Origin of the sequence: Megasphaera sp. AM44-1BH (genome assembly GCF_003467125.1) — a bacterium.
Taxonomy (GTDB): domain Bacteria; phylum Bacillota; class Negativicutes; order Veillonellales; family Megasphaeraceae; genus Megasphaera.
This window is the reverse complement of sequence record NZ_QSFA01000004.1, coordinates 1-57,671: the sequence shown is the minus strand read 5'-3', so window position 1 is coordinate 57,671 and position 57,671 is coordinate 1. Positions and strand designations below refer to the sequence as shown.

At 51.4% G+C, this 57,671-nt stretch carries 56 protein-coding genes and 1 riboswitch (1 of these 57 running past the window's edge); of the genes, 5 read left to right on the top strand and 51 right to left on the bottom strand.

Features of this window, described 5'->3' with window-relative positions; translation table 11 throughout:
- The 23 genes from DW949_RS04680 to obgE form a co-directional block, all read right to left on the bottom strand.
- Nucleotides 1–409, bottom strand: partial view of an adenine deaminase C-terminal domain-containing protein gene (locus tag DW949_RS04680; RefSeq protein ID WP_118022091.1) — the 5' portion only. The gene continues 1,319 nt to the left of window position 1, outside the view; 409 of the gene's 1,728 nt are visible here — the first part of the coding sequence; it begins with the start codon at nt 407–409; its stop codon lies off the left edge, out of view.
- A 14-nt stretch (nt 410–423) separates the two neighbouring features.
- A complete protein-coding gene (locus tag DW949_RS04675) occupies nt 424–1,752 on the bottom strand; it encodes an NCS2 family permease (protein ID WP_118022090.1) in 1,329 nt (442 codons plus the stop codon).
- A 210-nt stretch (nt 1,753–1,962) separates the two neighbouring features.
- Complete coding sequence (locus DW949_RS04670) at nt 1,963–2,184, bottom strand: 4Fe-4S binding protein (protein ID WP_118022089.1); 222 nt, start codon at nt 2,182–2,184, stop codon at nt 1,963–1,965.
- 133 nt (nt 2,185–2,317) lie between these two features.
- The gene (locus DW949_RS04665; RefSeq protein WP_233539495.1) at nt 2,318–2,527 is read right to left on the bottom strand and encodes a helix-turn-helix domain-containing protein; all 210 of its coding nucleotides are present in this window, start codon (nt 2,525–2,527) and stop codon (nt 2,318–2,320) included.
- 364 nt (nt 2,528–2,891) lie between these two features.
- Entirely contained in the window at nt 2,892–3,752 is an 861-nt protein-coding gene (locus DW949_RS04660; protein ID WP_118022088.1) for a MerR family transcriptional regulator, read from the bottom strand.
- Between the two features lie 182 nt (nt 3,753–3,934).
- Nucleotides 3,935–5,929, bottom strand: a complete 1,995-nt coding sequence (gene ligA / locus DW949_RS04655; RefSeq protein ID WP_118022087.1) for an NAD-dependent DNA ligase LigA — start codon at nt 5,927–5,929, stop codon at nt 3,935–3,937.
- Nucleotides 5,930–5,956: 27 nt separating this feature from the next.
- Nucleotides 5,957–8,158 (bottom strand): DNA helicase PcrA, encoded by a 2,202-nt coding sequence (pcrA, locus tag DW949_RS04650; RefSeq protein ID WP_118022086.1) that lies wholly within the window; start codon nt 8,156–8,158, stop codon nt 5,957–5,959.
- A gap of 86 nt (nt 8,159–8,244) precedes the next feature.
- On the bottom strand, nt 8,245–9,516 hold the full coding sequence (locus tag DW949_RS04645; RefSeq protein ID WP_118022085.1) for a manganese-dependent inorganic pyrophosphatase: 1,272 nt from the start codon (nt 9,514–9,516) through the stop codon (nt 8,245–8,247).
- A 150-nt stretch (nt 9,517–9,666) separates the two neighbouring features.
- Nucleotides 9,667–10,008, bottom strand: a complete 342-nt coding sequence (rplS, locus tag DW949_RS04640; RefSeq protein ID WP_118022084.1) for a 50S ribosomal protein L19 — start codon at nt 10,006–10,008, stop codon at nt 9,667–9,669.
- A gap of 129 nt (nt 10,009–10,137) precedes the next feature.
- A complete protein-coding gene (locus tag DW949_RS04635; protein WP_118022083.1) occupies nt 10,138–10,704 on the bottom strand; it encodes a hypothetical protein in 567 nt (188 codons plus the stop codon).
- Between the two features lie 148 nt (nt 10,705–10,852).
- Nucleotides 10,853–12,901 carry a glycine--tRNA ligase subunit beta gene (glyS, locus tag DW949_RS04630; RefSeq protein WP_118022082.1) on the bottom strand — a complete coding sequence of 683 codons (2,049 nt, stop codon included), beginning with the start codon at nt 12,899–12,901 and terminating at the stop codon, nt 10,853–10,855.
- Complete coding sequence (glyQ, locus tag DW949_RS04625) at nt 12,902–13,777, bottom strand: glycine--tRNA ligase subunit alpha (RefSeq protein WP_118022081.1); 876 nt, start codon at nt 13,775–13,777, stop codon at nt 12,902–12,904. It abuts the gene before it with no gap.
- 295 nt (nt 13,778–14,072) lie between these two features.
- On the bottom strand, nt 14,073–15,536 hold the full coding sequence (locus tag DW949_RS04620) for a sodium:solute symporter (protein WP_118022080.1): 1,464 nt from the start codon (nt 15,534–15,536) through the stop codon (nt 14,073–14,075).
- A 23-nt stretch (nt 15,537–15,559) separates the two neighbouring features.
- Nucleotides 15,560–15,799, bottom strand: a complete 240-nt coding sequence (locus DW949_RS04615; protein ID WP_118022079.1) for a DUF3311 domain-containing protein — start codon at nt 15,797–15,799, stop codon at nt 15,560–15,562.
- A gap of 416 nt (nt 15,800–16,215) precedes the next feature.
- Nucleotides 16,216–17,082, bottom strand: a complete 867-nt coding sequence (locus tag DW949_RS04610; RefSeq protein WP_118022078.1) for a S1 RNA-binding domain-containing protein — start codon at nt 17,080–17,082, stop codon at nt 16,216–16,218.
- Between the two features lies 1 nt (nt 17,083).
- Nucleotides 17,084–17,464 (bottom strand): ribosome silencing factor, encoded by a 381-nt coding sequence (gene rsfS / locus DW949_RS04605; protein WP_118022077.1) that lies wholly within the window; start codon nt 17,462–17,464, stop codon nt 17,084–17,086.
- A 43-nt stretch (nt 17,465–17,507) separates the two neighbouring features.
- On the bottom strand, nt 17,508–18,461 hold the full coding sequence (locus tag DW949_RS04600; protein WP_118022076.1) for an LCP family protein: 954 nt from the start codon (nt 18,459–18,461) through the stop codon (nt 17,508–17,510).
- On the bottom strand, nt 18,454–19,059 hold the full coding sequence (yqeK, locus tag DW949_RS04595; RefSeq protein WP_118022075.1) for a bis(5'-nucleosyl)-tetraphosphatase (symmetrical) YqeK: 606 nt from the start codon (nt 19,057–19,059) through the stop codon (nt 18,454–18,456). The genes DW949_RS04600 and yqeK overlap by 8 nt, the downstream gene beginning before the upstream one ends.
- A complete protein-coding gene (nadD, locus tag DW949_RS04590) occupies nt 19,041–19,658 on the bottom strand; it encodes a nicotinate-nucleotide adenylyltransferase (RefSeq protein WP_118022074.1) in 618 nt (205 codons plus the stop codon). Before nadD ends, yqeK begins: the two co-directional genes overlap by 19 nt.
- A gap of 144 nt (nt 19,659–19,802) precedes the next feature.
- On the bottom strand, nt 19,803–21,059 hold the full coding sequence (locus tag DW949_RS04585) for a glutamate-5-semialdehyde dehydrogenase (protein WP_118022073.1): 1,257 nt from the start codon (nt 21,057–21,059) through the stop codon (nt 19,803–19,805).
- Between the two features lie 14 nt (nt 21,060–21,073).
- The gene (gene proB / locus DW949_RS04580; protein ID WP_233539494.1) at nt 21,074–22,195 is read right to left on the bottom strand and encodes a glutamate 5-kinase; all 1,122 of its coding nucleotides are present in this window, start codon (nt 22,193–22,195) and stop codon (nt 21,074–21,076) included.
- 22 nt (nt 22,196–22,217) lie between these two features.
- A complete protein-coding gene (locus tag DW949_RS04575) occupies nt 22,218–22,511 on the bottom strand; it encodes a YhbY family RNA-binding protein (RefSeq protein WP_118022072.1) in 294 nt (97 codons plus the stop codon).
- Nucleotides 22,512–22,522: 11 nt separating this feature from the next.
- The gene (gene obgE / locus DW949_RS04570) at nt 22,523–23,794 is read right to left on the bottom strand and encodes a GTPase ObgE (RefSeq protein ID WP_118022071.1); all 1,272 of its coding nucleotides are present in this window, start codon (nt 23,792–23,794) and stop codon (nt 22,523–22,525) included.
- Between the two features lie 250 nt (nt 23,795–24,044).
- Here obgE and DW949_RS04565 point away from each other — a divergent pair, with 250 nt between their 5' ends.
- Nucleotides 24,045–24,785 carry a type I 3-dehydroquinate dehydratase gene (locus DW949_RS04565; protein ID WP_118022070.1) on the top strand — a complete coding sequence of 247 codons (741 nt, stop codon included), beginning with the start codon at nt 24,045–24,047 and terminating at the stop codon, nt 24,783–24,785.
- Nucleotides 24,786–24,860: 75 nt separating this feature from the next.
- Here the strand turns inward: DW949_RS04565 and htpX are convergent, their stop codons facing one another.
- The 9 genes from htpX to DW949_RS04520 form a co-directional block, all read right to left on the bottom strand.
- Entirely contained in the window at nt 24,861–25,715 is an 855-nt protein-coding gene (gene htpX / locus DW949_RS04560) for a zinc metalloprotease HtpX (protein ID WP_118022069.1), read from the bottom strand.
- Nucleotides 25,716–25,830: 115 nt separating this feature from the next.
- Complete coding sequence (locus DW949_RS04555) at nt 25,831–26,376, bottom strand: hypothetical protein (RefSeq protein WP_118022068.1); 546 nt, start codon at nt 26,374–26,376, stop codon at nt 25,831–25,833.
- Nucleotides 26,377–26,412: 36 nt separating this feature from the next.
- Entirely contained in the window at nt 26,413–27,060 is a 648-nt protein-coding gene (locus tag DW949_RS04550; RefSeq protein ID WP_118022067.1) for a site-2 protease family protein, read from the bottom strand.
- A 138-nt stretch (nt 27,061–27,198) separates the two neighbouring features.
- Nucleotides 27,199–27,741 carry a hypothetical protein gene (locus tag DW949_RS04545; RefSeq protein WP_118022066.1) on the bottom strand — a complete coding sequence of 181 codons (543 nt, stop codon included), beginning with the start codon at nt 27,739–27,741 and terminating at the stop codon, nt 27,199–27,201.
- Between the two features lie 132 nt (nt 27,742–27,873).
- On the bottom strand, nt 27,874–30,333 hold the full coding sequence (locus DW949_RS04540; protein WP_233539493.1) for a homocysteine S-methyltransferase family protein: 2,460 nt from the start codon (nt 30,331–30,333) through the stop codon (nt 27,874–27,876).
- Between the two features lie 17 nt (nt 30,334–30,350).
- Nucleotides 30,351–32,519: an ASKHA domain-containing protein gene (locus DW949_RS04535; RefSeq protein WP_118022064.1), complete on the bottom strand. Its 2,169-nt coding sequence runs from the start codon at nt 32,517–32,519 to the stop codon at nt 30,351–30,353.
- A 513-nt stretch (nt 32,520–33,032) separates the two neighbouring features.
- The gene (locus DW949_RS04530) at nt 33,033–33,305 is read right to left on the bottom strand and encodes a twin-arginine translocase TatA/TatE family subunit (RefSeq protein WP_118022063.1); all 273 of its coding nucleotides are present in this window, start codon (nt 33,303–33,305) and stop codon (nt 33,033–33,035) included.
- A 14-nt stretch (nt 33,306–33,319) separates the two neighbouring features.
- The gene (locus DW949_RS04525; protein WP_118022062.1) at nt 33,320–33,892 is read right to left on the bottom strand and encodes a chromate transporter; all 573 of its coding nucleotides are present in this window, start codon (nt 33,890–33,892) and stop codon (nt 33,320–33,322) included.
- Between the two features lie 17 nt (nt 33,893–33,909).
- Nucleotides 33,910–34,494, bottom strand: coding sequence for a chromate transporter (locus DW949_RS04520; protein ID WP_118022061.1), 585 nt, complete (start codon nt 34,492–34,494; stop codon nt 33,910–33,912).
- 136 nt (nt 34,495–34,630) lie between these two features.
- On the opposite strand from DW949_RS04520, the gene DW949_RS04515 reads away from it, so the two are divergent.
- Both DW949_RS04515 and DW949_RS04510 read left to right on the top strand, forming a co-directional pair.
- The gene (locus DW949_RS04515; protein ID WP_233539492.1) at nt 34,631–35,500 is read left to right on the top strand and encodes a LysR family transcriptional regulator; all 870 of its coding nucleotides are present in this window, start codon (nt 34,631–34,633) and stop codon (nt 35,498–35,500) included.
- 80 nt (nt 35,501–35,580) lie between these two features.
- Complete coding sequence (locus DW949_RS04510; RefSeq protein WP_118022059.1) at nt 35,581–36,183, top strand: nitroreductase family protein; 603 nt, start codon at nt 35,581–35,583, stop codon at nt 36,181–36,183.
- 124 nt (nt 36,184–36,307) lie between these two features.
- Here the strand turns inward: DW949_RS04510 and DW949_RS04505 are convergent, their stop codons facing one another.
- The 19 genes from DW949_RS04505 to DW949_RS04415 form a co-directional block, all read right to left on the bottom strand.
- A complete protein-coding gene (locus tag DW949_RS04505; RefSeq protein WP_233539491.1) occupies nt 36,308–37,510 on the bottom strand; it encodes an MFS transporter in 1,203 nt (400 codons plus the stop codon).
- A 23-nt stretch (nt 37,511–37,533) separates the two neighbouring features.
- On the bottom strand, nt 37,534–38,166 hold the full coding sequence (locus DW949_RS04500; RefSeq protein ID WP_118022057.1) for a precorrin-8X methylmutase: 633 nt from the start codon (nt 38,164–38,166) through the stop codon (nt 37,534–37,536).
- Entirely contained in the window at nt 38,163–39,551 is a 1,389-nt protein-coding gene (locus tag DW949_RS04495) for a cobyrinate a,c-diamide synthase (protein WP_233539490.1), read from the bottom strand. The genes DW949_RS04500 and DW949_RS04495 overlap by 4 nt, the downstream gene beginning before the upstream one ends.
- Nucleotides 39,539–40,789, bottom strand: coding sequence for a precorrin-6y C5,15-methyltransferase (decarboxylating) subunit CbiE (gene cbiE / locus DW949_RS04490; RefSeq protein ID WP_233539489.1), 1,251 nt, complete (start codon nt 40,787–40,789; stop codon nt 39,539–39,541). Before cbiE ends, DW949_RS04495 begins: the two co-directional genes overlap by 13 nt.
- Before the next feature lie 22 nt (nt 40,790–40,811).
- On the bottom strand, nt 40,812–41,567 hold the full coding sequence (gene cobK, locus DW949_RS04485; protein WP_233539488.1) for a precorrin-6A reductase: 756 nt from the start codon (nt 41,565–41,567) through the stop codon (nt 40,812–40,814).
- Entirely contained in the window at nt 41,567–42,301 is a 735-nt protein-coding gene (gene cobJ, locus DW949_RS04480; RefSeq protein WP_118022054.1) for a precorrin-3B C(17)-methyltransferase, read from the bottom strand. Before cobJ ends, cobK begins: the two co-directional genes overlap by 1 nt.
- A 4-nt stretch (nt 42,302–42,305) precedes the next feature.
- Nucleotides 42,306–43,361 carry a cobalt-precorrin 5A hydrolase gene (locus DW949_RS04475; RefSeq protein ID WP_118022053.1) on the bottom strand — a complete coding sequence of 352 codons (1,056 nt, stop codon included), beginning with the start codon at nt 43,359–43,361 and terminating at the stop codon, nt 42,306–42,308.
- A 23-nt stretch (nt 43,362–43,384) separates the two neighbouring features.
- The gene (cobM, locus tag DW949_RS04470; protein WP_118022052.1) at nt 43,385–44,140 is read right to left on the bottom strand and encodes a precorrin-4 C(11)-methyltransferase; all 756 of its coding nucleotides are present in this window, start codon (nt 44,138–44,140) and stop codon (nt 43,385–43,387) included.
- On the bottom strand, nt 44,137–44,853 hold the full coding sequence (gene cobI, locus DW949_RS04465; RefSeq protein ID WP_118022051.1) for a precorrin-2 C(20)-methyltransferase: 717 nt from the start codon (nt 44,851–44,853) through the stop codon (nt 44,137–44,139). The genes cobM and cobI overlap by 4 nt, the downstream gene beginning before the upstream one ends.
- Nucleotides 44,850–45,986 carry a cobalt-precorrin-5B (C(1))-methyltransferase CbiD gene (gene cbiD / locus DW949_RS04460; protein WP_118022050.1) on the bottom strand — a complete coding sequence of 379 codons (1,137 nt, stop codon included), beginning with the start codon at nt 45,984–45,986 and terminating at the stop codon, nt 44,850–44,852. Before cbiD ends, cobI begins: the two co-directional genes overlap by 4 nt.
- A 72-nt stretch (nt 45,987–46,058) precedes the next feature.
- The gene (locus DW949_RS04455; RefSeq protein ID WP_118022049.1) at nt 46,059–46,835 is read right to left on the bottom strand and encodes an ABC transporter ATP-binding protein; all 777 of its coding nucleotides are present in this window, start codon (nt 46,833–46,835) and stop codon (nt 46,059–46,061) included.
- Nucleotides 46,835–47,818 carry an iron ABC transporter permease gene (locus DW949_RS04450; RefSeq protein WP_118022048.1) on the bottom strand — a complete coding sequence of 328 codons (984 nt, stop codon included), beginning with the start codon at nt 47,816–47,818 and terminating at the stop codon, nt 46,835–46,837. The genes DW949_RS04455 and DW949_RS04450 overlap by 1 nt, the downstream gene beginning before the upstream one ends.
- Nucleotides 47,818–48,783, bottom strand: coding sequence for an ABC transporter substrate-binding protein (locus DW949_RS04445; protein ID WP_118022047.1), 966 nt, complete (start codon nt 48,781–48,783; stop codon nt 47,818–47,820). The genes DW949_RS04450 and DW949_RS04445 overlap by 1 nt, the downstream gene beginning before the upstream one ends.
- A 12-nt stretch (nt 48,784–48,795) precedes the next feature.
- Complete coding sequence (locus DW949_RS04440; RefSeq protein WP_118022046.1) at nt 48,796–51,105, bottom strand: TonB-dependent siderophore receptor; 2,310 nt, start codon at nt 51,103–51,105, stop codon at nt 48,796–48,798.
- The gene (locus tag DW949_RS04435) at nt 51,102–51,515 is read right to left on the bottom strand and encodes a biopolymer transporter ExbD (protein ID WP_118022045.1); all 414 of its coding nucleotides are present in this window, start codon (nt 51,513–51,515) and stop codon (nt 51,102–51,104) included. Before DW949_RS04435 ends, DW949_RS04440 begins: the two co-directional genes overlap by 4 nt.
- Nucleotides 51,516–51,518: 3 nt before the next feature.
- Nucleotides 51,519–52,133, bottom strand: a complete 615-nt coding sequence (locus tag DW949_RS04430; protein ID WP_118022044.1) for a MotA/TolQ/ExbB proton channel family protein — start codon at nt 52,131–52,133, stop codon at nt 51,519–51,521.
- A gap of 109 nt (nt 52,134–52,242) precedes the next feature.
- Nucleotides 52,243–52,420: riboswitch (cobalamin riboswitch) on the bottom strand.
- Nucleotides 52,421–52,453: 33 nt separating this feature from the next.
- A complete protein-coding gene (locus DW949_RS04425) occupies nt 52,454–53,281 on the bottom strand; it encodes an Asp23/Gls24 family envelope stress response protein (protein WP_118022043.1) in 828 nt (275 codons plus the stop codon).
- Nucleotides 53,282–53,325: 44 nt separating this feature from the next.
- Nucleotides 53,326–54,144 (bottom strand): PHP domain-containing protein, encoded by an 819-nt coding sequence (locus DW949_RS04420; RefSeq protein WP_118022042.1) that lies wholly within the window; start codon nt 54,142–54,144, stop codon nt 53,326–53,328.
- On the bottom strand, nt 54,141–55,595 hold the full coding sequence (locus DW949_RS04415; RefSeq protein ID WP_118022041.1) for a M17 family metallopeptidase: 1,455 nt from the start codon (nt 55,593–55,595) through the stop codon (nt 54,141–54,143). Before DW949_RS04415 ends, DW949_RS04420 begins: the two co-directional genes overlap by 4 nt.
- A gap of 763 nt (nt 55,596–56,358) precedes the next feature.
- Between DW949_RS04415 and DW949_RS04410 the strand changes: the two genes are divergently transcribed.
- Entirely contained in the window at nt 56,359–56,991 is a 633-nt protein-coding gene (locus tag DW949_RS04410; RefSeq protein WP_118022040.1) for a LexA family transcriptional regulator, read from the top strand.
- A gap of 46 nt (nt 56,992–57,037) precedes the next feature.
- On the top strand, nt 57,038–57,655 hold the full coding sequence (locus DW949_RS04405; protein ID WP_118022039.1) for a hypothetical protein: 618 nt from the start codon (nt 57,038–57,040) through the stop codon (nt 57,653–57,655).
- The last annotated feature ends 16 nt before the right edge of the window (nt 57,656–57,671 follow it).

The following is a 57,671-nucleotide window of genomic DNA, read 5'->3' as shown; positions in this document are numbered from 1 at the left end:
CTGTTGTTTCCAGCTGTTCATTCGTTGACGGTACGGAACTGGGAATAGCGATATAAACGTCACAAGGGCCGTCCTGCATCGTTTTCGCCATAGCCTGTATACCTGCAAGTCCAAATACATTGGCTATTTCATGCGGTTCGGCAATGAGCGTCGTTACCCCATTGCGGACTGCTCCCTTCATAAAAGTCCGCGGTGCTGCCATGGTACTTTCAATATGCATGTGGCAATCGACAAAACCAGGAATGACGTACTTGCCGCCAAGGTCCCGTACCTGTTCTGGTTCCATAGGCAGAGGATCGTTTCCCATGTAACAGAACCGGCTTCCACTGATAGCCAGATTACAGGGGATGAATTTTTTCAGATAGACATTATAAATATTCCCGTTTTTTAACAGCCAATCGATTTTCACGATTCAAAACCCCCTTATTTGACGCCGGCAATGGCATAGAAATAATAAGCCAGAAGCAGTGCCAGCAGATAATGACCTTTATTGAGTTCTGATGCTCTGCCGGAGGCAATTTTCATAATGACATAGGCAATGAAAGCGACGGAAATGCCATTGGCTATATTAAAGGTAAAAGCTGTAAAGGCAATACAAAGAAAAGCTGGTATATATTCGCACAAATCAGTATAATCCAGATTTTTCATACCACCCATCATGCTAACACCGACATAGACCAGTACAGGAGCTGTAGCTGCTGCAGGAATCATGAGGGCCAGTGGCGTCACCGCCAGGATAAGAAGAAACATGACGGCTGTGGTAATGGCAGTAAGCCCCGTACGGCCACCAGCTTCGACACCGGCACCGGATTCCAGATAGGTAATGAGCACAGGAATCGTAAAAAAGGAACCCAGCGTAGCCGCTACGGAATCGACCTGGAACACTTTATCTATGTCAGGAAGATCTCCGTTTTTATCGAGGAACCCCGCTTTGCCGCCGATACCGATGGCCGTTCCGAAACTGGAAAAGAAATCGGGCAGGAAAAATACGAATAAATACGGCAGGTATTTGACATCCAGCGCACCGAAAAGGTCAAAATTAAAAAACACCGGTGCCAGGCTGTCAGGCATGGTAAACAGCGTAGCCGGGATTTTGGTAATGCCCATGGGAATGCCGATGATAGTGCCTGCAATGATACTGATGAGGGCCGCTCCTTTGACACGGCGCGCCTGCAAGGCCAGCAGAATGATGAAGGTAATCATAGCCAGAATGACGACAGGCTGTGTCAGGTCACCGAAAGACAGAGCAACTTTCTTGGCATTCGCTGCTAATAATTTGGCATTACGCAGACCGATGACAGCCAGAAACATCCCGACACCGGCACTGATGGAAATCTTGATGCCTTTGGGAATGACCATGACGATAGCCTTGCGGATCCCCAGAACGGTGACGAGAATGAATAAAATCCCACTTAAAAATACGATGGCACTGGCGATGCTGACGGATACATGCTGCAGCTGTACCAGGGTGATAGAAAATATGGCTACGCTGCCCATTCCCGGAGCCAGGACAAAGGGCCGATTGGTATACAGGCCCATAGCCATAGTTGTCAGAAAAATCATCAATACCATAGCCGTCAGGACGGCACCGCCGGGCAGGCCGGCTTCTCCCATCATATGTGGCACGACGGCCAGTACGTAACCCATCGTAGCAAAAGTAGTCAGTCCGGCTATAACTTCTGTACTAACAGACGAATGAAACCGACTGAGATGAAATTGTTTTTCACATGCATCACTAATCCAAGCATTCATGTGCTGATTCCTCCTCTGAAAATGCGCACTGAATTTTTTTATAACGGATTCATTATATGCTTCTAATTTACATATTGCAATGCAAGTTTCAGGAATACATGAGAAAAAACGACGCCGGTTCATCAGAACAAAAAAAACGGAAGATGCTTTGTCAGCTGGCATCTTCCGTTTTTGAATGGGAATCATGATGGTGTCAGAATGAAAGGCTGTTCAGGCATGATAGCATTTATAAATCTCACAGGCATCCATGCACCGGGTGCAACGGATACACTTGCTCATATCGACAATCGGCCGTTCACTGCCATCCACGCGCTCTATCATAGTAATAGCCCGGGCCGGACAGATACTGATGCAGCAGCCACAACCTTCACATTCTTTCCGGTTAAAATAATCTGGCACAATGGCCCAGACATCATCAATTGTTTTGTCCATATCTCTTCCGCCTCCTCTGGCGTCTTTTAGTACGCTATCAGTATAGACGGAAATACTATTCTTTTCTGTTGTAAAAGCAACAAAAGCAAAAAAATGCCACATCACCATAAGGCAATGTGGCAACACAATCATCCTATCTCTGATCAGACAGTCCGGCAATATAATCCAGTGTCGTATTATAATATTTAGCGAGTATGATGAGTTTATCGAGAGAAATACGGCGTTTTCCTAATTCATACATACCGTAGGCAACTTGAGAACATCCCAATAAATTGGCAACATCTTTCTGCGAAAGGTTATTGCTGATCCGCAAATATTTCAATCGATCCGTATACTGCACCATAATAGTTTTTCACCCCTGAAAATTTGTTCCCCTGTCGTGTCCAGCTGAAAGCGACTGGATATGTATTACGACTATCAAAATTTTCTGACAATTGCTACAATTATTATAACTCATATATTAAGGTACGAGTCAAACAAAATGTTTGTTATAGTGTGATAAGAATATATCATATTATTATTTAAATATTGTTTATATTATGTCAATATTGAGAGATAAAATAAGAACTAGTTATTATAATCATGATATAATTTCTTTATTTGTATATTAATATGTTTTAATTATGCATTTTCTATATATCTACTTTCTATTTAATTATAAATCAAATAGAAACATTTTGATTTTAAACCTTATTCAGCCAATATGGTTAAACGTTTATATTCTGTTCTTCCTGAACGATGACAGGCACCTGGAGCCGCAAAAATTCTTTGTGATTGATGAACCGCTCCAGATTCATCGTTCCAATCCACCGGCAAATCATATCTCCCGCAATCGTGCAGTGCTTATCCCGGCAAAACTGACGCAGTTTACCCATGTATTCACCAATCCGGTTGTAGTCATCGAAATAAATAGAGGCGTACGTACCTTGTGGCTGTATCTGAATATTACGCTTGCCGACATACGAGCGGTCTACATACAGGCACAATGTATCACTTTTCAAAATTCCTGAAAGAAAATCTTCACGCCGGACAGTCAATCCGATAAAGAAGGCATATTCATAGGAAAAGTGATCTCTTTCCATATGCTCCAAAATATGAGAGATGCCCAGTTCTACACTGCCTGCGTCTTCTTCCAGGTAATTACGCTCTGCCGGTCTGGCATAGACATATTCGGCATCGAGATATCCCAGAGTAGTCGTCCCTGCCGGTGGCAGCTGGGAAATGCGCCGGATAGCATGAAGGGACCGGACGATGGCCCGCTGCTGTGCATTAAGATTCTCGACCTGTATGGATAATTCACTGAGCCGACGATAATATAATTCTTCTATATAGGAAAAGGTGTCTTCTTTAGAAATATTTTCCATTTCTTTCAGACTCAGTCCGATATTTTTGTGGAATTGTATGGACCGGAAAACAATACACTGGCGGATATCATAATACCGGTAATTACTGTCGGGATTGACATAAATCGGTTTCAGGATACCTAATTTATCATACAGCCGCAGTGTACTGATAGTCGTATGATTGACTTTTGCCATTTGTCCAATCGTCAGCTTATTGTTTTTCATGGCGGATCACTCCAAACGTAATAATACTCATTACGTATATTATTCCATTGTTACTAACGAAATGCAAGATATATGATAACAAAAAAACAAAAAAACTGCAGCAGAACAGGTCTTATCCTGTCTTTCTGCTGCAGTCCTCCCGAAGCGCCAGGGCTTTCATCAATTTGCTGCTAATAACAGCGTTATTCCCGTTCCAGCCATTCACGGAATTCTGGTTCAGAGATAATGTGCGTTCCCAGCTGACGGGCTTTTTCATATTTGCTGCCCGGATCGGCACCGGCAATGACAAGGGTCGTCTTTTTCGTTACTGATGAAGTACACCGGCCACCACGGTCTTCAATAGCCTTCTGGGCTTCCTGACGGGTCATGGTTTCCAATTTTCCCGTCAGTACGACTGTTTCTCCATCAAAAGAGGCATTGATGAGCTGCCTTTTTTCACAGGTCATATCGACACCATACTGGCGCAGTTCTTTAATAAGGGCCCGGTTTTTGTCATCGGCAAAATAAGAAACGACACTTTCGGCAATACGCGGCCCGATTTCATCAATGACCGTCAGTTCGTCTGCTTTGGCCTGCATGATGGCATCGATGGATCCGAAACATTCTGCCAGAATCCGCCCGGCCTTGGCACCGACAAAACGGATTCCCAGAGCAAACAGGACCCGCGCCAGGCCTACGCGTTTACTCGCTTCAATGGCCTTTAGCAGGTTGTCTGCTGATTTATCGGCAAAACCGTCGAGGTCCAGTAAATCGTCTTTCTTCAGGCCGTAAATATCGGCTACGGTATGTATCAGATGATGGTCCAAGAGCTGGCTGACGATGGCATCGCCGAGACCGTCTATATTCATGGCATTACGGGAAACGAAGTGAGCAACCCGTTCAAGGATAACAGCCGGGCAGTCCGGATTGATACAGCGCGTAGCTGCTTCTCCTTCCCGGCGTACGACGGGGCCACCACAGCCCGGACACCGGTCTGGCATAGAAAATACCCGTTCACTGCCATCCCGGTCGGCCGTAACAGCCCGGACGACTTCCGGAATGATTTCTCCTGCCTTCTGGATGACGACGGTATCACCGATGCGGATATCTTTTTCGCGTATATAGTCTTCATTATGCAGAGTTGCCCGTTTGACTACCGTCCCGGCAAGTCGGACTGGCTTTAAATCAGCTGCCGGCGTAAGGACTCCGGTCCGGCCCAGACTGACAGAAATATTTAGCACCTTCGTACGGGCCTGTTCTGGCGGGAATTTATAGGCAATAGCCCAGCGGGGAATCTTGACCGTATTGCCCAGACGGGCCTGCTGGGCGAAGGAATTGACTTTGACGACCATGCCGTCTGTCGCATAGGGCAGCTTGTCCCGCCGGTCATCCCAGCTGTGGACAAAGGCAATGACATCGGTCATGGTGCTGAATTTCCGGTATTCCTGATTGACCTGGAAGTGAAATGCTTCCAGATCCTTCAGCAGGGCTTCCTGACTGGGAATGTCAATGCCGACCGTACCGCCGATGGCATAGGCAAAAAAGGCGAGTTTGCGCTGTGCCGTAATCCGAGGGTCGAGCTGACGCAGCGACCCGGCCGCCGCGTTGCGGGGATTGGCGAAGGGCTCCAGCTCGTCATCCCGGCGTTGGGCATTGAGCTGTTCAAAGGCCTGTATTGGCATATACACTTCCCCGCGGATTTCCATGTGGGGAGATGTGCTATTGATATGAAGCGGAATCGTGCGGATAGTCCGGACATTATTTGTGACATCTTCACCGACCCGTCCGTCTCCACGGGTCACGCCACGGATGAACTGGCCGTTTTCATAAATCAGATTGACCGCCAGCCCGTCGATTTTCAATTCGACAATATATTCCAGCTCTTCTCCACCCAGGTCGCTGCGTACGCGCTGATCAAATTCCATTAGTTCCTGGTCATTGAAGACATCTCCCATACTGAGCATGGGCCTGTCGTGGGTATACTTTTCAAAGCCGCCGGAGATTTTCGATCCGACACGCTGGGTCGGCGAATCGGGAGTCACCCAATCCGGATGATTTTTTTCTATCGTTTCCAGTTCGCGGTACAACATATCATATTCATAATCGGTCATCGTCGGCTTGTCCAGCGTATAATACTGATAGCTGAGTTCATCGATTGTCTTGCGCAGTTCCAGCAGGCGCGCTTTTTCTTTTTCCATACAGACCTCCTCGGTGAGCCTGCGGGGCTACACCTTTTCTATGGGTGCAAATTTGGCCATGACCTGGCGCACACCTTTAGTGGGAAATTCTAATTTCAATTGCAGATTTTCACCGCTGCCTATGACTTCCAGGACCTTGCCGGTTCCCCATATTTTATGGCGCACCGTGTCCCCTTTCTGCCATGTATGATCTACAGCGTGTTTTTTAGGCAGACTCGTCGTGACCGGCCGGGTCAGGATAGACACGTGCTGTCGTGCCGGTACCTCTCCGGCGTGGTTCTGTGGCATAGCGGTCCGGCGATGGTATTCTTCTATGAGCGATTCCGGGATTTCATCGAGGAAACGGCTGGGAAGATAGGCAGAAATGCGGCCATACATAGTACGCGTCGAAGCATTGGTCACATAGAGCTGCCGTTCGGCCCGGGTAATACCGACATAGGCCAGGCGCCGTTCTTCTTCTATCTGGGATTCGTCCATGAGAGTACGGCTGTGAGGAAACAGCCCTTCATCCATGCCGACCAGAAAGACGACGGGAAATTCCAGGCCCTTGGCCGCATGAAGGGTCATGAGCGTAACCTTGGAATCACTGCTTTCGAATTCATCGACATCACTGACAAGGGCAACGTTTTCCAGGAAATCCTGCAGGCTGCCTTCCGGATTGGAATCGACATAATCCCTGGCAACGGAGAGGAATTCGCCGACATTATCTTTCCGGCTTTCACCCTGTGGGTCATGGGCGGCTTCCTTATCGAGCATATCGCCATATCCGGTCTGCTTGATGACTTCTTCCATCAGCGTCTGGACGTCCCATTCTTCCACATGACCGAGCAAATCAAAAATCATGATGGAAAACTGTTCCAGTGCCGTTTTGGCCCGTTTGGTGACCGGTATGTCTTCCGTAGAGGAAAGGGCCTCAAACAAGGAAATCCCCTGCTTTTCAGCATAGTCTGCCAGATGCTCCAGTGTAGTGGCGCCGAGATTGCGCTTCGGCACATTGATGATGCGCATCAGGCTCAGACTGTCTTCGGGATTATACAGAAGACGCAGATAAGCAATGATATCCTTGATTTCCTTGCGGTCATAGAATTTCGTACCGCCTACCATCGTATACGGTATAGAATAACGCATCAATTTTTCTTCCAGTACACGGGACTGGGAATTGGTACGGAACAAAATGGCCATATCACCATAGGGCTCATTTTCAATAGTATGACGGTTATAGATGACACCGGCTACGTAATCGGCTTCATCGTGTTCTGTCTGGGCATGATAATGAATGATTTTATGGCCTTCCGGGTTCTCTGTCCAGAGATTTTTCTCCGGCCGGTCCATGTTATTGTCAATGACGGCATTGGCCGCTTTCAGAATCGTTTTCGTAGACCGGTAGTTCTGTTCCAGTTTGATGGATGCGGCCTGGGGATAATCACGGTTGAAGTCCATGATATTGCGGATATCGGCACCGCGCCAGGCATAGATACTCTGATCGGCATCGCCGACGACGCAGATATTCTTCCATTTGGCCGCCAGCATGTGGGTCAGCATATACTGGGCGTGGTTCGTATCCTGATATTCATCGACGAGGATATACTGAAAGCGGTCCTGATATTTTTTCCGTACGTCTTCTTTTTCCTGCAGCAGGCGCACGGCCAGGAGCAGGAGATCGTCAAAATCGAGGGCGTTATTGGCTTTCAGCTTCTTTTCATACAGGTCATAGACATCGGCTACCTTCTGTTCGTAAAAATCACCGGCCCGGCGGGCAAATGCCTGGGAGCTCAGAAGAGCGTTCTTTGCCCCGGAAATAGTCCCCAGGACTGAACGCGGAGGGAACTGTTTGTCGTCGAGATTCAGTTCTTTCAGGCAGTCTTTGATCAGTGTCTGCTGGTCTGTCGCATCATAAATCGTGAAATTCCGGGTATATCCTTCAAACCCGTCGATTTCAAACCGCAGCAGTTTGGCACAAAAGGAATGGAACGTACTGAGCCAGATTCGTTCTGCTTCGGCACCGACGAGATTTTCCACCCGTTCCCGCATTTCTTTGGCAGCTTTATTGGTAAAAGTAATAGCCAGAATGCGATAGGGGGCAACCCCGAGTTCCAGCAGATGGGCGATGCGGCAGGTCAGTACCTTTGTTTTGCCCGAACCGGCACCGGCCGTTATGAGCAGCGGTCCTTCTGTATGCTGGACAGCTTCGAGCTGGCGTTCATTAAGCGTAGCAAAAATAGGATTCATTCAAACTCCTTTATAAGACGGCATACGTATAAAATGGGACTGCCGCACGACGACAGTCCCTTATTGGATTACAAGTATAGAAAAACTTATTTCAATGCCGTCAGAATCGGCGGAACAATCTGCTTCTTACGGCTCATGACGCCCGGCAGGTAGACTTCCTTATCGACGACATCTTTGGCAAAGGCTTTCGTTACTACGTCATCCATATTGCCGGCGAAAATCAGATTGGTCGATTCGTCAATGATGCTGGTAATCATGAGGAAAGCAGCATCGTAACTGTGGGCAGCACGCATTTTTTCCAGCGCATTGAGCAGTACGTCTTTCTGCTGCAGAAGATCTGTCGTATCCATGACCTGGACCTGAGAGATGGTAAAGGTCTTGCCACTATCAGAAAATTCCTTCATATCGTTGGCAGCAATTTCTTCCGGTGTGAGATCGGATACATTGGCGCCGGCTTTCAGCATTTCCATGCCATATTTTTCCACATCGACACCGGCAATAGCAGCCAGTTCGGCAGCGGTCTTCTTATCTTCTTCCGTGCAGGTCGGGCTGCGGAACAGGACCGTATCAGAGATGACTGCCGAAAGGAGAAGGCCGGCTATATCTTTGGGAATCGCGATGCCAGCTTGTTTGTACAGGCCGGTCACGATAGTCGCCGTGCATCCCACAGGACGGAAGAGGATGAAAATCGGCCCTTCTGTCGAAAGAGTACCGCCGATGCGGTGATGGTCTACGACGCCGACGATTTCAGCATCATCAGAACCGTCAATGATTTGTTTCTTTTCGTTGTGGTCTACGAGGATGACCTGCTGTTTTTCTGCAGCAGCTACGCATTCTGCGCATACCATGCCGACGTATTTGCCGTCATCGACGACGACATATTTGCCGTCGTCCGGAATGTCACAGCCTTTATCGGTCGTCTGGAAGAAACGATCCGGATCGTGTACCAGGTCTTTGACCATGCTTAGTTCTTCACCGGTAACGGTCTTGATGAATTCTTCTGCCAGAGCAGCCCGGTCGATGACACCGACGAATGTGCCGTTATCTGCGACAGGCGCGATAGGAGATGGATGAGCTGCAAACCATTTAGCTGCATCTTTGAGGCTGGCGCTGACTTTCAATGCTTCAACTTCTGTATGGACAGCATCGCCTACTTTGATATAGAAATCTTTGACAACCGGCTGGGGTTCGACGTGGAAATAGTCGAGGGCAAATGCCGTTTCCTTATTGATTTCACCAGCCCGGATGGCGACTGCATTGACGCCCTGGAGCTGTTTTAATTTTGCAAATGCAAGGGAGGAACAGATAGAATCTGTATCGGGGCTCTTGTGCCCTGTAACAAAAATTGGTTTTGCCACAATAAATCACCTCATTAAATACTTGTAATTTAATTCATCCTGCTGTTTATTATACCATACGTCACGGTCCCATGCCATAGGAGGGCCGTAAAAGGTAGTAAAAAAAGGCTGTCATAGGACAGCCTTTTTTCCAGTGTTCTTGCCTGCAAATTAGCGGCGTTCGCGGATACGGGCAGCTTTGCCTGTAAGACCGCGCAGATAGTTCAGCTTTGCACGACGAACGATACCATGACGTACAACTTCGATTTTAGCCAGACGCGGAGAATGTACCAGGAAAGTACGTTCAACGCCTACACCGTAGGAAATACGACGAACCGTGAAGGTTTCACGGACACCGCCGTTCTGACGGCCGATAACGACGCCTTCGAATACCTGGATACGTTCACGGTTGCCTTCGACAACCTTTACGTGTACCTTGACTGTATCGCCAGGGCGGAAATCAGGAATGTCGTTACGAAGCTGTTCTTGTTCAAGTACGCTGATGATGTTCATGTTTATTTTCCTCCTATAAGACATTCGTGCCCGCGTCATCACCTAGCTGTGACAATCGCCTTACGGACAGAGGACTGCCTAAATTAACAGCGATATTATACCATAGGAGTAACAGGATTGCAAGCTTTTTTAGATAACAGCTCCGCTGGGCATGAAACTCTGGCTCATGTGGAAAATGTATTTCTGATATTTCTTTTCCATCTTGGTCGGATAGACGACGGAGAAGCAGACATAGGTATTCGTATCATTCAGGAGATACAATTCTTTGTAGAAATTTTTGCCGTCCTTCGTCCAGGCGATGGTGTAGTGATTGATGGTCTTATTATTTGTCGTCAGTTTTGGTGACCCGTTCATGCCGATATCCATGTTGTACAATTCATCGAGAGAGAAATTCATCTGGTTCTTGACAGCATAGGTCGTGACGACGACTTTATTTTTGAGGTCCTGGAAATAACAGCCATCTCCCCCTTCGTTTTCGTCGGCTTTATTGACTTCTGTCGGGATATCCAGCGCATAATGATAAGTGCTGTTGATGTAGCGGTAATAATTCATATCGTTGGCCTGATAGACCATGATTTTGGCATAGCTGTCTTTATCAGAGCTGTCCAGCAGTCCATACGGTGTATTTGCTGCCAGGGCCGTGGAAGAAACGAGAGCCAGACCAGCCAGAAGCAGCGCGATTTTCTTTCCTTTCATCCATACCATTCCCTTCGTATACATCATTCAAAAATAGATGTGGAACAAATCCACATCTATTTTTGGTTCTATTATATCATGAATTTGTCATGCCGTCAGCTGTATACCACAGACTGTAAGAAGACTGTGACACACACAGCCCGTATCATCAGCTCAATTTCTTGATATCCCCAATGGGCCGGATCAGGCTGAATGTCAGCGTCAGGAGATTGAGGCGGTTTTGCTTGACCGCTTCGTCTTTGTGCATAACCAGTACATTATCGAGGAAGGCGTTGATAGCTCCGATGCCTTCAGCCAGGACTTCGGCAGCACCAGCGTAATCGTATACGGCATATTTTTGTGGCAGGTTGGCCTGCATAGCTACGACAGCTCCATAAAGAGCCCGTTCTTCTTCTGTTTCAAACAGGTCCGGATTTACCTGGGTATCATCGGCATCCTTGACCATATTCCCTACACGGGTGTAGGCCTGAAGCAAGTCGGTCTGGCTCATGAGATCTGCCTTGATGAGCGCATCGGCTCTCCTGGCAGCTTCTGCCGCATTGAGTGTATCCGATGCCAGTACGCAGTCGATGATATGATAATCCATGCCTTTATCCTGGAAAATATTTTTCAGGCGCAGCGTGAAGTATTCATTGAGCTGGCCTATGACTTCTGCCTGCTTATCCCCTTCTACATGGAGCAGACTTAAGATGAAAGCAAAGACTTCGTCACAATTGAGATTCCAGCCGGCATCCATGAGAATATTCAGGATACCGATAGTCTGGCGGCGCAGGGCAAAGGGGTCCTGGGAACCCGTCGGGATAAGACCCAGGCTGAACGAACCGGTGATGGTATCGAACTTATCAGCAATGCCCAGGACTTTGCCCATCGTCGTCTGAGGCAGTTCATCACCAGCAAAACGGGGCAGATACTGTTCATTGATAGCATCGGCGATTTCCTGCTTTTCGCCGTCAATCATGGCATATTCCCGGCCCATGACGCCCTGAAGTTCCGTAAATTCAGCAACCATCTGGGTCAGAAGATCTGTCTTGGCCAGGTCGGACAGGCGCGTAAGGTCGCCATCGTCGAGACCCAGGTCCAGTTTGTGATTGAGGAATGTCGTAATCTGTTCCAGACGCTGTGCCTTATCTTTGAGTGTACCCAGACCGTCCTGGAATACAATGCGCTGCAGATCATCGACGCGGTCAATGAGTTTTTTCTTCTTATCTTCTTCAAAGAAGAACTTGGCATCATCGAGACGGGCGCGCAGGACCCGTTCGTTACCGTGCTGGACTGTTTCCAGATGATAATCGTCGCCGTTGCGGACGGTAAGGAAGAGGTTCATGAGCTTGCCGTCTTTATCACGCATGGGGAAATACCGCTGATGGTCTTTCATCGGCGTAATAATGGCTGCTTCCGGAAGCTGCAGGAATTCTCTGTCAAATTCGCCGCACAAAGCTGTCGGATATTCCACAAGGAACACGACTTCTTCCAGGAGATCTTCATCCATGATGATGGTACCGCCTTTTTCGTCAGCCAGTTTCTGCATGCCCTGAAGAATCATCTGTTTGCGTTCTTCCGGATTGACGATGAGGAAGTGTTCTCTTGTTACGCTTTCATAGTCTTTCATAGACGGGATTTCAAAATCACCGGTTCCCAGGAAACGATGGCCACGGCTGATGCGCCCTGATTTAACCTTGGCGATTTCAAAAGGAACTACATCTGTGCCGAAAAGGGCTACGAACCAGCGCAGAGGCCGTACGAAATGGACTGTCTGGTCACCCCAGATCATGCTTTTGGGGAAGCTCAGAGACAGGATGATGTCTTTCAGGATATCCGGTAAGAGGCCGGCTGTATCCTTGCCGACGGTCGTGACATTGGCATAGACATAGCCGTCTTCAACAACCAGGTCTTCTACGGCAATTTTCTGACCACGGGCAAATCCCATAGCAGCCTTTGTCGGATTGCCTTCACTGTCATAGGCAATTTTGACAGACGGTCCTTTATTTTTGGCCGATACATCAGACTGCTTTTCCGCAACGCCACCAACAAGGAGAGCGACACGGCGTGGTGTGCCCAGGGAGCGGATGGATTCGTACGATATATTGGCTTCGTCCAGTTTTTTATGGGCCAGATCCTTAATCTGACTGAGGATACTCGGCATATAATGAGCCGGGATTTCTTCCGTACCAATTTCAAGCAGTAAATCTTTGCTCATTTATTTTTCCTCCTTCAACATAGGGAACCCCAGTTTTTTACGCTGTTCGAGATAGGCTTTGGCGCAGGCCCGGGATAAATTGCGGACACGGCCGATGAATGCAGCACGTTCACTGACGCTGATAGCACCCCGTGCATCGAGCAGATTGAACGTATGGGAGCATTTCAGCGCATAGTCATACGCCGGAAGGACAAACCCGGCTTCAATCGTCCGCATAGCTTCGGCTTCATAGAGGTCAAAGAGATGGAACAGCAGCTTGGCATCGCTGACTTCAAAGGCATAGGACGACTGTTCGAATTCGTTCTGGTGGAAAATATCACCATAGGTTACGCCGTCTGTCCATTCCAGATCATATACGTTGTCTACGCCCTGGATATACATGGCAAGGCGTTCCATGCCGTATGTGATTTCCGATGATACGGGATGGACGTCGATACCGCCTACCTGCTGGAAATAGGTGAACTGCGTGACTTCCATGCCGTCAAGCCAGACTTCCCAGCCGAGGCCCCAGGCACCCAGTGTTGGCGATTCCCAGTTATCTTCGACAAAACGGATATCGTGTTCTTTGGGATTGATGCCCAGTACTTCCAGGCTCTGCAGATACAGTTCCTGGATATTGTCCGGGCTCGGCTTGCAGATGACCTGGAACTGATGATGCTGATATAACCGGTTTGGATTATCGCCATAACGGCCGTCTGCCGGACGGCGGGACGGTTCGACATAGGCGACGTGCCACGGTTCCGGTCCCAGCGTACGCAGGAACGTCGCCGGATTCATTGTGCCTGCCCCTTTTTCTACATCATACGGTTCCTGGATGATGCAGCCTTGGGAGGACCAAAATTTCTTCAATGCGAAGCTCATTTCCTGAAAGTTCATGTTGCTTTCCCTCCTGTACAAAAAAAGTCCCTGTAACATCTTCTGATGTTACAGGGACGAGTTAACACCCGCGGTTCCACCCTGATTGGTCGATTGACCCGCTCACTTTATGCAGTCATACACACCATACCGGCTTCCGGCTGCTGCCTTCAGAATGCCTTCTGCACTCCTTCTGGCAGGCTCACACCTTCCCTGCCTCGCTGTGGCGGACTGCATACTACTTTCTTTCATCGGCTTTCATGCCACCTATCATAGCAAATCTTGCCGGAGTTGTCAATCAGGAGGATGGAAGCCATCAGATCATCTTGGTCTTGCCCGACGAGGTAATCATGCTGACAATGACGAATACGATCGTATTGATGCAAAGGGCAAAGAAACCGGCATTGATATGGACCGAACCGAGAGCGACGGGGTCCATCTTGCTCAGGATGAGGAAAAATACCAGGAATTCGCCGACAATCAGGCCGCAGACGGCACCGAGTTTGCTGGCTTTCTTCCAGAACAGGCCGAGGACGATGATCGGGAAGAACTGGGTAACGCCGGCATAGCCCGTAAGCAGCAGATTGACTAGCAGATTGGCATGGAAAATGGAGAGATACAGAGCAATAGCCGTCAGGATGAGGATGAGATACCGGGCTACGTTCTTCATGTGTTCCGGTGAAACGTGTTCGTCGTTATGACGGAATCCGCGTACATAGATATTGCGGGAAATGAGCAGCGACGTGGAAAGGAGCAGGTCAGCTGCGGGAATCATGCAGGCCAGTGCACCGGCACCGCCGAGGATTCCCAGTACCCATGTCGGGAATGTGTCTTTAACCAGGAACAGGAATGCCATATCGGTACGGGGCAGCGGATTGCTGGCGTATACGATAACTGCCGTAAAGCCGACGAGCATGGGGAAAATCAGTGCCAGCTGGGCAAAAGGCAGGTAAATGGCATTATGACGTGGCACATCCGGGTCTTTTGCACTGAATGTATTGGTCGAAAAATGGGGCCACATATAAAAGCCCAGAGCAGTCAGAGCTATGGTGGACATCCCCCATGTCACATCGAGGTTCTTCGTGCCGCCAGGGAAGGTCAGAAAATCGGGTTTGATCGATTCCACGGCTGTAAACATTTCAGAGAAACCGCCACAGTAATGATACGGAAGATAAATACCAAAAATCAGCATAGCGGCGATCATGCTGACATCTTTGAAGACGGCTGTCGAAGCAACACCTTTCAGGCCGCTCAGGAAAACGAATGCCGCAACCATGACGAAGGCGATAAGCATAGCCTGGACACGGCCGATGGCACCGAGAGAAGCTACTTCTACGATGAGGCCCAGAGCAGTCAGCTGAAGCTGCAGATACGGCAGAAGGAATGCAACGCCGACGCAGGAAATAAAAATCCCCAGCGGACGACTGCTGTACAGATATTCTACCATGTCCGCCTGAGTGACCAGTTTATGACGATGGCCGAGTGCACAGACACGGGGCAGTACGTGATAGCCTACGAGATATGCCAGGCCGCCATAGGCCAGAATATAAAAGGTAGGGCCCCCACGGGCATATGCCCAGCCGCTGGCACCTAAAAAAGCAAAGGCGGTGTATACTTCCCCGCACATAATGAACCAGTTCAGCCAGCGTCCGAAATTACGGCCGCCGACAGCCCAGTTTTCAGCACTCATCTTTCTATCCTTCAGGCCCGGAATGGCACCGAGGATAGAAATGCCGATAATAAAGACAAATAAAATAACTAATGCACCAAAATTATCCATCCAGTTCACATCCCCTCTTGCAATTATTTGATGTCATCACGGCTGACGTTCGGATCCATATACAAATGATCCTTTGAGGCAATGCCGCCGGGTTTGTGGTCCACATTCCACAACAGCTGCAACGCGATTACGGAAATGATGATTCCTGCCAGTTCCCAAAAGGCAACAAAGGGTATCCCCAGCACGAAGGGATGAGCCACATTGACAAAAGGCAGACAGAAGATAGACCAGATGAATGGTATGGCTGTAATCAGCACTCGCATAAACCCTCTCTCCTTTCCAGTTGGTATTCCTTCAGGGCATAATACGCATGAATATTCTTATATTCAATAAAAATATTCATCCTTCCCCTTAATGTCCTGAAGTTTTCAGTTCACTGAATGACTAAAGTATAGAACATTTATTAATATTTTTCAAGAGTTTTACGTAAAAATAATTTAAAAATTTAAAATAAACGATTATATTTTATATTAATTGGCGCTAAATTTGTATTTTTTCATGTTCTGTATCTTGTATACAATATGTGTTTGCTAAGTAATACTGTTTTCCCATACGGCTGGACATAACAGACAAAAAAACAGAGTTTGTCCATCGGACAAACTCTATTGCGTATCTAAAACGTACTTTAAAAAATCAAAAGTTTTATATATGCGTTTTTTGCAAAGAAATCATGTAGCAATCAGGACTGCTGCTCATCGAGATAGGTCCAGCCATCTTCCTGATGGATTTTTCCTTCTTTCATGAGATGTCCCAGTGCACGCTTAAATGCGGCTTTACTCAGCCCAAATTTAGCCTTGATGACAGCCGGTGCCGTCGTATCGCTATAGGGCATCTTTCCCTTGCGGCTTTGCAGGAAAGTCAGAATCTGCGTGCAGTCTTCATCCATAGCCTTTTCCTTGACCGGCCGCAAAGAGATATTGATACGGCCATCTTCCCGCAGGTAGGTGATCCGGCCTTTGATCATCTGTCCAATCAGGATAGGACCGTGAAATTCGCTGCGGTGCAGAAAAGCAATCCACCGTTCGCGGGTCATGATATAAGCTCCCTGATCAGTCATGTTATAGACGGCGCCTTCTACCCAGTCCCCGACTTTGGCATCTGTCGCCGGCCGGGAAGCACGTCGCATTTCATCCTCCACTTCCATAGATACAGCCAGCCGGTGGGATTTGTCTTCATAGAGGCGGACCCAGACGTATTCGCCTTCCTTCGGCCGTCCTTTCATTTCCGCAAAGGGCATGAAAATCCCCCGTTCGGTCCCGACATCGACAAAAGCGCCGAAGCGGGTTGTATTGATAATGGGAGCATACCCAATCTGTCCAATCTTGATTTTCGGCAGACGCATACTGGCAGTCAGCCGGCCTGACGGGTCATGATACAGGAATACGGTTACCGTATCCCCGACGGCAACGGGATGGGTCTGCTGGTTTTTGTGCAGCAGGATATCATCGTTCGTATTGCCTGTGCCGCCATCCAGAAAGGCACCCATCTCACCGAGACGGAGCACTTTCAGGGTAGCAATACTGTTTTCCTGCAAAAGTTGATTCATCTTATTCTCCTTCAAACGGAATTCGCGGCGCATCACACCAGAGATTTTCCAGTTCATAATAGCTGCGGTCCTGATCGACAAAGACGTGGGTAACGACGTCGCCGGCATCGATGAGAATCCAGCGGCCGGAGCGGTAGCCTTCGACGTGCCGGACCGTATACCCGTTCTTTTCCAGTTCTTCTTCCACATTGTCGGCAATACTCTGGGCCTGGCGGGTATTGCGGGCGCTACAGATGACAAAATAGTCAGCCATAATAGATGCCGTCATCATATCAAGAATGACAATATCCCAGCCTTTTTTATCATATGCCGCCTGAGCCGCAATTTCATAACAGGTCTTTTCTTTTGTGTCGTGTGTTTGTTCTTTCATTACTAATGGCATTTCTTTCTATCTTCTCCTTTTTTATATCCCATCCATGCTGCCATTATTCGTTGGCTATAGCATGGATGCTCGTCCCGATAATCTTCTGTACTTCTACAGGATCAAAATTCCACAGCGTATCCGATGTCGCCGTTTTTGTTTCCCCGCTCTTGGCAATTTCGCCAGGCAGCATATAAAAATGAATATCCGACACGGGCACATTGCGGAAAGTCCACACCAACCGTGCCATATCTTTCGCCGATATGTTGGAATCCACATCATGCCAGACCCGGTATGCATTTACGGCATTCGTTATGCCAAAATGAGTTTCCCGGTCTTCATAAAATGCTTTAAGGAATCGTTCCTGCCGAAGCGACTGGAAAAGAGGGCCGTCTTTATCTTTATAACTCATATAGCCCGCAGCTTCCCTGCCCGTAAGCAGCTGATACCCCTGACCGAGGTTGAAATCAACGGCACCATCATTGGTTTCCCCATACATCGGTTTTTCTACGTACAAAGGCAGGCCATCATTGATATCGATCATCCGGGCAAACGATTCCGGCGTAAAAGAAATATAATAGGGAATGCGGATGTGAAAGATATCTTCTACAACAGCGCGGGTAAGGCTCATGCCGCCTTCGGTGTAAATATCCTGCAGCGCCTGCACACCTTTGCCTTTCCGTCCTTCAATTTTTGTATTATTGGGCAGCATAATGAAATCAATGGTCTTCTTTTCTTTATTGACAGCCGCCAAACCTACTAAATTCGTCCGTGGCGCCGCTTCTTCATCGACGCCGATGACCAATACGTACAGAGGCAGGTCCGGGCTCTGCTGGGCAAATTCTTCACTGGCTCGTGCCGGGCGGAAATGAAACCACGCCAGCACGCCTGCAATGATGGCCAGCACGATAAGGACCAATAATCCCACTCTGTGCCAGAACCGGCGTTTCCGTTCTCCCGGGCTTACGGTCCGCCGCCGTTTTCCCCGGGTCTTTTCTTTTTTTTGAGTCTCACCCATTTTTCTGTCTCCCCTTTTTCTGCATCGCCAGAATCTGGGCATTGCGGTTGATGACGGTACCAGTAAAAATAAGCTTGTCCTGTTCCAGCAGATGGGAAATGGTTGAATCGTATCCGGCAAGTACAGCCTGGTCCAGATCAGCAGCAGCCAGCTGGCGGAGGTGTTCTACACCGTCGAAATCGCGATTTTCTTCGATGTAATCGGCAACAAAGATAATCTTTTCCAGTGTCCCCATGACTTCGGCACCGGTCGTATGATGGGCCAGGGATGCCAGGAAGTCTTCGTCGGTCAGATGATATTTCGTGCGGGCGATGGTGACGGCCGCATAGCCGTGGAGCAGGCCGCCGTTGGTCATGATGGCATCATCGAGACTATCGCCAAAAGACTGCCGCGCCAGTTCCTGCATATCCGGAAGGGGCAGTTGTTTGGCGGCATCGTGCAAGAGTCCTGCCACTTCTGCCTTATCGGGATCGCAGTCATTCTGCAGGGCCAGCTGACGGGCCGCTTTGGCTACGCCCAGGACATGTTTGTACCGATGGGCTGACAAAATACTCTTTAAATCTTTCTTTATTTCTTCTTTTACGGTTGTGCTGTACATTGATATATCCCATTCTTCCTGATATAGTCTGCCACGGCCCGGGGAATCATATAGCGGATACTGCGGCCGGCACGGATGCGGCGGCGCAGTTCCGTCGATGAGATTTCCATCGTCGGCACAGACAACTTCAGGATATGATGGCCGAGACTTCCAAAATGGCGGACCACCGGCATAATGGCTTCTGTACCATCCGGCCGGGTCGCACCGATGAAATGGCACAGGCGCAGTATTTCTTCGGGATGATTCCAATTTGGAAGGTCCTGTATCGTGTCCGTACCGGAAATGAAATAGAGTTCATGACCGGGGCCGTACAATTTCTTCAAAAAACGCAGTGTGTCCAGAGTATACGACGGACCGCCACGGCGTATTTCCATATCACTTACGGTGAAATACGGATTGTCAGCCGTTGCCAGACGCGTCATTTCCAGACGCTGCCAGGCGGTGGCACCGTGTACCTCTTTATTGGGGGTAATGTAAGACGGAACGAAGATGACACGATCCAGCGAATAGGCTTCCCGTGCTTCCTCGGCTATCATCAGGTGTCCCAGGTGAACCGGATTGAATGTGCCACCCATGACACCCAATCTAGTGATTTCCATAATAGATATACATACCTCCCCAGATAATGGCCACTACTATTATATATAATAGCAAAAAAATGGCGTAATGTTTATACTCATATTGCGTTTTCGGCGACGACGCATACTGACGCAGCGTCCGCAGGTATCCACGCAGGCATCGCATCATAGGCGGATCTGTCCCTGACCGTGAATCAGATATTTATAGCTGACCAGCGCTTCCAGTCCCATCGGACCACGGGCATGCAGCTTTTGCGTACTGATGCCGATTTCTGCACCAAAGCCAAATTCAAAGCCGTCCGTAAATCGCGTCGAAGCATTGACATAGACGGCAGCCGAATCGACTTCCTGCAGGAACCGTTCCGCCGTCTCCGTATTTTCCGTAATGATAGATTCCGAATGGTGTGTGCTGTAGTGGCGGATATGATCCAGCGCTTCATCGATAGAGGCGACGGTACGGATGGACATGATAAGTGCGTTGTATTCCGTGCGCCAGTCTTCTTCTGAGGCCGCTCCTATCGTATCATCTCCACCAGCTTCTCTGGCAGCCGTATCAGCTCTCATTTCGACGTGGCGCGCCTTCAGGACCGGGACCAGCTTTTCCATGAGCGGCCGGACGACATCCTTGTGGACCAGCAGGGTTTCCATGGCATTGCAGGTCGAAGGACGGGATACTTTGGCATTTTCAATGATACGGACAGCCATATCGAGATCGGCATCTTTATCAACATAGACATGGCAGACACCGCTACCCGTTTCGATGACCGGTACCTTAGCCGTATCGACGACCATGCGGATCAGGCCGGCTCCCCCGCGGGGAATAGCCAGATTGATATACTGGCGCAGTGTCAGGAGTTCACTGACCAGGGCCCGGTCGGTATTTTCCATGATGGTAACGGCATCGGAAGGCAGTCCGGCTCTGGCAATGGCATGGCGGATGACCCCGGCAAGAGCTACGTTGGAACGGATGGCTTCACTTCCACCGCGCAATACCGTGGCGTTGCCCGACTTCAGGCACAGGACAGCAGCATCGACGGTGACATTGGGGCGGGATTCAAAGATGATGGCGATGACGCCAAGAGGAACCGTGACCTTATCGATGTGAAGACCGTTGGGCCGGTCCCAGGAAGACAGGGTCTGTCCAACAGGATCTGGCAGGGCAATGACCTGACGGACTCCTTCTGCCATTCCCTGAATCCGGTCCTGTGTCAGGGTCAGCCGGTCAATCATGGCATCGCTCATCCCCTTTTCCCGGGCGGCAGCTACATCGGCCGCATTGGCGTCCATAATATCACCGGCATGAGCCAGCAAATCATCAGCAATATAGCTGAGAGCCTTGTTCTTTACGGTTGTATCGGCATTGGCCAGAGCATACGATGCCTGCCGGGCTGCCCGGGCCTTTCTGACGGCTTCTGATTCCATTGTCTCTTCCCCCTTTAATACATGGCCACGAGATTGTCGCGGTGAATGACTTCTTCGTAAATGCCGTCATGGCCCAGTACGCTGGGAATATCGGAAGACTGGACGCCCTTGATGGCATTGATATTGATGCTGCTGTAATTTGCTATCCCTTTGGCAATGATAATGCCGTCGTACTGGACATTGACAATATCCCCTTCCTGGAATATACCTTCTACAGCGGTGATCCCGACGGGAAGGAGGCTAGATCCGTGATCGATGATGGCGTCACGGCAGCCTTTATCGACGACAAGACTGCCTCTGGCTTTGCTGCCGGAAACGAGCCACCGCTTTTTGGAATGAAGGGGCGTATCTTTGGCTTTAAACAACGTGCCGACAGCTTCTCCCCCGACGATACGGCTGATGATGCCGTCTTCACTGCCTGAGGCAATGACCATATCGACGTCGGCCGCCGTGGCAATCGAAGCAGCCTGGATTTTCGTATGCATACCGCCCGTCCCCATAGAGGAACCGGCATCACCGGCAATCTCATAAATATGTTTATCTATGGTGTGGACGACGGGGATAATAGTCGCATCCGGATGGGTCTTGGGATTGGCTGTATACAATCCATCGATATCAGAAAGAAGGATGAGCAGATCGGCATCGACGAGACCACTGACCATAGCAGACAGCGTATCGTTATCGCCAATTTTATATTCATCGACAGCTACGACATCGTTTTCATTGATAATAGGAATGATGCCCATTTCCAACATAGTAAGCAGCGTATTACGGGAATTCATGAACTTGCTCCGGTCCTGGGAGTCCATCCGTGTCAGCAGTACCTGGCCTACGATCTGGCCGTATTCACGAAACATCATTTCATAGGTATGCATGAGTACGCCCTGGCCGACAGCAGCTACGGCCTGCTTTTCACGAATCGTACGGGGCCGGTGGTCCAGGTGCAGCGGAGCCAGCCCGGCGTTGGTCGCACCGGAACTGACGAGGATCATTTCCTTTCCCTGATTCTGCAAATCTGCCAGTTCCCGTACCAGGTGTTCGATACGATGATAGTTGAGTTTGCCATTTTCATAGGAAATCGTACTGGATCCTACTTTGACGACAATGCGTTTCTTATGTGTGAAATCTCTCTGCATACAGTTCACTTCCATCACTATCCTACTCTTTGATATAGTCGTAATGCGATTTTTCTTTCTTCTTTTTGAACAGGACGCCATAATGGCCGATGACCTGGACGAGTTCGGCTCCCAGCATGTCTGCCAGGGTTTCCATTGTTTCCGCCGTATCGAGATCGGCATTATTGAGCACATGGGCCTTTACCAGTTCTCTGGCAGTAATAGCGGCCCGGGCACTGTCGATGACGGCATCGGACAAGCCTTCCTTTCCTATCTGGATGACCGATGGCATCTGAGTAGCCAGTGCTTTCAGCTGTTTTTTGTCTTTATTATTCATACTGTATCTCCTTATTTGCGGTATTCAAATTCCATGGAATAGATGCGCACCGTATCGCCTTCCTGGATGCCTTCTTTCTGCAGCAGCTTGTCCAGTTCCATATAGCGCCAGATGCGCTGGAACCGGCGCAGGGACATGTCATCATCGAAGTTGGTCATGGCTACGAGCCGTTCGATACGGGGACCGGTAATGACAAAGGCGCCATCATCGTCGCGATGGATTTCAAAATCCGGTTTTTCTTCCGGTTTATAGATGACTTCTTCATCAGTTTCGTCCGGTTCTTCTACATACGATTCCAACAGCTTCCAGACGTATTCCATGAGTTCCGGCAGTCCTTCCCCGGACATAGCGCAGATAGGAAATACGTCCCGGCCCCGTTCGTCCATATACTGCTGGAGCCGTTTCAGATTCGTATCGTCTGACAGCAGATCAATTTTGTTGGCTGCAATGACCTGCCGTTTCCGTGACAGTTTTTCACTGTACTTTGCCAGTTCGCTATTGATTTTTTCATAATCTTCGATGGGATCGCGGCCTTCGCTGCCGGACACGTCGAGGACATGGATGAGGATTTTCGTCCGTTCAATATGGCGCAGGAAATCATGGCCCAGGCCGACGCCTTCAGCTGCCCCGTCGATAAGGCCGGGAATATCGGCCATGACGAAGCTGCGCTGATCAGGCAGATCGACAACGCCGAGAATCGGGTTAAGCGTCGTGAAATGGTAGGCCGCAACTTCCGGCTGGGCAGCTGATACTTTACGCAGGATGCTCGATTTTCCTACGCTGGGATAGCCGAGAAGTCCTACGTCGGCCAGCACCTTGAGTTCCAGACGCAGCCAGCGTTCTTCCCCCGGTTCGCCCCGTTCGGCAAATGTCGGTGCCCGGTTGGCACTGGTACGGAAATGATAGTTGCCCCGGCCGCCGCGGCCGCCTTTGGCAACGATGGCCTGCTGTCCGTCATGGCTCAGGTCGGCAAGAAGGGCATTCGAAGCTTCGTCGCGTACAATCGTACCGACCGGAACGGGGATGAACAGGTCGTCGGCATCCCGGCCGAACTTATTGCTCCCCTGGCCCTTTCCACCCGGTTTGGCTTTGAACAGACGGCGGTAACGGAAATCTACCAGCGTATTGACGTTGCGGTCCGCTACAAGGATGACATTGCCGCCCTGGCCGCCATCACCGCCATTGGGGCCGCCTTTGGGTACAAATTTTTCGTGACGGAAACTGCTCATGCCGTCTCCGCCCTTGCCGGACTGCACAAATATTCTTGCTCTGTCTATAAACATATTTACACCTCATCGAAAAAAAGGAATGGTTGCTAAAATATAAAAAAGCATTGAATTATATTATACCATAAACAACTGCCGGAAAAGACAGAAACTAGCAAAATAGCAAAAAAAATGTAAAATTTATTCTGTTGCGGCACCTCCCAGGCAGAACAACGTCTCCCAAAAAGACAACAGATGCAGAAATACCCATAACGTGGTACACTATAAGAGATATTGTACGATACATATCCATGGGAGGTTCTTTTGTATGGCGAATTTAGCAAATATCCGGCTGAACCGGAAAAAACCTATTATCTGTGTTCCCTGCACTGGCGAAACCGTCGGCGACATCTGTTACTGCTGCCAGCAGATACGGGAAAAACCGCACGACATCATCGAGTACAATGCCGGCACCTTTAATGGCCTGCCCAATTTATCCCAGTTGTGGAATGCCCTGCTCATGATAACCCAGGCTACTAACGAAGGGACATTTATTTTTAAATGTGAAAAGAAAGATTTGCCTGAATACTGCCGGACTGAACGGGACTACAAGGATATCATGACCTTTGCCCTGCGCAGCGGCCTGCCCGATGCACTGGAAATCGCCGCCGATACAGATCCGGACCTCATCGCCGATCTCTCGGAGCAATGTATGGATACGGGCCTGATTCCAATCATTTCCCTGTCCCTTGACGCCGCATCGGATGCCGCGTCCCTGGAACAGCGCCTGACAGACCTGTCCGATCTGGAAGCCCGCACCTTTCACATTACCTTCCCGGCACAGACGACGGACGATATCGATGCTGTCCTGCAGGCTGTGCGCGACTTTCTGCAGGAAAATTATGAATTCAAAGTCATCATCCAGCCGACCGGCCCTGTTGCTAAGGCGGAACTCCTGAAGGGAAATACCTTTGATTCGCCTATCCTGTATGCGGCCGTCAACGAAGAAACAGAATCACTGCCGTCATGTACGGACCTGCGTCGCGTGCTTGATGAAAAAGGACTTTGACAGACATCAGATATACAGAAATAATAGGAACGGGCCTGCCGTGTATGGACAGGCCCGTTCTTCATATTCACGATATCAGCCATGCAGTTCATGGTCCAATTCTTTCAGACGTTCAATCCGCTTTTCTGTCGGCGGATGGGTACTGAACAGATTGGCCAGTCCCGACCGGACGCCGGAGAAGGGATTGATGATACACATGTGTGCCGTCGTCTTGGAGGCTCCCGGCAATACCTGGTAGTGTGCGTAATTGTCTATCTTGGCCAGCGCCCGGGCCAGAGCCAGGGGATCGTCGATCATACGGCCGCCTTCTTCATCGGCCATATATTCCCGTGTCCGGCTGATGCCGAGCTGGATGATCGTAGCCGCAATGGGAGCGATGATAATCGTTACCAGGAGACCTACAATGCCGCCATTGTCGTCATCGTCGTTGCCCCGTCCGAATATAGCAGCCCACTGGGCGATATTGGCAATCCATGAAATGACACTGGCAAAGGTAGCCACAATCGTGCTTAGGAGAATATCCCGGTGCAGGATATGAGACATTTCGTGAGCCAGGACACCACGTATTTCTTCATCATCCAGCATGTCAAGAATACCTTCCGTCGCCGCGATGGCCGCATGGGACGGATTGCGCCCCGTAGCAAAGGCATTGGGGACTTCCGTCGGCATAATATATACTCTGGGCATGGGAAGTTCCGCACGCTGTGCCAGATCTTCCACGATGTGGTACAGACGGTGTTCCGGTCCTACAGGCTGGCAGCGGTACATACGCAGTACGATGGAATCACTGAACCAGTAGGAAAAGAAATTCATGCCCGTCGCGAGAATAAGCATGACGGTCATGCCATGAACACCACCAAAGGCTCTGCCAATGGCCATCATAATCACCGCCAGCAGAGTCATGAGAAAGACTGTCTTTAAACGGTTCATACTACTCTCCTCTATTCTAAAAAACCAAAAGTCAAAAGGTAAAACTTGAATTTACTATATTATAACAGAAAACGTCATTCTGTCAATATGTTCGATTCACGTTCCCTATAGTTTATCAAGCCTGCAGGACATGATTGTTATACCGGCGGATGGTAACGGTATAATATCCGTCTGCATCTTTTTTGTCGTCGATCCAGGTCACGATAGTGACATCATTCTGTATCCAGCGGATTTCCTTGCTGCTCTGGCTGGCAGGGAAATTTTCCATATTGGAATAAATCGTTGCCGATAGACGGGCGTACATATCCCGGGCAGCTTTGCGGTTCGTCGTCTTGAAATAATTTTCAAATGCCAGGACTTTTCCGCGCGGAGAACCATCGGCCGTCGTAATAGACAGGCCTTCGATGACGGTGATGCCATTCTGGGTAACAGACCGTTCCGCCTTTTCTGTCGTACCGTCACTTCCATAGAACGTCCAGTCGGGCAGGATAGAAAAATTGAGGGCAAAATCCTTCTTGGGCATCCCCAGATATACTGTATTATATGCCGTGAGGGGATGTTCGCTGATTTCATCAATAGACAGATTATAATCAAATGCCATGGAACCAGCGGGAATACACATGGCGGCTGCCAGTACAGCCAGACCCGTTTTCCATTTCATACAAAATTCCTCCTTTCACATGAGGCATGCACAGCACTATATAAACAAGCGGAAAATCCAGTAAAATAGCCCCTGTACAATGGTATAATCGAGCATATAAACCAGACGCTGCAGCGGAATCAGGATATAACTGAATACGGGCGTCGCCATGAGGACGATCAGCAAAAGAAAACTGTACCGTTCTACACTGGCCAGGCGGATAGCCCATTCCGTCGGCAGAAATACCGTAATAAGGCGCGACCCGTCCAGGGGCGGCAGGGGAATGAGATTGAAGATGCCGAAGTTGATGTTATAGATGATGATCAGGTCCAGCACCAGGTCCAGGCTCCGCATGCGCACGCCACTCCAGAACAGGATCATCCGTATGGCAAACATGATGAGAGCTAGGATAAAATTGGCACAAGGGCCGGCCAGGGACACGCAGATTTCCCCTTTCCGCCAGTTTCGGAAATTATTGGCATTGATCATGACCGGCTTGGCCCATCCGAACTGGGCGACCAGCAGCATGATAAGGCCGATGGGATCAATGTGGGCTATGGGATTCAGTGTGAGCCTCCCGGTCATGCGCGGCGTAGAATCCCCCATTTTGTCTGCAATCAGAGCATGGGCGTATTCATGGATGACGAGAGCCATGAGCAGGCCCGGAATACCGGCAACGAGGGATAATATATCGAAATGAAACATGTTTTTTCTCCTCCTAGATGATGGCCGATGGATCGATGGCCGTATATTTATCATAACAGAAAGAAGCAGGCCGGTAAAGGTCTGCTTCTTTACAACAAATCATGGTATGGTTATTTTTATACGTCCCAGTCCGGTATATTACTTGGACAAGGGCAGATAATAGTGGGACGACGCATCGACAAGCTGATATTTCAGCAGGGAGTAAAATTCATTGCGGCTCATATTTTCAGTCTGGGCAGAAAAGAGATACCCGCCGACCTGCCAGTGTGCTGCATAGGCTCGGTCTTTGATTGTAGCTGTGTAGACGGTTACGCCGGACAGGTAATGGGTATTCCACTGTACGCTGTAGACGCCGCTGATATCCGTCATTCCCTTTGTAGACGATGCCAGAGCCGTGCGGACGCGGACCGTTGCACCGGTTGTACTATTCCGGAAACCCAGATCGGCTGTGGTATGACCTATGACCGACATGGTACGCAGCGAATATCCACTGCCCTTTGTCAGGTAAAGCGGCGTAAACCCGGCAGCCTGAGCTGTATCAGCATAGGATGTATAGGAAACAATAGGATTAGGCAAACCCAGGAGCGGAGAATCTGCTTCTGCTGCCAGGGCCGTACTGCCGGTCAGACAGGCTGCCACAGCCAATGCAATTAATGACCGTTTCATCAAATGGAGTTTCATAATCTATCACCTCATAAGGATTCTGCGTCCTCCGGCGCATCATGCCCCTCGTGTCCTTTATTGTATCATTCCCGTCGTATGGCAACAAGGCGTTTCAGGACATTTTGTTTGAATTGTGACAGAATCACCGGATCACTTCAGCAGGGTACTTACCAGTCTGACACAATCAGCTGCGTCTTTCGAATAGCCGTCGGCACCGATTTCATCAGCAAAACTCGGCGTGACAGCGGCACCGCCAATGATGATTTTTCCGTGGTACTGACGTTTGACGGCTTCGGCAATGACATCTTTCATGTGCATCATCGTTGTCGTCATGAGGGCAGACAGACCGACGACTGCCGCTTTAGCAGACAAGGCTTTTTCAATGATTGTCGCAGCCGGAACGTTTTTACCCAGGTCGATGACTTCATAGCCGTAATTGCGCAACATGAGAGCCACGAGGTTTTTCCCGATATCGTGGACATCCCCTTCGACGGTCGCAACGACGATGGTCGGCAGTTTCTCTTTTGCCGTATGCCGGATAAGCGGTTCCAGATGGTGGATAGCCGTTTCCATGGCGGCCGCGCTGGCGATGAGCTGTGGCAGGAAATAGTACTGGTCATTATACAGCTGGCCCACTTTATTGATAGCCGGGATGAGAAGCTGATTGATGATATCTTCCGGTTTCATTCCCTTTTTCAGTTCCTCTTCCGTAAAGGAAACAATCGTATCTTTCTCCCCGTTGAGGACGGCCTGGTATACGGCATTGCCACTTAAGAGAGAATCTACCTGTTCCTTGATGGTTCCCGTACTGTCAGAGCCTGCAGGGGCCGCCGGTGGCTGGTTCTGCTGCCGCTGTTCTTCTTTTTTTTCAAAATACCGGATACGCTGAATATAGGCCAGGTCACTGCCAGGACGGTTCATGAACATATTGGCAGCGGCAGCGGCATTCATGAGCAGGTCCTGGCCGGGATTGGCAATGGCCATGGTAAGGCCGCTGGCAATGGCCATGGAGAGGAAGGTCATATTGGCATAAATCCGCCCGGGAAGGCCAAAGGAAATATTGGACAGGCCGCAGACCGTCGGCAGCTGCAGTTCGTCATGGCAGTAGCAGAACGTCGTAAGGCAGTCGAGAGCCGCCGTTGGCAGGGCGCCGACGGCACCGACGAGGCCATCGACAACGATGTCCTCACGGGCAAGGCCGGCTTCCTCTGCCTGTTCGATGATGGCCCGGAGAACATCGTGCTTTTCTTCCACCGATTTGGGAAGTCCCGCATCGGATACGGGCAGGGCAATGAACATGGCCCCGTATTTTTTAGCTGCCTTCATCAGACGCTGGCATTTTTTCCCTTCAAGAGAAATAGAATTGATGAGGGCGCGTCCGGGATAAATGCGCAGCGCCGCTTCGATGACTTCGGGAAAACTGGAATCGATACACAGCGGCAATCCCGTAACGGCGGTTACCTCATAAATAGCCCGTATCATCATATCCTTTTCGTCGATGCCATTGGTTCCCATATTGATGTCGAGCACAGCGGCACCGTCTTTTTCCTGCTGACGGGCAAAGGAACGGACCATAGCCATACGACCGGCGCGCAGTTCGGCCTGCAGTTTTTTCTTTCCTGTCGGGTTAATACGTTCGCCAATGACCTGGAACGGGCCGTCCAGGGTGATTTCAACGACGCTCCGTTCCGACGCCAGGACACGCTTTTTCACCGTAGATACAGGCTGGGGCTGTATACCTTTTACGGCATCATGGAGGGCACGGATATGATCCACCGTCGTGCCACAGCACCCGCCGATGATACGGGCGCCGGCTTCGACGAGCATGCGGGCATCGCGGGCAAACTCTTCCGGTGTCGTCTGATAGACTGTTTTTCCATCAACGATTTCCGGAAGGCCGGCATTGGGCTTGGCGATAAGTGGTACTGTTGCGTATCGGTACATAGCCCGGATCCGTTCTACCATATCCAGCGGTCCCGTGGAACAATTGGTACCGATAGCATCGACGCCCAGCTCCTGCAGGACTACGACGGCCGCTTCCGGAGGCGTGCCATAGAGGGTACGGCCATCCGGTTCGAACGTAAGGGTAGCCATGATAGGAAGGTCACACACGTCGCGGATGGCCAGGACGGCGGCCCGCGTTTCCTGCAGACTCATCATAGTTTCGACGATGAATACATCACAGCCGGCTTCATACAGTGCCAGAGCCTGTTCTTTATATACATCTACCAGTTCTTCAAAAGTCAGCGTACCCATGGGATAGAGCTGCTGGCCGGTCATGGTCATATCGCCGGCGACCAGTGCCCTGTCACCCACGGCTTCTTTCGACAACTGTACCAGACGGGTGTTGATTTCTTTCAGCCGGTCTTCGAGGCCGTATTCGGCAAGCTTGATGCGGTTGCCCGTAAAGGTAGGCGCATAGACCAGCTGAGAACCGGCATCTACGAACTGGCGCTGCAGGTCCTGTATGGCCTGCGGGTGTTCCATGATCCACAATTCCGGGCAGACGCCGACGGGCATGCCTGCTTTCTGCAGATTGGTGCCGGTGGCACCGTCCAGGATACAAACGCCCTGTTCCAGTAACTGTCTGAATTCATTTCGTGTCATCATCTATCTCCTCACATCTGTCATGTAGTTTTATTCGTAAAATCCATATGCTGTATATATAGCGATTGAAAATCCGCCGTATTTCCCAGAACGACTTCCCTCCCCTTCTGAATGAACGAGGTCATCCGTTTCATGGCGCCGGGATCAGTCAGAGCTTGTACGGCTCCCATAAGGGACGTATTGCCAGCAGCACGGGTCCGTTTCGTCCACGATGGCGGAATCAGGCCGATGGCAGCGGCAGCATCCGGTTTCAGGTAATAGCCGAATCCACCAGCCAGCCAGATTGTCTTCACATCGTCTTCGCGCAGGCCGGCAGTCCTGAGAAGGACCGATATGCCGGCCCGGATCGCACTTTTTGCCATCTGTATCTGCCGGATGTCGGCCTGGGTCAGTACAACCGGTGCTCCATCTGCTCCCTGTGCCAGAGGAAATCCCCGGGTAAACCACGGCTCCCGGAGTGTTCCGTGCCGGTCCACGATTCCCTGCTCTACCAGGCCTGCCATGGCCTCTATCACCCCGGTTCCGCACAGTCCCCGTGGAGGAGAATCACTAATGGTGCGGACCGACGGCACAGAGCCATTCCAGGTCACACTGCAGATGGCTCCGGGAACGCTGCTCATGCCGCAGCGGAGCTGTCCCCCTTCGAGGGCCGGCCCGGCCGCCGTCGATGCGACTAAAATGCCCTGACTGGTTCCCAGAGCCATCTCGCCATTGGTCCCCAGATCGAGAAACAGGCTCTCCGTATCGGTCCGGTCCATGGCGCAGGCTATGAGTCCCGACGCAATATCGGCCCCGACGTAAGTACTGAACCCGGGAAGTACCGTAAGAGTACAGGAAGCTGGGATGGCATCACCAAAAAGGTCCGATGCCACAAGCGTATTTCCTCCCAGCGATACAGGATGGAACGGCCAGCTCCCCAGTCCGTTGCAGGACCATCCCATGAGAAGATGCTCCATGGTCGTATTCCCGGCCAGGGTCATGCGCCGCAGCTGCTGCCTCATACCCGGGAAAGGGGCCAGCAGACGGTCCATTGCTTCTTCTATACTTTCTATGGCCAGCTTCTGCAGCTCTTTAGCATGGCCGTCACAGGCGGCAGAAATGCGGCTCACGACATCGGCGCCAAAGGTGCGCTGCCGGTTTACACTGCTCACCGATTCCAGCACCGTACCATCAGAGAGCGATACGAGCGATGCGGCGACCGTCGTCGAACCCAGGTCTACTGCAAGGCCATAGTCCCCACTGGTCCGGACGGCAGCGGCTGCCTTTTCCTGATGAAGGCCGGCCATCTGTCCTTCGTGATACAGGGGCAGGCGTACCCGTACGGGCTCAGCGGGCACAGCCTGGCAGGCCAGACGCCAGCCGCCTTTCAGTTCCTGGTCCGTATAAAACTCCCGGTCTGCCTTCGTAACAGGCAGGGTTCCTTCTACGAGCCGGATGCCACAGCGGCCGCACGTGCCTTTTCCACCGCACAGGGCCGGAAGCTCTCCCAGCCCACGCAGGGAATCAGCCAGATTCTGGCCAGAAGGACAGGTATATTCCTGAAAGGCCGGACTGGCAGGACTTTTTTGAGATTCCCCGTACGGCTGCTGGCGGAGACAGCAATTCGTATGATGGCACATCCGGCAGTCATGGCCGGCATGAAATACGGCAGGATCCGTACTCACCAAAAAAGCCAGGCTCATCGACTTTTCTGGTACGAGCATATAGTCCGCCGTCATCTCCAGTCCCAGGGTCCGGCCGGCAGCCAGACCGTCATAGGCCCGCTGCTGCCACAGGAGCGGCAGATCCGTCCCGATTTCATACCGCCGGGAGATGCCGCAGCCTTTTTCACGGCAAAAAGAACGCAGTGCCTGCTGCAGCTCTTCTTCAAAAGAGAAAAGACTGCTGTCTGCCATGGCATTAAGGATCAGAGCCGATGGCGTATCCCCGTCTTCGCGGAGGCGGTCTGTGTACTCCGTAACGGCCCGTCCCAGAGTCATCATAGCATATATCCAGGTTTTGCCTTCATCCTCTTCTATGACAAAGGCCCCCTTAGGCCGGATCAGGCGTCGCAGGACCGGCATCCGTTCTACTATATCATTCCGGGTCTGTTCCCAGACATCACTGCCTGGCCGGCATCCCAGGAGCCGCACGGTCTGGTCCGGATCGAACTTAGCCGTACGTCCGGTAATAATACGGATATCCCTCATGGTCCTTTTCCCCCTCACTAGTATCACATTCTATAAGATGCGTTCTCTATATCATATACTGAATACAGCGCTTAGACAAGACATTTCTATGATAGGACAGGAAAAAGCCGTACAGGCAGGAGTCGTCTGTACGGCCTTTCCATTGGGATATGGGAGATAAAGGTATATGAAACTGAAAGCGTCATGCCTTGGGCTGCAGGACCCTTTCAGCGCGGGTATCATGAGTTTTTCCTCTCTATGCCATTAAAAAGACCTTCTCTTCCAGACTGGAAAGAGAAGGCCTCATTGCCCCGGATATATGTTTAAGAGGATAAGATTATGGTCATATAATACCACCATATATAAGGCTTGTCAATTATTTTATTAAATTATTTAAATAAATCCTACAGAATAGAAAAAGTATTGTGATTCTCGTCCCATCGCGCCATCTATTTCAGGCAGAAAAGCCTGTCCTGCCGAAGGAGATAGCAGTCAGGCTTTTCCCGTGATATAGGGATAGATGGGCATCAAATATCAAGAAGACGACCGACGGGATGCAGCTTCCTCTTCTTTCGCTGACGTATCGGCTGATTCATCGGACTTCGTCTGTGGAGTTTCTGTCCGTTGTGTTTCCGTCTGTGGTGTTTCCGATTGTCCCGACGAAGGTTCATCGTCTTTGCGGACTTCTGCCCGGAACTCCCGCAGGCTCGTACCCAGCGCTTTTCCCAGGCCGGCAACTTTTTTGCCTCCGAAGAGAACGATGACAATGAGTAAAATCAGGATCAGTTCCTGTGTTCCCAGATGCATAACAGTCTCCTTTCTTAAACAGGCAGTACGCCCATGAGGCCCAGGACGAGACCCAGGACACCCGACCCGATGAGGACCTTGATGACGCCGATTTTACGGCGGATAGCCACCAGTGCCAGGATGAGGACGACGATGGCTGCCGGACTGAAAGCTCCAAAGTCTTCCGGAACCGATTCGGTACTCCACACGGCGAGCCATACAAAACTGAGGCTGGCTGCACAAATCAGTCCGACGACAGCCGGGCGCAGTCCGTTCAATACGCCGCGGATCGGGCCGATGTTGCCGTATTTGAAGAATACCCGGGCCAGGATGATTCCCAGAAACAGGGAAGGCGTGACAAACCCGACAGTCGCGCAGATGGCACCACCGAGGCCGGCGATTTTCGTCCCGGCAAAGGTCGCCGCATTGATGCCGATCGGACCGGGCGTCATTTGCGAAATCGTAAATATATCGACAAATTCACTCATGGAAAGCCAGTGGAACGTATCGACCACCGAAGCCTGGATGAGCGGCATAGAAGCATATCCGCCGCCGACACAGAAAATGCCGACTTTGCAGAATTCCCAGAATAATTGCCAGTAAATCATGATATGTTTCCCCCTTTCTAATCATACTTCACATCGCGCATGCACAACAGTCCAACGATACCATCAATGAGGACCAGGTACATGAGGTTGACGTCGAATACGACATTGGCGATGAAGGTGGCAGCAATGATGACCAGTGGCAGGATGAGCTTTTTTTTGCACTGCTTCATCAGCAGATTGATACCTACATTGACCATGAGGGCCGTGGCACCGCACTGCATACCCCGCAGAATCATCTTGACTATCTGGCTCTGGATAAAGAAATCATAGCAGTAAGAAATAATGGTCAAGGTAATGAGCGGTGGCAGCACCGTCGCAATGAGGGCCGTCAATGTACCGGCAATACCGGCCATGCGGTATCCCAGGATAATAGCACTATTACAGGCGATGACGCCGGGCATGGACTGGGCAATGGCGACCATATCCAGCGTTTCCTTGTCGCTGATCCAGTGGTATTCATCGACGTATTTGGCCTTGAGAAGCGGCACGATGACATATCCGCCGCCAATGGTAAAAGCACTGATAATAAAAGTTGATTTAAATAAGACCCAGAAAAAATGGGCATCCCGTTTGGGACGTTCCAACGTGGTTTCTTGTTCCATCAGTAGTTCCTCCTTTAAAAATTAGTGACTCATTTCTTCCCCGTTTCTATATGGAATTATACCAGTATCTGTGATATATTAAAAATATAATTTTAATTTAGTTAGCATATTTTTTTCATATAATAAGAAGGGGGATATGATGGATTTACGACAACTCCGGTATTTCGTCACCGTCGTCGAAGAAGGCCAGATTACGGCAGCGGCCCGGCAGCTCCATATGGCACAACCGCCACTGTCCCAACAGATCCAGTTACTGGAAAAAGAACTGGGCGTAGACCTGTTCATACGGGAACACCGCCACATGGAACTGACCGAAGCAGGAAAACTGCTCTATGAACGGGCCCGGCAGATCTTAAATCTCAGTGATTCGGCCAGACGGGAAATCAGTGACTTCAAACAGGGCCTCAAGGGAACGCTGCACATCGGCACAGTATCCAGTTCAGGCAGTGTCATCCTCAGTTCGGCCATGCGCGATTTTCATCAGGAGCATGAAAGCGTCCATTTCGAAATCTATGACGGCAATACTTTCGAAGTCATCGACATGCTTCACAAGGGACTGGTAGAAATCGGCATTGTCCGCACACCGTTCAAAGCCGGTTCCTTCCATTGTAAAATACTCAACGAGGAACCTATGGTAGCGGCTCTGCCCCGTGAACTGGACTGGTGTCCCGGGCGGACGCATATTACCCTGCAGGAGCTGGATCAGAAGCCGCTCATTATTTACCGCCGCTTCGATCAGCTCCTCCATGATACGTGCATCAGCCAGGATATGACGCCCGTCCTGTTCTGCCGCAACGACGATGCCCGTACGACCATCCTCTGGGCCAACGCCGGGCTGGGAATCGCCATTACCCCCGCCTCTGCCGTGAATCTGGCAGCCCATGACAACCTGAGTGTAAAGGTTATCGACGAGCCGTCCCTGCGCACCCGCATCGCTGCCATCTGGCCCAAAGGACGGTATCTTTCCAGTCTGGGAGAAATTTTTATCCAGACTTTACAATTATAGCTTGCCTTATGTGGATATTTTTGGTATACTTTATATGTAATAAATAATCGTTATTTGTTATATATCTATAATGAGGTGATATGATGGAAAAAACAGTACAGCAGATGTTTGCCAAACGTCGTACGAATTATACATTGGGAAAGGACGTTACTCTCTCCCAGGAAGAAATCACAGCACGTATCGAAGCCGTCGTCCGGGAAGTTCCGTCAGCTTTCAATATGCAGTCGGGACGGATTATCATTGCCTATGGCAGTGCCCATGATACAATCTGGCAGATAACAAAAGACACTCTCCGGGCGGTCGTACCGGCCGAAGCATTTGCCAATACGGAAAAGAAAATCGATTCCTTTGCTGCCGCCTACGGCACCATTCTGTATTATGACGATACAGATGTCGTGAAAAAGCTGCAGGAACAGTTCCCTCTGTATGCAGCCAACTTCCCTACATGGGCCCAGCAGGCCAACGGCATGATGCAGTATGCCCTGTGGACACTCTTTGCCAACATGGGCCTGGCTGCCAATCTGCAGCATTACAATCCGCTCATCGACGAAGCCCTGGCCAGTAAATTTGATGTGCCGTCTTCGTGGCAGCTCATTGCCCAGATGCCCTTCGGTCAGCCCCTGAGCCAGCCGGGACCGATTGAAAAGCTGCCTATTGACGAACGGGTCAAAATCGTATTTTAGATATAGTCATATACCAGCAGGATACGTGAAAGAGACTGTCTGTACCGTACCCTGAAACGTCAAGCAGGAACGTTTCAGGGTGGATACACAGACAGTCTCTTTTTTTGTATTCCCTGTGCTGTTTTCAGAACCATACCGGTTTTGGGTCCCGGTTATGGTACGTGTGATAAAGCCAGAAACTGGCTGCCAGCAGGATAACCGACATGACGAAGAAGATAGATTTCATGCCCCACCAGGTAGCCAGAATCCCTCCCAGGAGGGGCCCCGCCATGGAACCGAGCTGCTGTGCCGTAAACAGCAGGCCGTAAATACGTCCCTTGAAATCCGGCGGCGTATGCTGAGCCATGATGGCATTGAGGGCCGGATTGATGCCGGAAAAACAGAGGCCGATGGTAAACTGGGTAAGGGAAAACGCTGCCAGTGTGCTGGGGAGTCCCTGCAGAGCTTCCCCGATACCGGTGACAAAAATCGATATAGTGAGAATGCGGATGAATCCCTTTTTCTGTCCCGCTTTCCCCCATAAAGGCGCTGCAATGGCACCGGAAACGCCGGACAGAGAAATGACGAATCCCGTTGTAAGTGTCAGATTGGGAATGTCCCCGGCCAGGCTGGTAATATACGTAGACAGGACAGGCTGGAGAATGAAGATGACCATCTGGATCAGCGCCCCACACAGCAGCATATTGCGCAGAAGAGGCTGGCGCAATACATCCATCTGGGTCAAATGGTGCTCTTTTCTGGCATCGTCTTTTCCCGGATCAGGCGGCTCTTTGATAAAGAAAATGAACATGAGGCCGTTGAGGAACAGGAAAAAAGCGGCGATAAAAAAGGAAAAGCGCATGCCGAACAAATCGGACAGGATGCCGCCAAACAGAGGGCCCAGGACACTGCCGGCCGTCATGACCCCCTGCATGGTCCCCAGGCAGAATCCGAGCTTTTCTTCGGGAGCATAGAGTGTCATAATGGCCAGATCCATAGGCCACAGCCCGTAGGCAAAGCCCTGTAGGAGCCGCATGAGTGTCAGCTGCTCCGGCGAGGTGACCAGACCGCCACAGAAATAACTGAGCGACAGGAACAGGCACGACCGGATAGCCATGGGCTTTTTCCCATGGGCATCAGCCAGTTTCCCCCATATGGGTGCCATGATGGTACTGACCAGAAAGGTAGACGAAAACACGATGCCCGACCAGAGATGGATATCTCCCGGCAGGACTCCCAGTTCGTCCGTCAGATAGAGTGGCAGGAAGGGAATGAGCATCGTATAGCTGAAGGACATAAAGAGGATGTTGCAGGTCAGAATAGCCAGAACGACTTTCCAATTCATCATATCCCCTCTTTTCTTCCAGGTAGTCAGGCCTGGCGCGTCAATTTATAAATCAGGGCATTGCAGATAGCCGCCGCGACATTGCTGCCGCCCTTGCGCCCTATAGCAGTGATGTAGGGAACGCCGGCTTCCATGATTTCTTCCTTGGCATAGACGACGTTTACGAATCCCACCGGTACGGCAATGACCAGATCCGGATTGATCCGCCCGTTCTCTATGAGTTCTTTCAGCCGCAATAAAGCCGTAGGCGCATTGCCGACGGCTATGATCAGTGGCCCTGTAAGACCGGCTGCTTTGTCCATAGATGCCTGCGCCCGCGTCGTCCCCTGTGCCCTGGCCGCCTGTGCCACATCACTATCGGCCATATAGCACACTTTGCTGGCCCCAAGTCGTTTAAGTCCTGGCGCGCTGATACCCATACAGGCCATATTCGTATCGGTGACAATCGTGCAGCCATGCTTCAGCGCTTCCAGGCCGCGCCGGATAGCACTGGGACTGAAACGCAGGTTCCGTACGTAATCAAAATCAGCCGTCGTATGGACAACACGCTTGATAATATCTTTTTCCTCCGTAGGAAGGATAATATCCCCCAGTTCTTCTTCGATGATTTCCATACTGCGCCGTTCAATATCAGCAGGCAGGATATGTTCTATTTTCATGGTTGCACTTCCTTTCTGAAATGGCGGCAGGCATCGATAAATCGGGATGCACAGTCCGGATAGCCGCAGAGATGGATATGAGGATACCCGGCAAAGAGGCGGCCTCTGGCAACGATGGATGTCCATTGGCGGCTGCTCCCGGCCTTATAGGCCATACAGGCATCATCAGAGGCAGTACTGACGGAATAGTGGAATTCATGGGCTGTCATGGTCTCACCACGGGATAGCAAAAGCGTATCCTGTTGTGCCTCCAGCGTCACGTAGCCAAAGTGGCGCAGATTGCCGGTCATATACGTTTCGCCGGAAATGACGCCGGCCCAGGGGAGCAATTGCCCGTTCTGACAGCGGTAATAATCATGTAGATACATGAATCCTCCGCATTCAGCCAGACAGGGCATGCCCTGCCGGATGGCCTGCCGGATGGATGTGAGCATGCTCCCGTTCCGGCTCAGATCCTGTGCATGCAGTTCCGGATAGCCGCCACCCAGATAGAGGCCGTCACAATCAGGCAGGCTGCCGTCGTGAAGGGGACTGAAGAAAATCAGCTCCGCCCCACAAGACCGCAAGGTATCCAGACTGTCTTCATAGTAGAAGCAGAATGCCTCATCCCGGGCGACAGCCAGACGAACCGTATCTGCCGGAGCCGGCATTTCCGGTTCATCCCAGGCAAGAGGCAGAGCCGTGCGGGCCAGCTTCATTATCGCATCCCAGTCCAGGCTTTTTGCCCCTGCATCGGCTAACTTTCCCAGTATATCCTGCAGGTTTTCGATTTCTGAAGCCGTCACCAGTCCCAGATGACGGCTGGAAAAGGAACAATCCGGCATGTCCGGCAGATATCCCAGTGCAGTAAGTCCCGATTCTTTTTCCCAGACGCGATAGTAACGGTCATATACCATGGGTTTTATCCGGTTGACAATGAAACCGGCAATATGACTGTCTTTGCGAAACACAGCCAGCCCTTTTAGAACGGCCGCCAGTGTCAGGGCACTGCCGCGGCCATCGACGACGATCACGACCGGTGTTTCCGTCGCGGCGGCCAGTTCATAGGCACTGGCTTCACTGCCCGTACCGATGCCGTCGTAATAGCCCATGGCTCCTTCCAGTACGGCAATCTTCTTCTGTCTGCCATGCCGTCCCAACAGGCGGCAGGCTTCCTGCCTTCCCTTTCCGCCCCGTCCCAGGAGGAACAGATCCAGATTATACGACGGCGTATCCAGCACCCGCGTATGGAACATAGGATCAATATAATCGGGCCCACTCTTAAAAGCAGCTGCCTTGTAGTTCCGCTGGCGCAGCAGTTCCAGGAGTGTGCAGACGACGGTCGTCTTGCCGCTGCGACTGCTGGCCGCAGCCATCATGAGGCGTGGCAGATTCACTGTGGGCATGAAGTTCTCCTCTCTCCGTCTGGGGCGGTTTTGCAGACGGCAGTCATGATATACACGGGATTCTGGGCCATCATCATATGGCTGCTGCCTATATGACGTGACCGGGCTGTCATGACCTGGGTGATATCCAGTATATAATCGTGACGGGCTGCATAATACGCCGTAACCGCTGCCAGTGTCTCGACGGTGATGGCCGTCATGACGATGCGGCAGGCAGGGTTCTTGCGGTATATCTCATCCAGTATGGCCGATATGTTCCCTTTCGTCCCGCCGATAAACACAGCGTCCGGAACGGCAGTCACATCAGGCAATGTCCGGGCGGCGTTCCCGGCGACGACGGTCACGTTGCTCAGGGAAAAATGATCGATATTGGCGTCAAGGACCGTCCGGGCCTCGGCATCGATTTCGAAGGCAAAAACTTCTCCCATCGGGACCAGAAGAGCCAGTTCCACCGTACAGGAACCGGTACCGGCCCCAATATCATAGACGACGGCATCCGGGGATGGTGCCAGCCGGGACAGGGCGATACTGCGGATTTCCTGCTTGGTCATGGGGGCATTGCCACGGATGAAAGACTCGTCAGGAAGACCGTGGACCGGCCGCTGCCATGGACGGGCCCCGTCATTCCAGATCATCATGACAGCCAGAGAATCGTCTTCCGGACAGCCTGCCAGTTCTTCTGCCGTACCTTCGGTTACCTGTTCATCTTCATAGGAAAGGCGGCATCCCACAGCCACCCGGACCTGTCCCAACCCGGCATGACAGAGCGTCTGGCATAAGGCGGCCGGCGTGTCACTGCCACCGGTGAGGCAGAATACCTTCCCGTGATGGCGTACAGCCTCTGTCAGGGAATCGCATCGCCCATGGCGGCTGACGATGTACGCATCGTGCCAGTTCGTCTGCAAAAGAGAGGCAAAATATACGAGGCTGCTGATGCCGGGGATGCGATGAATACGGCATCCCGGCAGGTCCTTTACGAGCGCTGCCAGGCTATAGAATCCGACATCGCCCGACACCAGTATGGCCAGTGGACCGCCATCAGGAAGCAGGGACGCTGCCAGCTGGCGCAGTTCCTCCATCTTGTACGTCGCGACGAGCTGTTTCCCTTCCATTTCAAAGGGAGCCAGCATACGCCGGTCTCCGGCAAGGACCGGGCAGGCCGCGATGATAGAACGGGCCCGTTCTGTCAGATAAGCCGGATTTCCCGGACCAATACCGATGACATAGACATCCATCATTTCTTCTCCTCTCCATCTGTTCTTATAGGTTGTGGCAAAGAGCATCGAGCCGCGCCTTTACGGACTGCAGCGAATCGCCTGTTTCCGGCGGCCGTCCGACGACAATCAGCCGGGCACCAGCCATGCGGGCTGCCTCCTGTTTTTCTGTAAATCCGCCCGGTTTTCCCGAATCTTTGGTGACGACAAAGCGGGCTTTGTACTGACGGAACATGGCCACATTCAGCTCCGCCGAAAAAGGTCCCTGCATACAGATGATATGTCCTGGCGCATATCCCAGAGATAAAGCCCGTTCCAGCGAATCCCTGAGAGGCAGGATGCGTACGTAAAACCGCTTTTCATAGGACGGGACATGAGTGAACACATCCAGATTCTTACTGCCCGTCGTGAGAAAGACATTTCCCTCTGTATGACTGAGGACCATTGCCGCCTCTTCCATGGAATAGACGGCAAGAACATCCCTGTGCGGGGAGACAGGCCGGGCCACACGGATATACAGGATATGGCGGCGCATACAGGCCGCACGGCAGTTATCGGTCACGACTGACGCATAGGGATGGCTGGCATCGACTACCAGGGAAATGGCATGCTCTGTCAGGAATCGTTCCATAGCCTCCTCGGTCAGCCGTCCCGTACAGACCACAAGGGACGGCCATGACTGGATCAGGGACGCGCCGTATGCTGTAGCCACCGTGACATACGTCCCGATTCCCTTTCTGCCGGCATAGTCAGCCAGCTCCCGGCCTTCAGTTGTACCGCCGATAATCCAAAGCGCCCCCATCACAGCAGCTTGTATCCGCGGGGCGTCACCATGTGGCCATCGATGACTTCCGTCTGGCTGTTTCCGATGAATACGGTCGTGAACATATCAGCCTCAACATCCTGCAATTCTTCCAGTGTCATGAGCTTCGTTTCTTCTCCCTGCCGGCCGATATGGTGGACCAGGCCGGCAGGAACGGTTCTCTTCTGATGGCGTAAGATAATCGCGCAGGCTTTCCTGAGGTAATCAGCCCGCTTGTGGCTTCCCGGATTGTACAGGCAGATGACAAAATCAGCTGCTGCGGCATAGTCGAGACGCTTTTCAATCGTTTCCCACGGCGTCATGAGGTCGCTCAGGGAAATGAGGCAGAAATCATTCATGAGCGGGGCTCCCAGACGGGCTGCTCCGGAACAGGCCGCCGTAATCCCCGGTATGACCGTAATATCCACATCGGGATAGGCGGTGCCCAGCTGATACACCAGGCCGGCCATGCCATAGACGCCAGCATCGCCACTGGATACGAGAGCGACACAGGCGCCATCCTGTGCCCGTTCCAGAGCCATGCGGCAGCGGTCCGTCTCTTTCGTCATGCCCGTAACGATATAGTCTTTATCTGGATAATCGGCCCGGATGAGGTCCGTATAAGTCTTATAACCAGCAATGACATCACATTCTTCCAGTGCGTGAGCAGCCCGGAAAGTCATTTCCTCACGAGAGCCGGGCCCGATACCGATGACATATAATTTTTTATTCATAGGGTTACTCCATCATTTCAAAATTGACGCAGAATTCTTCACAGGCAATGGCCAACGTCACGCCATCGCGGACGGTTTTATGCAACAGCAGACGGCCTCCCCGGCTGGCCAGTACGGCAGCCCGTTCACAGACATTGTCGGTCCCCGTCGTTTTCTGTACGAACCGGGACGAGGCAAATCCCAGACCCGGCGCCGCATTTAGCTGCTCTGCCGAATAAAAATGAATGGGGATGGCATTATTCCTGGCGAAATGCAGCAGGCCCGTTTCCTGTTTCTTTATATCGATGGTCGCAATATCGGCGACGAGATTCAGACTAATGCGCAGGCGGCGCAATTCCCGCAGCACGAGGCGGCTGATAGCTTCCTCCGGCGTATCCTTGCGGCAGCCGATGCCCAGGTGGATGATGCGCGGCCGGAGCACGACCGTTTCGGCAAAGGGATAACAATCCTGACTAAGAGTGACCGCCATGCCAAGAGGTCCTGACGGCTGCATTTCCAGACCTTCCGGCAGTGCGCCTTCTACTGGGAAATCACTGTATACCCCGACAGGGCCGCCGTCCAAAAGGCCTGCCGAGAATGCCTTGGCTTCCCGCATGGACGAAATGACCATGTGATTCCGTGCCGCCCATTCATCGACGGCAAAGAGATGATTGACATCGGTCGCCGTCGTAATGACCGGCTGGCCATGGAGATAACCTGCCAGTTTCCGGGACATCTGGTTGGCACCGCCTATGTGTCCCGAAAGGAGGGGAATGACATACTGCCCTTTTTCATCGATGACCAGGACGGCCGGATCAGTCGTCTTGCTTTTAATATACGGGGCAATACTGCGCACGGCAATGCCCGATGCCCCGATAAAGACTAGAAGTTCTGCTTCAGAAAAAGCCTGGCCGGTACAACTGACCAGATCCGGTTCGATTTCTTCCAGCTTGGAATCGAGGGAAATAAATTTCTTTCCTGTCAATGCCCGGACCTGCCAGCCACACAGTTTCAGATACGATTGTACGGAAATACTGAGTCTGGCACCGCGCCGGGTAAAGGAAAACAAGACTGCCTTCATCGTTTCATCTCCTCTCACACGAGCTATTGGAACGCTTTGCGGTATCCATGGGTAAAGGCCGGGTCATATAACTTACTCCGGTCATAGGAGCCATCGAGGAAATCACCGACCAGGATGAGTGCCGTCCGGGTAATCCCGGCAGCTGCTGCCGTTTCTACCAGAGTCGAGACGGTGCAGTAAAAGACCCGTTCATCCGGCCAGGATGCCTTGTATACGATAGCTGCCGGCGTATCCTCTGCGTATCCGCCACGGATGAGTTCAGTCTGCAGTTTGTCCAGAAGGCCCGTGCTGAGGAAAATGACCATGGTCGCATGATGAACCGCATAGTCGGCAATGCGCTGCCCGTCCGGTACAGGAGTCCGTCCCTCCATGCGGGTGATAATGACCGACTGGCTGATGCCGGGCAGGGTGTATTCTTTGCGGACGGCAGCGGCTGCGGCGGAAAAAGAACTAACGCCTGGCACATACGTATAGGCAATATGCCGCTGGTCCAAGGCGTCCATCTGCTCGCGGATAGCGCCATACAGGCAGGGGTCGCCCGTATGCAGGCGGACCGTCATCCAGCCTTTTTTCTCAGCCTGCTCCATTTCGCGGAGGACATCTTCCAGTGTCATGGAGGCGCTGTTGCAGATGTGGCATCCTTCTTTTGCAAACTGGAGCAGATGCGGATTGACCAGCGATCCAGCATAAATAATGAGGTCTGCTTCTTCAAGCAGTTTCTGGCCCCGTACGGTTATGAGATCGACGGCTCCCGGGCCGGCTCCGACAAAATATATCATAGGTCATCCTCCTGTCTTACGAGAATCACAGAAAAATATCCTGTATCGTCTACATCGCGTATATCCGTACATACCCGTTCTCCGGGAAGGCCGCAGCGTTCTACCAGAGACGCACAGGACAACAGGCCTTTTTCCTGCAGCTGTTTTTTTAACGCACCCATATGGCGGGGCACCTTCATGAGGACTTTGCTTCCTTGTACGTCCAGGAGGTCCGGTATATCGTCCCGTCCGGCCGGTACGATGAGAAGGGGTTCGTCTTTTTCACACAGGGACTGCCCCAGACGGGCCGCGGCCGCCGAAAAACTGGTAATACCGGGAATGACGACTGTATTATAGCCCCTGCGGCGGATTTCTTTCTGAATATACATACACGACGCATAGACCGTCGGGCAGCCCAGGGTAATGAGTGCTATATCCAGTCCCTGGTCGAGGACAGCAGCGGCCTTCTGCGATGCGTCTTCATGGGCTTTTTGCAATACCGCCGCATCACGGGTCATGGGAAAGGTCAGGGACAGCATGGTCTTTTCATCCATATACAGTCCGTCCTGCCGGGCTGCCGCTTCTTTCAGGATAGTGGCGGCAGTCTGACGGCCGCTCTGGTCTTCCGGCAGTGCCAGCACGGGGCAGTGGCATAAAGCATGCCAGGCCTTGAAAGTCAGAAGCTCCGGGTCACCCGGACCCATGCCGACGCAATATAACGTTCCTTTTTTCATTCACCCATCTCCTTCTGGTGAACGGCCAGGAGTTCATCTGCGTGAGGAGTTTTGGCCAGCACACCGTAACTATTGGAAAACATCATGGCACCACAGCGGATATCGTGGTGGACCCGCTGGTCCATGTAGTATTGAATTTTCTCTGCCGCAGCCGTCATGACCGGTTCCAGCAGCTGCGTTTCTATCAGTATCTCTACGGCCTTATCGGTGGTCGTACACTCATAAATCCGGCGGCCCGTATTCCGGCCGGCACCACAGAGCATAGCCTGGAGAGCCATGAATTCCATGCGCCCGTCAGCATAGCGGGAATGGGTATTCATGATGCCCATAGCCAGTTTGATGAGTTTTCCCGTATGGCCGATGAGCAGGACATCTTCAAATCCTTCATAGACGGCATAATCGAGAAGTTCGCCGACGTAATTGCTGCAGGTAACGCGCTTCGATACGTCGAGGTGCAGCCTGTCACGGCTGAAATCGACACCGTAATTGCCAAAAAAAGCAAGGAGGTGGCGCACGCCGCCAGCCTTGCGGGAATTCATTTCCGTATGAATCGTATCGATCAGGGCCTGTTCACTCATGGGATCGACAATGCCGGACGTGCCGAGAATGGACAGTCCCCCTTCGATGCCCAGGCGGGGATTGAACGTACGAGCCGCCAGCTCTTCTCCGCCGGGAATGGAAATAGTGACGACCAGCCCTTTCGTATACCCGGCCTTTTGCGCTTCTGTACGCACGGCTTCTTCTATCATGCGCCGTGGCGTTGGATTGATGGCAGGACCTCCCCTGCGGCAGGAAAGGCCGTCACGGGTCACACGGCCCACACCGGGACCACCGCGGAGGCAGATGCCTTGCTTTGTTTTTTCTGCCGAGGCGTAGACGAGAATGCCGTCGGTAATATCGGGGTCATCACCGCTATCCTTGCGGATGGCACAGGTCACCCGGTCCGGCCGGATAATCACATCTTCCGGCTCCAGATCCAGCATAATGCCGCGGGGCGTCATGAGGCGCACGTTGGCAACCGGCTTCTGGGTAAAGAGCATACGGGCCGCTGCCTTGGCGGCGGCAGCGGCACAACTTCCTGTCGTATAGCCGCAGCGCAATTTTTTTCCTTGTACGATTTCGTAAGTATCCATAGGTTATCCTGCTATATAGTGTATACTACTTTTTTCTCAATTATAACACGAACTATGCCGGCCTGCCAGCCCTTAAAAAACGAGGACGCGGCGGCCTGAAGACGTGACGACGGACTCCCCGCATATGCCGAATACATCCTGCAGCAGTGCTGGTGTAATGACTTCCTGCGGCGGGCCTCCGGCAATGATACGCCCCTCTTTCATAACCATCGTGCGGTGGCTGTACCGTAGAGCCTGATTCATATCATGGAGCACGACGATTATCGTAAGATGGAGCGTTTCATTCAGATGCTTTAAGAGCTCCAATATATCCAGCTGATGGCGGATATCGAGGTACGTCGTCGGTTCATCGAGGAGCAGGATCTGCGGTTCCTGGGCCAGCGTCATAGCCAGAAACGCCCGCTGCTGCTCTCCTCCGGACAGCGTATGGACCAGACGGTCCCGGCAGGACTGGATGCCGGCGTCTGCCATGGCCTTGTCGATAATTTCCCTTTCCACCGTGGAAGAACGGCGGTAAAAGGTCCGGTAGGGAAACCGTCCCAGGCTGACCAGTTCATATACGGTCATGTCCTCGGGAATGTCGTGTTTCTGCGTCAGTATAGCCATATGGCGGGCCAGCTGGCGACGACTGTACGACGAAAGGGGCCTGCCGTACAGACATGCCTGTCCCGACTGTGGCCGGATCATATGGCAGATGACCTTGAGGAGCGTGCTTTTGCCACACCCGTTAGGCCCGATGATGGAGAGAAATTCTCCCGGTGCCACGCTCAGGCTGATATCATGCAGGACCGGGGTATCTCCCAGCGTCACCGATATATGATTCAGTGATACGGCTTGCGGTGTATCCATCACAGTTCCCTCCTCAGCAGGTACAGAAAAAACGGTGCTCCCAGAAAGGCCATGATGATGCCGACGGGCAGTTCCACCGGCGCCAGAATGACCCGGGCAACCGTATCGCACCAGGTCACGACTGCCATCCCCAGAAGAGCCGCCCCCGGTATAATATAGCGGTAATCCGTCCCTCCCAGGAGGCGCACCATGTGGGGCACGATAAGCCCGACAAATCCTAAGAGTCCGGCCACACTTACGGCACTGGCCGCCAGGAGCGACGCAATAGCCGTCAGCCCCAGCCGGGCCCGTTCGACCGATAATCCCAGGCCGCGGGCCATGTCATCGCCGAGCTGCAGCAGATTGAGATAATAGGCTCCTGCCAGCGACAGGGTCAGCCCGGCCAGCGTATAGGGCACGATGAGGGTCACATCGTGCCAGCTGCGGGCAGCCAATCCCCCTACCATCCACAGCAGGGCGCCGTGGACGCGGTCGCTGTAGAAAATGAGCAGACTGGAAATGGCAGCGCCAAGAAAGGCCGATACGGCTACGCCGGCCAGAATGATGCGCACGGGCTTGATGCCATTTTTCCAGGCCAGAATATAAATCATGATAGCTGCTACCATGGCACCCGTAAAGGCAGCGGCCGGCATGAGATACGTATAGGCCGGGAACAAGATCAGGATGGCGATGCCCGTGAGACCCGCCCCGGATGAAATGCCGATAATATGAGGGTCCGCCAGAGGATTGCGCATGACCGCCTGGAGTATGGCCCCGGAAAGAGCCAGATTCATACCGACCAGTGCGCCGGTCACAGCCCGCGGCAGACGGATATTCCAGATAATCTGACACAAGGTGCTATCATCGGGGACAAAGAGAAACTGCAGGGCTTCTGTCGATGTGACAGAAGCCGCCCCCTGGGTGACCGACAGGACGATACCGCCCAGAGCCAGCACGGCAAAGGTCCCGAGCAGTATGAGCCGTTTCAGCCAGCGCCACCCCATCAGTGAACGACCTCGGGATACACGGCTTTTGCCATATAGGCGACGGCCTCAGGATAGTTCAGGCCTGGATTGAGGAGAAACAGATTTTCCGGCAGTACATACACCCGCTTCTGCCGCACCGCCGAAAGGGTCTGCCAGGCCGGGCTGCTTTCCACATCCTGTCGGAGCCTGCTTTCGATTTTATCACTTCTGCCCATGGACGTAATAAAAATGACATGGGGGTCCTTTTCTACGAGCGCTTCCATGCTGTACGGTACCTTTTCGGCACTGCCGTCGAGTGTATCGGCTGCATCCTGGGCTACATTAGTAAATCCAAGGATACGCGCCACATCACCGGCGATGCTCTTGTCCAGTTCCAGGCTGACATTGCTGGGCGTCGCATGGAGGATGGCGATGGTCAGATGGTCGTTGGGGATGGCTTCTTTGACAGCCTGTATCTCTTTGTCCATGGCAGCGATTTTTTCCTGTGCCAGGTCTTCTTTGCCGTAGAGTGTTCCTACGAGCGCCAGATTCCGCTTCACATCGTCGTACGTCTTGGTTGTCAAGGCCAGGACGGGCACGCCGTTTTGTTCCAGCAGGGGGATGAGTTTTTCGTGCTGGTTTTTATTGGCCAGTACCAGGTCGGGCTGGCAGGCCATGATTTTTTCTACGCTTACATTGTAGACAGGCCCGACTTCAGGGACATCAGCATATCGTTCCGGCAGTTCCGCCGCGTCCGACCTGACCGACGCCCGTCCGGCAAGATCACCATCGACGGCATCAGCAAAATTGAGCAGCGACGTGGAAAGGACGACAATGCGCTTCGGCTTTTCTTTAATCGTTACCGTACGGCCCGCATCATCGGTCACCTGGGCAAATACGGCAGACGAAGCCGATGACGGCTGTTTTTCCGGACCGCATCCTGCAAGGCCCAGACAGGCCAGCAGCCCCATGAGGACAAAGACAGGCCATATGTATTTCTTCATTCCCGACACCTCCTAGAATTTCTTTTGGATACCTATCTGCCAGTTCCGGCCGCTGGCAGGATAATTGTGATACAAATCATAGCTTTCGTCATTGAAATTATTGATTTTCCCATAGATGGTCGTATCCTTGTTGGCTACATAACTGACGCTGCCGTTCCATACGACGTAGGAATTGTTGCTGTAATACGTATCATTCCGGCCCGTACCTGCCGTCATATCGACAGAAGCCTGCCATTTCTTACTGTGATAGGTCACACCGGCATGATAGCCGTTGGGCTGATTATACGTCTCGTCAAAGACCAGTCCCTGTCCACTGTCTGTCCGCGTACGGATATAGGAATAGCCGGCAGTCCAGTCCCAATGATCATTGACTTTCTGCTTCCACGTCACTTCCAGGCCCCGTTTATCCTCTTCATCGAGATTTTCTGCTTCATGGGGTGTGACGCTGCGGTTCCAGCGGATGACATTGCGCAGATGGCTATGGAAAATACTGGCTTCGAGGTACGATTTGGGATGAATTTGATATTGGAATCCCAGCGTCTGCGTATAGCCTTCTTCCGGCTGCAGGTCTTCTTTTCCCCGCGAAGAGCTCGTCACATAGAACTGGTCGTTGAGCCGCGGCGGCGAAAAGACGCGGCCCCAGGAAGCGTAGACGTTGAAGGCGTCATTGGCCTTAAAATTCATGGCCAGGCGCGGTGTCTGGTGCACGCCGAAGGTACTGTTATCGTCGATCCGCAATCCCGGCGTCACGGTCCACTTGCCGAATGTCAGGGCATCTTCTGCGTATATAGCTTTGTTATGCCGTTTCTTGTCTATGTAATGGGCCTCGTAATTGGTCCCCATGTCCTCTGTCCACTCGGCGCCGGCCGTCACATGCTGATGAGGTCCGAGCTGCCAGTTATTCTGCCATTCCAGGCCCTGCGTCCGGGTCAGGAAATGATTGGTCCAGAACGTGCGCTGATAATCGTTGAAATAACGGAAAAAACCCGGCTGGGACGAACGGGTATGAAAATTATATGTCAGGCTGTAATTGTTGATCAGTCGTTCAATCACCTTATTGTCGCTGAGATACCAGCCCGGCAGGCGCTCTTTCCGCAGGTTCCGGGGCAGGGAACGGGAATACGATGGCAGGAACGTCGAGCCATGGCCACGGTAATCCTGATGATAGGCCTTGACCGTAAGGGAACTATCTTTGGTCAGGTCCTGATCCAGTCTCAGGTTAAAGGACTGGCGGAAAATATCACCGCGGGAATGATCCGTATTGATGCCATGGGGAAAGGCATAATACTGGCGCCGTTCCATGCTGCCGCTTACCAGCCAGGACGTATTCCCCTGCCTGCCACTGTTCGTGAGGGTGTAGCCATGCATGCCCCAGGAACCGGTATAAGCCGAAAGAGACGATTCGTTGTGATCTGCTTTTTTCGTAACGATATTGATGACACCGCCGACGGCACCGCTGCCATAGCGGACAGATCCGCTGCCTTTCGTCACTTCGATATGGTCGATAGATGCTGCGCCGGGCAGACTGGTTAGATCTACACTGCCCCTTCCGTAGCCGCTTCCCTGAGCGTTGGCCAGGCTCTGTCCATCGACGAGGATGAGCACCCGGTCATCGCCGTTAAGTTTCACAAAGGAAGAAATGCCCGGTACCTGTTCGTTGACGGTGACACCGGTCACGCGCTGCAGCGCTTCCTGTACCGTCTGATCCCGGTGGGTCTGGATTTCCTTTTGGGTGATAATCGTCGTATTGGACTGACGGGGCGGGACGGATGGCGAAGGCGGTTCCGTCTTTGTCTGTTCGGGGATATCTGGCAGCATCTCCCGTACCGTATCAAGGAAATCCGCTACGGCACCGGCGATGTGGATGGAACCGGACGGTGCCACGTTCTGGGACGTACCCGGTCCGGCAGCCCGTCCGCTTCCTCCGCCATGGCCGGCAACAGAGGATGCCTCACGCACGGCTCCGGACCGGACAGACTGACTGGCTGCCGCGACGGTCTGTGCCGCTTTCCGATAATACGTATTCCCGGCAGGATCTGTTAGAGCCGGTTCCTTTGCCACAGTCTCATCACGGCTTCCTGCACCAGTTGAAAGCGACGGATCGCCGGAAGACCCGGCATTATAGTCCATCCCAGCGGCATCACGGCCGCCGGCCCCAGCCAGGTCATTGGCATTATAGACCGTAATGGCACCGGGCTCCTGGCGGGTGTAGTTGTAGGCAATGGTAAAAAAGCCGCCTGCCGCCAGGGCCAGATAGGCCGCCGCGTGGAGGGAAACAGACAGGCCGGCTGCGACGCGTCCTTTCTTCTTTTCCCATTTCACGGCTCTGCCCCACTTTCTGCAGCCAGTCCGAGCTGGACGACTCCCACGCGCTTGAAGTCATCAAGGAGGGCCATGACATCGCCATAATTCATGCCCTTATCGGCACGGACGACGACGTTGAACCGGCTGTCTTTCTGCTGCTGTTCCCGGGCCGACGCCAGCAGCGTTTCCTTATCGATGGGCGCATCATCCAGCCAGAGCGAGCCGTCCCTGCGCAGGGTGACGACGTACTGTGCCGCCGGCTGCTGCTCTGCCTGGGAAGCAAAGGGAAGCTGGACGCCCATGGTACGCAGATCGACCATGGACAGGGAAGTCATCATGAAAAAGACCAGGAGAAAGAACATGACATCGATCATAGGGATAATCATAAACGACGGCTGTTTGAAGTACCGCGGATCCCGTAAACGCATGGCTCAGTCCTCCTTTTCCCGGGGCACCGTTTCGAGAGCCGAAAAGCACAGTTCCATATCGGTGATGATCCGGTCCAGACGCTGGGTAAAATAGGAGTGGATCAAAAGTGCCAGAATAGCAACGCAGAGGCCGAAAGCCGTTGCAATAAGTGCTTCCCCGACGCCGCCGGTGATAGCGGCTGACTGGCCAGTTTGTACGTTAAATATACTGAATGCCCGGATCATGCCGCTGATGGTGCCAAGGAGGCCCAGAATTGGCCCAAGAGTTACGACGACGCTGAGATAGTACAGGCGGCTGCGCAGCTTTGCCATGAGAATGCCCGACTGCAGTTCTATATAAGCGCGCACATCCCGTCCTGTACGGCCGGCGAACACATCGCGCAGGATATAGGCCAGGCCGCCCCGGCTTTCTTCTGCCAGTTCGCGGGCTTTGTCGTACTGTCCCAGTTTCATATACGTATAAAAATTCCGGGCAAAGGCGGCTCCTGCGTCCATGTGAGTATAAAAAATAGCCCGTTCCATGCCGATATAGACGACAAACAGGGAACACAACAGGAGGATGTACATGACAATCCCGCCCTTATGAAACAATAAAAATCCATTCGTAATCGCTTCCATGGTGCTACCACTCCTATATACCAAGACATAAAAAAACCGCAGGGATACGTCATCCTTACGGTTTATACAGAACAGAGTCCTAATCCCCCTCCCCATCGCTCGCAGGTCTGCCGGTGATTCTTTGTCAGGCAGTTCTTCTGGCTCGGATTCATGACCCTGCTGCGCCTTCCCATACGGATGTACAGTGACGTTTCTGCAGCAGCGCTCCTCCTTACAGCGGCGGGACCGCGCCGGCTTATACCGGCTTTTCTATTGAGTCTTGCGACACCTGACAGCTCATATGCAGTTATAAATAATGGTAGCATGGCCCCTGTGGACTGTCAAGGACGGGGCGCAATGCCACGAATGGTAATTTTCATAACATCCACGGACATTCCCGTAGTGTATTCCACAGACTGCTGTACCTCGTCTTTGACCTTGTGCAGGAGCTGGCGGATATTTTCCCCGTAATAAATGGTCAACGTCAGGATGATGGCCAGGCCATTGGCATGGGACAAGTAGTTCTTGGCCACCTTGACCCGGTTGACCCGGGCGATACCGGTCATGCCGTTCAGTGTATGGCGGACGAGAGCAAAGAGGACGTCATCGGAAAAGACGAGTTTGCCGTAATAGCTGAACACAGGGCGCACGACGGATTGCTCCACACCGGCTTTCCTGCCGCCACGGCCAGACAGGAAGGAGCGGATGGGATCGAGGAGATACCCATGGAAATGAGATTTCAGCTCCATCGTCGGAACGGGGATGATATGTTTGCCCTCCTTCAGGCGGATATCCCGGGCTTTGGCGATTTCTGCTGCCGACGACACATCTTCGATACGGATATAGTCACTGGCATAAGGAAGGCGCAGGGCCTCGCAGATACGGCATATCATGTGCTTCGACGTGCCCAGGATGAGCAGCCGTGGCGGCTGGATTGTCCCGAGAGCCTTGCGGACGGCCTCTGCATGGGCCGGATCAAGGAAAATAGCCCGGCGCACGGCCTGCATGCGGTTCGATTCCTCTTTGGCAGACTGACCGGCGATGATGCGGTTCTGATAGATGAGCAGGCCGTCATCGATGATACAGTCGATATTCCTTTCGTGGGCTACGACCAGGGCATGATAACTCTTCCCTGTCCCGCTGGCACCGATAAAACCGGTAATATGCATCGTTCATCATCCTTTCTTTCCTGCCTGCACCGCATCCGCACCGGTTATACGTTTCCGGCCTGCACCTGCGGATACGTCAGTATATCCTGTACCCATTCTCCCTCTACGGCATAGGTCCCGACCGTTTCCGGGAAGCGGCCCGGCACGCCGTGGAAATCGGAACCGCCGCTGACCAGCCAGTGATGATCCCGGGCAATGCGCAGGAATTCGTCACAGCGGCCGCGGTTATTGGGGTGATAGACTTCCAGCCCATCGAAGGAAAACTGCAGGACCTGGGACAAGGTTCGCTTCAACAGGCCCGGATGAGCCAGGAAAGCCAGCCCTCCCGCCTTATGGATCAGGTCGATACAGGCATCGACGGTCAGGCGGTGATACGGCACATAAGCTGGACCGCCACGATACAATATGGTATCGAAGACCGCCTTTACATCGGGGAAATACCCTCTGGCTACGAGCATGCGGGCAATATGAGGCCGGCCTACGGTACCGCCCTTGGCGAGCATATCCTCTATCTGCCGGCGGTCGATATCATAACCGAGAGATACGCATTTATCTGCGATTTCCAGAGCCCGGTCCAGCCGCCGCTGTTTGAACCGCGCGCAGTAGTCCATCAGGTCTTTCTGGCCGGGATGGATATAATAGCCCAGGACATGGACATCTTCTCCATCGTAATCACTGCTCATTTCAATAGCCGGAATGACCCGTACCCCCGGAGCAAAGGTATGCCCCGAATAAGCAGCGACCGTATCATGGTCGGAAATGGCCATGACAGACAGCCCCGCCTCTACAGCCATCTGTGTCAGCTGTTCCGGCGTATACAAACCATCGGAACAAGTCGTATGCATATGCAGATCTACTTTCATACAGACCCGCCTCCTTTGAGCCATTCCAGGACCGTCTTGATTCCCGTCCCCGTCGCGCCTATATAGCCCATGTCATCTTTCTTTTCCAGAAAAGCCGTCCCGGCAATATCAAAATGAATCCACGGCGTCCCTTCCTTGATGAACTGGCGGATGAAGAGGCCGGCCGTAATCGCCCCGGCTTCGGGACCGCCGACATTTTTCAAATCGGCAATATCGCTCTGGAGCTGCTTTTCATACTCCCGGTCCGCCGGGAACTGCCATACCTTTTCATGGACCCGTTCTGCCAGTGTAAAAATGCGGTTCATCCATTCCTGATCATTGCCGACCATGCCACTGCGCACCGTCCCGAGAGCCGTCACACAGGCTCCGGTCAGAGTAGCGAAATCGATGATCCGCGTTGCGCCCTTATCCTGGGCATAGGCTACGGCATCGGCAAGGACCAGGCGGCCTTCGGCATCGGTATTCTTGATTTCTACGGTCTTGCCGTTGTACATGGTGATGACATCATCAACGCGATAAGACATGCCCGACGGGATATTTTCCGCCAGTGGCATGACAGCCAGCACATTGACGGGATACTTGAGGAGCATGAGTGCCCGGATGACACCCAGGACTACAGCGGCTCCTGCCATATCGTCTTTCATGAATTCCAGATTGGCATGGGATTTGAGGGACAGACCGCCGCTGTCATAGAGAATCCCCTTGCCGACAAGCCCTAGCACTTCCTTACTGTCCGGGTCGCCCTGATACAGCACTGACACGAGCTGCGGCGGATTCATACTGCCCTTGCCGACGGCTACAATGCCGCCCATATGGCGTTTTTCCAGATTCCATTTGTTGAGCGATTCGACGTGAATATTTTCTCCCTTGCACAACTCCTGTACCCAGTCGGCGAATTTCCGTGGCGTCAGCTCATTGGATGGCATATTCGTCAGATCCCGTGCCAGATAAATTCCTTCGTAGACCGACGAATACACGTAGCAGAGCGTATTCAGCTCTTTGATCTGCAGACTCGCCGTGATCAGATTGATATTCTTGACCAGATTGGGCGACGCCTGGGTCTTATACTGGATAAATTCATAATTCTGATACAACAGGCTGTCGATGAGCGATGGAATATCCATTTCCAGCGTATCGATTAAAAGAGCCAGCTCCCGGACCTTCTCCTTCCGTGCAGCCTGCATGATTTTACGGCCGACGCGGAAATCCTCATACGTCGCATACTGTACCGGCTTATTATCCAGCCCTACCAGGAGATACGTGTGCACCTTGCTGCCACTGGCACAATGAAATACACAGAGCGATGTATAATCTACGATATCAGGCCGCTCCTCAACAAATACCTTCAGGGCCTTTACATCCTCCTTGGGTACCCGCTGCAGGGCTTTCATCCTCTTATCGACGCCAATAACCAGCATGTCAAAGCTGCCGTTGCCGTTGCAAGTAATCATGTGTGTCCCCTCACTTCCAAACTCTTTTCATACAGTTCCAGTATATCAGAAAAGACTAAAAATGTCTCTTATTTTCTATATTGCCACCATCGGCACCCCGTACTACTGGCCGCCCTATCCACCATCCCCAGTCCAGACGGCCGCCGGACCCCTGGCTGGTAATTGATTCAGAGTATAGGTAATTCCCTCAATTACCATTTACATTTCGCAGAAAGTTACGTACCAATATTAGAACCAGTTATTGATGTCATTGGCCCAAGATATCCCGTTTCTATTGAAGCGCTCTTTTGGAGGTACGGTCAATAGCTGGTTCTTGTTTTATTGTTGAGTCTAAATTCTGATAAGTCTTCAAATTTCATACTAACGTAAGATACGAACCAATATAGAAGTATCTGGCTCAACAGAAAATGCATCAACTTTATTCCCTATTTTTGCCTTTTAGAATATAATTAAGTCAGAAAGAACATTTGATTTTGCAGATGCTGGCATACTGTCTTGTTCGTCCCCAACATTATTGTCGGACAAGACCGAAACTGAGCTGCCGTTGGGAGCAACTGTAGACTGATTGGCCTGGTCACTATAAATCAAATGTTCTTTTTTATTTCTAATTAAAAAAACATGGTCCTTTATGAATGACCACAATTAGTATGCTTCCAGCTATTAATAAAAAGAAAAGTATTTAATAGAAGTTTACGTAATCAAAATTATGAGTTATATTAAAAATATCTAGTTTATGGGATTTCACCTAAAAGATGGTGTTTATATGAGTACATTGGGAAGCAGAATAAAAAATTTGAGAATAGAAAAACGAATGACAGGCGATGAACTGGGAAAAGTTTTAGGGATATCAAAATCCACCATTTCTCTTTATGAGCATAATAAAAGTACTCCGGATGATAATATCAAAAAGAAAATATGTAGCTATTTTAACGTTTCTTTTGATTGGTTAATGGGTATATCTCCAATAAGAAGCGTTGGAATAAATCAAAATCCCGGGAAAGGCGTAAAGATACCCGTTTTAGGTTGCATAGCTACTGGCATTCCCATTGAAACCACAGAAGATATCCTAGATTATGAAGAAATTACTCCAGAACTTGCGGCAACTGGCAAATTTTTTGCATTAAAAATCCACGGTCGCTCAATGGAACCGCGGATGTTAGACGGAGACGTTGTAATTGTTAAACGCCAGGACGATGTAGAATCCGGAGATATTGCAATAATACTTGTAAATGGAAACGAAGCTACAGTAAAAAGAGTAAAGAAACAAACTGATGGAATTACACTTATTGCAACCAATACCAGCGTATATGAACCGCACTTTTATTCTAATAAGGAGATAAAAAAATTGCCCGTACAAATACTGGGCAAGGCAGTTGAACTTAGGGGTAAATTGTAAATACAGGAATTAACTATTATATGTCGATGAATAGGAAGTGACTGCCATGTTTATTCCATTTTGGCTTATAGGAATTTGCATTGTTATTTTTTTATATATTGTTATGCGGATGTCATCAAAAATTGATGATTTAAATCAAATAATAAATCATAAAAAAGGACAATTATTATTTTTACAAAATAAATTAAATCAAAAAAAAGAAGAATTTGATAAACATCTAGCAAGGGAAAAATCACTCTGGAAAAAAGAAAAAGAAATAATAATTCAATTTGAAAACTCTTCCATTTCGCAATTTCCCGTAATTGCTACTGTATTATCTGACTATAGGACAGCCAGAGATGAAGCCATAGAATATCATTTAAGAACTAAAAAAATACGAGCACCGAAAGCTGCTGAACAAGTAAAAGAGATAAGACACGAAAAAAGAGAATTGATGAAAGAACTATATGGATATAAATGGGAATTAAAGTATTTAAAAAATTTGATTCCTTGGATTGATGATATTGAAGACGATGTTATCATCACATCAGATCAAACATATAATCAAGTTGATAGGGCGGTAAATGACGAAGCAATACGTTGGTTATCTCCAGAAGAATATAATAAATTACCGGATGTTGAAAAATATCAAAGTGGTCCTATGTCAAGTTTGAGTACAAGTTAAATTGAGGTTTCTATCA

Coding starts and splice junctions, on each gene's coding strand:
- DW949_RS04565 (WP_118022070.1), top strand. CDS start 24,045: ATGGCGAATTTAGCAAATATCCGGCTGAACCGGAAAAAACCTATTATC.
- DW949_RS04635 (WP_118022083.1), bottom strand. CDS start 10,704: ATGAAAGGAAAGAAAATCGCGCTGCTTCTGGCTGGTCTGGCTCTCGTT.
- glyS (WP_118022082.1), bottom strand. CDS start 12,901: ATGAGCAAAGATTTACTGCTTGAAATTGGTACGGAAGAAATCCCGGCT.
- DW949_RS04435 (WP_118022045.1), bottom strand. CDS start 51,515: ATGCGTTTACGGGATCCGCGGTACTTCAAACAGCCGTCGTTTATGATT.
- DW949_RS04505 (WP_233539491.1), bottom strand. CDS start 37,510: ATGATGAATTGGAAAGTCGTTCTGGCTATTCTGACCTGCAACATCCTC.
- DW949_RS04550 (WP_118022067.1), bottom strand. CDS start 27,060: ATGTTTCATTTCGATATATTATCCCTCGTTGCCGGTATTCCGGGCCTG.
- cobI (WP_118022051.1), bottom strand. CDS start 44,853: ATGAAAAAAGGAACGTTATATTGCGTCGGCATGGGTCCGGGTGACCCG.
- DW949_RS04525 (WP_118022062.1), bottom strand. CDS start 33,892: ATGATTTACTGGCAATTATTCTGGGAATTCTGCAAAGTCGGCATTTTC.
- cobM (WP_118022052.1), bottom strand. CDS start 44,140: ATGATATATTTTGTCGGAGCCGGCCCGGGAGCCGTCGATCTCATAACC.
- htpX (WP_118022069.1), bottom strand. CDS start 25,715: ATGAACCGTTTAAAGACAGTCTTTCTCATGACTCTGCTGGCGGTGATT.
- DW949_RS04430 (WP_118022044.1), bottom strand. CDS start 52,133: ATGGAAGCGATTACGAATGGATTTTTATTGTTTCATAAGGGCGGGATT.
- DW949_RS04610 (WP_118022078.1), bottom strand. CDS start 17,082: ATGAATCAACTTTTGCAGGAAAACAGTATTGCTACCCTGAAAGTGCTC.
- DW949_RS04415 (WP_118022041.1), bottom strand. CDS start 55,595: ATGATTACTTGCAACGGCAACGGCAGCTTTGACATGCTGGTTATTGGC.
- DW949_RS04575 (WP_118022072.1), bottom strand. CDS start 22,511: ATGAATAATAAAGACAAAAAACAGCTGAAAGCACTGGCTACTCAGATG.
- obgE (WP_118022071.1), bottom strand. CDS start 23,794: ATGTTTATAGACAGAGCAAGAATATTTGTGCAGTCCGGCAAGGGCGGA.
- DW949_RS04405 (WP_118022039.1), top strand. CDS start 57,038: ATGTTTATTCCATTTTGGCTTATAGGAATTTGCATTGTTATTTTTTTA.
- DW949_RS04540 (WP_233539493.1), bottom strand. CDS start 30,333: ATGATGACACGAAATGAATTCAGACAGTTACTGGAACAGGGCGTTTGT.
- DW949_RS04500 (WP_118022057.1), bottom strand. CDS start 38,166: ATGAAAATAGAACATATCCTGCCTGCTGATATTGAACGGCGCAGTATG.
- DW949_RS04670 (WP_118022089.1), bottom strand. CDS start 2,184: ATGGACAAAACAATTGATGATGTCTGGGCCATTGTGCCAGATTATTTT.
- DW949_RS04425 (WP_118022043.1), bottom strand. CDS start 53,281: ATGCATATTACCGGTTTTATCGGTGCCAGCGGGACAGGGAAGAGTTAT.
- DW949_RS04535 (WP_118022064.1), bottom strand. CDS start 32,519: ATGAGGGATATCCGTATTATTACCGGACGTACGGCTAAGTTCGATCCG.
- DW949_RS04530 (WP_118022063.1), bottom strand. CDS start 33,305: ATGCATCTGGGAACACAGGAACTGATCCTGATTTTACTCATTGTCATC.
- DW949_RS04410 (WP_118022040.1), top strand. CDS start 56,359: ATGAGTACATTGGGAAGCAGAATAAAAAATTTGAGAATAGAAAAACGA.
- DW949_RS04495 (WP_233539490.1), bottom strand. CDS start 39,551: ATGCCCACAGTGAATCTGCCACGCCTCATGATGGCTGCGGCCAGCAGT.
- DW949_RS04675 (WP_118022090.1), bottom strand. CDS start 1,752: ATGAATGCTTGGATTAGTGATGCATGTGAAAAACAATTTCATCTCAGT.
- DW949_RS04600 (WP_118022076.1), bottom strand. CDS start 18,461: ATGGGTGAGACTCAAAAAAAAGAAAAGACCCGGGGAAAACGGCGGCGG.
- DW949_RS04665 (WP_233539495.1), bottom strand. CDS start 2,527: ATGGTGCAGTATACGGATCGATTGAAATATTTGCGGATCAGCAATAAC.
- ligA (WP_118022087.1), bottom strand. CDS start 5,929: ATGGAAAAAGAAAAAGCGCGCCTGCTGGAACTGCGCAAGACAATCGAT.
- cbiE (WP_233539489.1), bottom strand. CDS start 40,789: ATGATGGATGTCTATGTCATCGGTATTGGTCCGGGAAATCCGGCTTAT.
- pcrA (WP_118022086.1), bottom strand. CDS start 8,158: ATGAATCCTATTTTTGCTACGCTTAATGAACGCCAGCTCGAAGCTGTC.
- DW949_RS04545 (WP_118022066.1), bottom strand. CDS start 27,741: ATGAAACTCCATTTGATGAAACGGTCATTAATTGCATTGGCTGTGGCA.
- DW949_RS04620 (WP_118022080.1), bottom strand. CDS start 15,536: ATGGATAATTTTGGTGCATTAGTTATTTTATTTGTCTTTATTATCGGC.
- cbiD (WP_118022050.1), bottom strand. CDS start 45,986: ATGGATACTTACGAAATCGTACAAGGAAAAAAATTGCGCTGCGGCTAT.
- DW949_RS04585 (WP_118022073.1), bottom strand. CDS start 21,059: ATGGAATCAGAAGCCGTCAGAAAGGCCCGGGCAGCCCGGCAGGCATCG.
- rplS (WP_118022084.1), bottom strand. CDS start 10,008: ATGAACATCATCAGCGTACTTGAACAAGAACAGCTTCGTAACGACATT.
- DW949_RS04555 (WP_118022068.1), bottom strand. CDS start 26,376: ATGAAATGGAAAACGGGTCTGGCTGTACTGGCAGCCGCCATGTGTATT.
- DW949_RS04450 (WP_118022048.1), bottom strand. CDS start 47,818: ATGGGGTGGCGCTGGCTGAAACGGCTCATACTGCTCGGGACCTTTGCC.
- DW949_RS04515 (WP_233539492.1), top strand. CDS start 34,631: ATGATGGATTTACGACAACTCCGGTATTTCGTCACCGTCGTCGAAGAA.
- rsfS (WP_118022077.1), bottom strand. CDS start 17,464: ATGCCATTAGTAATGAAAGAACAAACACACGACACAAAAGAAAAGACC.
- DW949_RS04510 (WP_118022059.1), top strand. CDS start 35,581: ATGATGGAAAAAACAGTACAGCAGATGTTTGCCAAACGTCGTACGAAT.
- DW949_RS04660 (WP_118022088.1), bottom strand. CDS start 3,752: ATGAAAAACAATAAGCTGACGATTGGACAAATGGCAAAAGTCAATCAT.
- cobJ (WP_118022054.1), bottom strand. CDS start 42,301: ATGAATAAAAAATTATATGTCATCGGTATCGGGCCCGGCTCTCGTGAG.
- yqeK (WP_118022075.1), bottom strand. CDS start 19,059: ATGTACAGCACAACCGTAAAAGAAGAAATAAAGAAAGATTTAAAGAGT.
- proB (WP_233539494.1), bottom strand. CDS start 22,195: ATGCAGAGAGATTTCACACATAAGAAACGCATTGTCGTCAAAGTAGGA.
- DW949_RS04420 (WP_118022042.1), bottom strand. CDS start 54,144: ATGAAAGTAGATCTGCATATGCATACGACTTGTTCCGATGGTTTGTAT.
- DW949_RS04445 (WP_118022047.1), bottom strand. CDS start 48,783: ATGAAGAAATACATATGGCCTGTCTTTGTCCTCATGGGGCTGCTGGCC.
- DW949_RS04520 (WP_118022061.1), bottom strand. CDS start 34,494: ATGGAACAAGAAACCACGTTGGAACGTCCCAAACGGGATGCCCATTTT.
- cobK (WP_233539488.1), bottom strand. CDS start 41,567: ATGGGGGCGCTTTGGATTATCGGCGGTACAACTGAAGGCCGGGAGCTG.
- nadD (WP_118022074.1), bottom strand. CDS start 19,658: ATGGAAATCACTAGATTGGGTGTCATGGGTGGCACATTCAATCCGGTT.
- glyQ (WP_118022081.1), bottom strand. CDS start 13,777: ATGAACTTTCAGGAAATGAGCTTCGCATTGAAGAAATTTTGGTCCTCC.
- DW949_RS04615 (WP_118022079.1), bottom strand. CDS start 15,799: ATGCGAGTGCTGATTACAGCCATACCATTCATCTGGTCTATCTTCTGT.
- DW949_RS04475 (WP_118022053.1), bottom strand. CDS start 43,361: ATGAAGGCAGTCTTGTTTTCCTTTACCCGGCGCGGTGCCAGACTCAGT.
- DW949_RS04455 (WP_118022049.1), bottom strand. CDS start 46,835: ATGGATACACCGCAAGCCGTATCACTGAATCATATATCGGTGACGCTG.